General features: G+C 70.4%; 46 protein-coding genes and 1 other RNA gene (2 of these 47 cut by a window edge). 20 read left to right on the forward strand and 27 right to left on the reverse strand.

Annotated elements, in window-relative coordinates:
- A protein-coding gene (locus tag AC3AOF_RS25160; RefSeq protein ID WP_488346814.1) for a sensor histidine kinase crosses the window boundary here: on the forward strand, positions 1–234 show its 3' portion. Its footprint begins 1545 nt before the window's first position; 234 of the gene's 1779 nt are visible here — the last part of the coding sequence; the start codon falls outside the window, past its left edge; it ends in the stop codon at positions 232–234.
- 28 nt (positions 235–262) lie between these two features.
- Here AC3AOF_RS25160 and AC3AOF_RS25165 read toward each other — a convergent pair whose 3' ends face one another.
- Positions 263–1237 (reverse strand): hypothetical protein, encoded by a 975-nt coding sequence (locus tag AC3AOF_RS25165; RefSeq protein ID WP_488346815.1) that lies wholly within the window; start codon positions 1235–1237, stop codon positions 263–265.
- A gap of 381 nt (positions 1238–1618) precedes the next feature.
- On the opposite strand from AC3AOF_RS25165, the gene AC3AOF_RS25170 reads away from it, so the two are divergent.
- Complete coding sequence (locus tag AC3AOF_RS25170; RefSeq protein WP_048429540.1) at positions 1619–2218, forward strand: superoxide dismutase; 600 nt, start codon at positions 1619–1621, stop codon at positions 2216–2218.
- Between the two features lie 260 nt (positions 2219–2478).
- On the opposite strand, the gene AC3AOF_RS25175 is transcribed toward AC3AOF_RS25170, so the two are convergent.
- A complete protein-coding gene (locus AC3AOF_RS25175) occupies positions 2479–3354 on the reverse strand; it encodes a ChbG/HpnK family deacetylase (protein ID WP_488346816.1) in 876 nt (291 codons plus the stop codon).
- Between the two features lie 106 nt (positions 3355–3460).
- On the opposite strand from AC3AOF_RS25175, the gene AC3AOF_RS25180 reads away from it, so the two are divergent.
- The 3 genes from AC3AOF_RS25180 (at position 3461) to AC3AOF_RS25190 (ending at position 7416) form a co-directional block, all read left to right on the forward strand.
- Positions 3461–4486: a glycosyltransferase family 2 protein gene (locus AC3AOF_RS25180; protein ID WP_488346817.1), complete on the forward strand. Its 1026-nt coding sequence runs from the start codon at positions 3461–3463 to the stop codon at positions 4484–4486.
- Positions 4487–4534: 48 nt separating this feature from the next.
- A complete protein-coding gene (gene murJ, locus AC3AOF_RS25185; protein WP_488346818.1) occupies positions 4535–6058 on the forward strand; it encodes a murein biosynthesis integral membrane protein MurJ in 1524 nt (507 codons plus the stop codon).
- Positions 6059–6738: 680 nt separating this feature from the next.
- Complete coding sequence (locus AC3AOF_RS25190; protein WP_488346819.1) at positions 6739–7416, forward strand: haloacid dehalogenase type II; 678 nt, start codon at positions 6739–6741, stop codon at positions 7414–7416.
- Here AC3AOF_RS25190 and tcuC read toward each other — a convergent pair whose 3' ends face one another.
- On the reverse strand, positions 7417–8736 hold the full coding sequence (tcuC, locus tag AC3AOF_RS25195) for a tricarballylate/proton symporter TcuC (protein ID WP_488346820.1): 1320 nt from the start codon (positions 8734–8736) through the stop codon (positions 7417–7419).
- Between the two features lie 173 nt (positions 8737–8909).
- Between tcuC and AC3AOF_RS25200 the strand changes: the two genes are divergently transcribed.
- The 6 genes from AC3AOF_RS25200 (at position 8910) to AC3AOF_RS25225 (ending at position 17324) form a co-directional block, all read left to right on the forward strand.
- Positions 8910–9737 carry a substrate-binding domain-containing protein gene (locus AC3AOF_RS25200; RefSeq protein WP_236988290.1) on the forward strand — a complete coding sequence of 276 codons (828 nt, stop codon included), beginning with the start codon at positions 8910–8912 and terminating at the stop codon, positions 9735–9737.
- A gap of 135 nt (positions 9738–9872) precedes the next feature.
- Positions 9873–10067 carry a hypothetical protein gene (locus AC3AOF_RS25205; protein ID WP_236988289.1) on the forward strand — a complete coding sequence of 65 codons (195 nt, stop codon included), beginning with the start codon at positions 9873–9875 and terminating at the stop codon, positions 10065–10067.
- 231 nt (positions 10068–10298) lie between these two features.
- Entirely contained in the window at positions 10299–11900 is a 1602-nt protein-coding gene (locus AC3AOF_RS25210; protein WP_236988288.1) for an O-fucosyltransferase family protein, read from the forward strand.
- Positions 11901–12080: 180 nt separating this feature from the next.
- Complete coding sequence (locus AC3AOF_RS25215; RefSeq protein ID WP_236988287.1) at positions 12081–13415, forward strand: TAXI family TRAP transporter solute-binding subunit; 1335 nt, start codon at positions 12081–12083, stop codon at positions 13413–13415.
- A gap of 166 nt (positions 13416–13581) precedes the next feature.
- A complete protein-coding gene (typA, locus tag AC3AOF_RS25220; RefSeq protein ID WP_236988286.1) occupies positions 13582–15408 on the forward strand; it encodes a translational GTPase TypA in 1827 nt (608 codons plus the stop codon).
- Positions 15409–15887: 479 nt separating this feature from the next.
- Positions 15888–17324 carry a phospholipase D-like domain-containing protein gene (locus AC3AOF_RS25225; RefSeq protein WP_236988285.1) on the forward strand — a complete coding sequence of 479 codons (1437 nt, stop codon included), beginning with the start codon at positions 15888–15890 and terminating at the stop codon, positions 17322–17324.
- Here the strand turns inward: AC3AOF_RS25225 and AC3AOF_RS25230 are convergent.
- The 3 genes from AC3AOF_RS25230 to meaB form a co-directional block, all read right to left on the reverse strand.
- A complete protein-coding gene (locus AC3AOF_RS25230) occupies positions 17257–18075 on the reverse strand; it encodes an endonuclease/exonuclease/phosphatase family protein (RefSeq protein WP_488346821.1) in 819 nt (272 codons plus the stop codon). The two genes, AC3AOF_RS25225 and AC3AOF_RS25230, sit on opposite strands and share 68 nt — an antisense overlap.
- A 79-nt stretch (positions 18076–18154) precedes the next feature.
- Positions 18155–19543, reverse strand: a complete 1389-nt coding sequence (murD, locus tag AC3AOF_RS25235) for a UDP-N-acetylmuramoyl-L-alanine--D-glutamate ligase (protein WP_488346822.1) — start codon at positions 19541–19543, stop codon at positions 18155–18157.
- Between the two features lie 420 nt (positions 19544–19963).
- Entirely contained in the window at positions 19964–20941 is a 978-nt protein-coding gene (gene meaB, locus AC3AOF_RS25240) for a methylmalonyl Co-A mutase-associated GTPase MeaB (RefSeq protein ID WP_236988282.1), read from the reverse strand.
- Between the two features lie 204 nt (positions 20942–21145).
- Between meaB and AC3AOF_RS25245 the strand changes: the two genes are divergently transcribed.
- On the forward strand, positions 21146–22180 hold the full coding sequence (locus tag AC3AOF_RS25245; RefSeq protein ID WP_236988281.1) for an alpha/beta hydrolase: 1035 nt from the start codon (positions 21146–21148) through the stop codon (positions 22178–22180).
- Between the two features lie 196 nt (positions 22181–22376).
- Here AC3AOF_RS25245 and AC3AOF_RS25250 read toward each other — a convergent pair whose 3' ends face one another.
- The 3 genes from AC3AOF_RS25250 to AC3AOF_RS25260 form a co-directional block, all read right to left on the reverse strand.
- A complete protein-coding gene (locus AC3AOF_RS25250) occupies positions 22377–22994 on the reverse strand; it encodes an SOUL family heme-binding protein (protein ID WP_488346823.1) in 618 nt (205 codons plus the stop codon).
- 4 nt (positions 22995–22998) lie between these two features.
- On the reverse strand, positions 22999–23649 hold the full coding sequence (locus AC3AOF_RS25255) for an NAD(P)-dependent oxidoreductase (protein WP_488346824.1): 651 nt from the start codon (positions 23647–23649) through the stop codon (positions 22999–23001).
- A 445-nt stretch (positions 23650–24094) separates the two neighbouring features.
- Positions 24095–24811, reverse strand: coding sequence for a PhoH family protein (locus AC3AOF_RS25260; protein ID WP_048433019.1), 717 nt, complete (start codon positions 24809–24811; stop codon positions 24095–24097).
- 132 nt (positions 24812–24943) lie between these two features.
- On the opposite strand from AC3AOF_RS25260, the gene AC3AOF_RS25265 reads away from it, so the two are divergent.
- Positions 24944–25153 carry a hypothetical protein gene (locus AC3AOF_RS25265; RefSeq protein ID WP_236988278.1) on the forward strand — a complete coding sequence of 70 codons (210 nt, stop codon included), beginning with the start codon at positions 24944–24946 and terminating at the stop codon, positions 25151–25153.
- Positions 25154–25196: 43 nt separating this feature from the next.
- On the opposite strand, the gene AC3AOF_RS25270 is transcribed toward AC3AOF_RS25265, so the two are convergent.
- Complete coding sequence (locus AC3AOF_RS25270) at positions 25197–27560, reverse strand: ATP-dependent helicase (protein WP_488346825.1); 2364 nt, start codon at positions 27558–27560, stop codon at positions 25197–25199.
- Positions 27561–27694: 134 nt separating this feature from the next.
- Between AC3AOF_RS25270 and AC3AOF_RS25275 the strand changes: the two genes are divergently transcribed.
- Complete coding sequence (locus tag AC3AOF_RS25275; protein WP_236988276.1) at positions 27695–27946, forward strand: hypothetical protein; 252 nt, start codon at positions 27695–27697, stop codon at positions 27944–27946.
- A gap of 9 nt (positions 27947–27955) precedes the next feature.
- On the opposite strand, the gene AC3AOF_RS25280 is transcribed toward AC3AOF_RS25275, so the two are convergent.
- Positions 27956–28531: a thioesterase family protein gene (locus AC3AOF_RS25280; RefSeq protein WP_236988275.1), complete on the reverse strand. Its 576-nt coding sequence runs from the start codon at positions 28529–28531 to the stop codon at positions 27956–27958.
- Positions 28532–28775: 244 nt separating this feature from the next.
- On the opposite strand from AC3AOF_RS25280, the gene AC3AOF_RS25285 reads away from it, so the two are divergent.
- Positions 28776–30194: an FAD-binding oxidoreductase gene (locus AC3AOF_RS25285; protein ID WP_236988274.1), complete on the forward strand. Its 1419-nt coding sequence runs from the start codon at positions 28776–28778 to the stop codon at positions 30192–30194.
- 378 nt (positions 30195–30572) lie between these two features.
- Here AC3AOF_RS25285 and mraY read toward each other — a convergent pair whose 3' ends face one another.
- The 7 genes from mraY to rnpB all read right to left on the reverse strand — a co-directional run bounded on the left by mraY (position 30573) and on the right by rnpB (position 38887).
- Complete coding sequence (mraY, locus tag AC3AOF_RS25290; protein WP_236988273.1) at positions 30573–31658, reverse strand: phospho-N-acetylmuramoyl-pentapeptide-transferase; 1086 nt, start codon at positions 31656–31658, stop codon at positions 30573–30575.
- Between the two features lie 82 nt (positions 31659–31740).
- The gene (locus AC3AOF_RS25295) at positions 31741–33201 is read right to left on the reverse strand and encodes a UDP-N-acetylmuramoylalanyl-D-glutamyl-2,6-diaminopimelate--D-alanyl-D-alanine ligase (protein WP_488346826.1); all 1461 of its coding nucleotides are present in this window, start codon (positions 33199–33201) and stop codon (positions 31741–31743) included.
- Positions 33198–34655 carry a UDP-N-acetylmuramoyl-L-alanyl-D-glutamate--2,6-diaminopimelate ligase gene (locus tag AC3AOF_RS25300; RefSeq protein WP_488346827.1) on the reverse strand — a complete coding sequence of 486 codons (1458 nt, stop codon included), beginning with the start codon at positions 34653–34655 and terminating at the stop codon, positions 33198–33200. The genes AC3AOF_RS25295 and AC3AOF_RS25300 overlap by 4 nt, the downstream gene beginning before the upstream one ends.
- Entirely contained in the window at positions 34652–36442 is a 1791-nt protein-coding gene (locus AC3AOF_RS25305) for a peptidoglycan D,D-transpeptidase FtsI family protein (protein ID WP_488349051.1), read from the reverse strand. The genes AC3AOF_RS25300 and AC3AOF_RS25305 overlap by 4 nt, the downstream gene beginning before the upstream one ends.
- A gap of 83 nt (positions 36443–36525) precedes the next feature.
- Positions 36526–36975 carry a cell division protein FtsL gene (ftsL, locus tag AC3AOF_RS25310; RefSeq protein ID WP_236988270.1) on the reverse strand — a complete coding sequence of 150 codons (450 nt, stop codon included), beginning with the start codon at positions 36973–36975 and terminating at the stop codon, positions 36526–36528.
- Positions 36972–38027, reverse strand: coding sequence for a 16S rRNA (cytosine(1402)-N(4))-methyltransferase RsmH (rsmH, locus tag AC3AOF_RS25315; protein ID WP_488346828.1), 1056 nt, complete (start codon positions 38025–38027; stop codon positions 36972–36974). Before rsmH ends, ftsL begins: the two co-directional genes overlap by 4 nt.
- A gap of 426 nt (positions 38028–38453) precedes the next feature.
- Positions 38454–38887: RNase P RNA component class A (gene rnpB / locus AC3AOF_RS25320), an RNA gene on the reverse strand.
- A 146-nt stretch (positions 38888–39033) separates the two neighbouring features.
- Between rnpB and AC3AOF_RS25325 the strand changes: the two genes are divergently transcribed.
- A complete protein-coding gene (locus tag AC3AOF_RS25325) occupies positions 39034–39204 on the forward strand; it encodes a hypothetical protein (RefSeq protein ID WP_165083051.1) in 171 nt (56 codons plus the stop codon).
- A 44-nt stretch (positions 39205–39248) separates the two neighbouring features.
- Here the strand turns inward: AC3AOF_RS25325 and AC3AOF_RS25330 are convergent, their stop codons facing one another.
- Complete coding sequence (locus tag AC3AOF_RS25330) at positions 39249–39689, reverse strand: VOC family protein (protein ID WP_488346829.1); 441 nt, start codon at positions 39687–39689, stop codon at positions 39249–39251.
- 274 nt (positions 39690–39963) lie between these two features.
- Between AC3AOF_RS25330 and pepN the strand changes: the two genes are divergently transcribed.
- A complete protein-coding gene (gene pepN, locus AC3AOF_RS25335) occupies positions 39964–42621 on the forward strand; it encodes an aminopeptidase N (RefSeq protein WP_488346830.1) in 2658 nt (885 codons plus the stop codon).
- A 199-nt stretch (positions 42622–42820) separates the two neighbouring features.
- Complete coding sequence (locus tag AC3AOF_RS25340) at positions 42821–45172, forward strand: PAS domain-containing sensor histidine kinase (RefSeq protein ID WP_488346831.1); 2352 nt, start codon at positions 42821–42823, stop codon at positions 45170–45172.
- A gap of 402 nt (positions 45173–45574) precedes the next feature.
- On the opposite strand, the gene gcvA is transcribed toward AC3AOF_RS25340, so the two are convergent.
- A complete protein-coding gene (gcvA, locus tag AC3AOF_RS25345; protein ID WP_488346832.1) occupies positions 45575–46453 on the reverse strand; it encodes a transcriptional regulator GcvA in 879 nt (292 codons plus the stop codon).
- Positions 46454–46587: 134 nt separating this feature from the next.
- On the opposite strand from gcvA, the gene AC3AOF_RS25350 reads away from it, so the two are divergent.
- On the forward strand, positions 46588–47415 hold the full coding sequence (locus AC3AOF_RS25350; protein ID WP_488346833.1) for an EamA family transporter: 828 nt from the start codon (positions 46588–46590) through the stop codon (positions 47413–47415).
- A gap of 20 nt (positions 47416–47435) precedes the next feature.
- Positions 47436–47861, forward strand: a complete 426-nt coding sequence (locus tag AC3AOF_RS25355) for a GFA family protein (RefSeq protein ID WP_236988263.1) — start codon at positions 47436–47438, stop codon at positions 47859–47861.
- Here the strand turns inward: AC3AOF_RS25355 and AC3AOF_RS25360 are convergent.
- The 7 genes from AC3AOF_RS25360 to AC3AOF_RS25390 all read right to left on the reverse strand — a co-directional run.
- The gene (locus tag AC3AOF_RS25360; RefSeq protein WP_488346834.1) at positions 47842–48369 is read right to left on the reverse strand and encodes a DUF1203 domain-containing protein; all 528 of its coding nucleotides are present in this window, start codon (positions 48367–48369) and stop codon (positions 47842–47844) included. The two genes, AC3AOF_RS25355 and AC3AOF_RS25360, sit on opposite strands and share 20 nt — an antisense overlap.
- A 98-nt stretch (positions 48370–48467) precedes the next feature.
- Positions 48468–50057 carry a methyl-accepting chemotaxis protein gene (locus tag AC3AOF_RS25365; RefSeq protein WP_488349052.1) on the reverse strand — a complete coding sequence of 530 codons (1590 nt, stop codon included), beginning with the start codon at positions 50055–50057 and terminating at the stop codon, positions 48468–48470.
- A gap of 419 nt (positions 50058–50476) precedes the next feature.
- On the reverse strand, positions 50477–53380 hold the full coding sequence (locus tag AC3AOF_RS25370) for a bifunctional [glutamine synthetase] adenylyltransferase/[glutamine synthetase]-adenylyl-L-tyrosine phosphorylase (protein ID WP_488346835.1): 2904 nt from the start codon (positions 53378–53380) through the stop codon (positions 50477–50479).
- A complete protein-coding gene (locus AC3AOF_RS25375) occupies positions 53377–54834 on the reverse strand; it encodes a sensor histidine kinase (RefSeq protein WP_488346836.1) in 1458 nt (485 codons plus the stop codon). The genes AC3AOF_RS25370 and AC3AOF_RS25375 overlap by 4 nt, the downstream gene beginning before the upstream one ends.
- Positions 54831–55520, reverse strand: a complete 690-nt coding sequence (locus AC3AOF_RS25380) for a response regulator transcription factor (RefSeq protein WP_236988259.1) — start codon at positions 55518–55520, stop codon at positions 54831–54833. The genes AC3AOF_RS25375 and AC3AOF_RS25380 overlap by 4 nt, the downstream gene beginning before the upstream one ends.
- Before the next feature lie 379 nt (positions 55521–55899).
- Positions 55900–56643, reverse strand: coding sequence for a YoaK family protein (locus tag AC3AOF_RS25385; RefSeq protein WP_236988258.1), 744 nt, complete (start codon positions 56641–56643; stop codon positions 55900–55902).
- 152 nt (positions 56644–56795) lie between these two features.
- Positions 56796–57106 carry the 3' portion of a response regulator gene (locus tag AC3AOF_RS25390; protein ID WP_488346837.1) on the reverse strand. 61 nt of this gene lie beyond the right edge of the window, so the window shows 311 of its 372 coding nt (coding positions 62–372); the start codon falls outside the window, past its right edge; it ends in the stop codon at positions 56796–56798.

Here is a 57106-nt window from a genome sequence, read left to right on the forward strand (position 1 = left end):
GTCGAGCCTGGGGCGGACCGGCCGCGCCTGCGCTTCCACTGGCAGGAATCCGGCGGCCCCGCGGTGGCGCCGCCGACCCGCCAGGGCTTCGGCTCGCGCCTGCTCCAGCGGGTGCTCACCACCCAGGTCCAGGCCGAGGTCGCCACCAACTACGCCCCCGGCGGCCTCGTCCTGACCATGCTGGCGCCCCTGCCGGCCCGCAACGCCGCCCTCAACCCCTTGGCGACGTTGTAAGACCCGGGCGACGCTGGAGGCGGCCGCTTCAGGCGCTGCGGGCCGCGCCCTCGCCCCCGGCATTGCGGAAGACCTTCAGCTCCTCGATCGACGCGAAGTGGAAGCGCCCGGCCGGCGTGTCGGCGTCGATCGTGCCGTCGGCATACATCGTGTAGGTGTTTCCGCCCGAATCGTAGGTGCCGATCACCGTCTTGCCCGGTGGCTCCTCGGGGGGAAGGTCCTCGTAGGGGGGCTCCTGCGGCAGAGGCGCTTCGGCGACGGGCTCGGGGGCCGGAGGAGCGGGCGGCGGCGCGGCCTCGTGCGGCGGTGCGGGCCGGGGCTCCTCCGCGGGCGGTGGCGGCGCGGACTCGTGAGCCGCGGGGTCGTGCATCGGCGGCTCGTGCGCGACGGTCTCATGCGCCGAAAGTTGTTCAGGCGTCGTGAACTCCTGAGCGACGGGCTCGCGCGGCGAAGGATCGTACGGCGCAGGCGCGTGATGCGGGGATTCCTGCGATGCGGTCTCTTGCCGTGAATCGTCGGGCCGCCCCGCCGAAATGTCCGGATCCTCGGCCCGGGTGAGGCGCAGTTCGCTCGCCGCGAGCCCGGCTGCCGCCACCGCGGCGCCGGCCGCGAGCGCCGTCCCGCCGTCGAGGCCCGTCGGCTCGGCCGGGCGCGGCTCGGGGGCGGGGGGCGGAGCGGCCGGGAACGGGATCGGCGGCAGGACGGGTGACAGGACCGGCTCGTTGCGGGTCGCCCGGACCGGGGCGGCACTGGTCTCGGCGGCAGCGAGGTCCGCGGCGGGGCGCGCCGCCGGGGCGTGCCCGGCGAGGGCGCGCTCGATGCGCCCGAGCCGCGCGACCGCGGCGGTGATGCCCAGCAGCACGGCGCCGGCGCTCGCCCCGACGGTGCCGGCGATCACCATGGTCCAGCCGACCTCGAGCCGCACGAAGGGAATGCCCTGCACCATCGCGGCGAGACCGCCGATCAGCATCAGGAGGGCGAGCACGGTCAACGCGACGATCATTCGGACTCTCGGGGCACTGGCGATCAAACGGGGCTGCCCCGCGGGCGACGCGAGCAGCCGAACGGGCGGGTCCGGGGCCGCCGCCCCGCCCGCCAGGCTCAGATTTAGGCGCACGGGCCGCTTTTGCAAAACGGCCGCGCTTGAATTCCCCGGACTCCGCCCCCGGAAAGCCCCGGACCCCCCGGAAAGCTCCGGACCGGTCGCGGATCGGGATGCCAAGATCGGGATGCCAAGATCGGGATGCAAAGATCGGGATGATGGCCGTGACGGCGGGCCTGCGGCGTTGCCGCGGGCGCGGGGCCGACTTAGGTAGACGCGGGTGCCGCGGCTGCGCCTCTCGGGGACCGCCGCGCCCGACCCGTGAGATCCGGAGACACGCCGATGGCCTTCACGCTGCCCGAACTCCCCTACGCCTACGACGCGCTGCAGCCCTACATGTCGAAGGAGACGCTGGAGTTCCACCACGACAAGCACCACAAGGCGTATGTCGATACCGGCAACAAGCTCCTCGAGGGCTCGGAGCTCGCCGGCAAGAGCGTCGAGGAGGTGGTGAAGGCCTCCTACGGCCAGAACCAGCCGCTGTTCAACAATGCCGGCCAGCATTACAACCACATCCACTTCTGGCAGTGGATGAAGCCGAATGGCGGCGGCGCGATCCCGGGCGCGCTGGAGAAGAAGATCGCCGAGGATCTGGGCGGCACCGACAAGTTCAAGGCCGACTTCATCCAGGCCGGCGTGTCGCAGTTCGGCTCCGGCTGGGCCTGGCTCGCGGTGAAGAACGGCAAGCTCGAGATCATGAAGACCCCCAACGGCGAGAACCCGCTGGTGCACGGCGCCAAGCCGATCCTCGGCGTCGACGTGTGGGAGCACTCCTACTACATCGACTACCGCAACCGCCGTCCCGACTATCTCAAGGCGTTCATCGAGAACCTGGTGAACTGGGAGCACGTCGAGAAGATGTACGGCGAGGCGATCGCCTGATCGGTTCTGGATCGTTATCGATCCTGAAACCCCCTCCCCTCCCGGGTGAGGGGGTTTTCTATGGCGGAACGCAGAGCCTGTTTGGCTTTCTCGACAGATCTCGAACCCACCGCGTCATTCCGGGGCCGCGTAAGCGGAGCCCGGAATCCAGACGCTCAGGTGTTGGAGAACGAAGCGGGGCGCTCCTCGCTTGATCCTGAACGATCCGCGGCTCTGGATTCCGGGCTCCGCTGCGCGGCCCCGGAATGACATGGCGGGTGTCAGGATTGTCGAGCCGAGCGCATCTGCGCCTGAGCATTCTCCGGCCGCGGCACCAGCCGAACCCGCTCCCGCTTCAGGAATTCCGCGAACCGTTCCGAGCCGAGATAGGCCAGCTCCAGCGGCCGGCTCGCCACCACCGGGTCGAGGGCGCGCAAACCGTCGTCGATCTCGCCCGGATGGCACATCACCACCGGAGCCGGTCCGAGCGCCCGGAAGCTCCGCTCGAACGCCTCGGCGAACCCTTCCCCTTCCGAAAAATCCGAGAAGCCGGAGAAGCCGCGATTGGTGGCAAGGCCCGCCCGCCGGGCCGCCACGCGAAAACCCAGCCCGAGGCCTGCGACCACCAGGGCCTTGCCGGCCTGCGGCCGTGCCCGGATCGCGCTCAGACGGTCGCCCGGGTCGCGCAGCCAGCCCCGCCAGCCCCGGTCTGACAATGCCGCGAGAAGCGCCCCCCGCACCCCCGGCAGCACGTGGACGTGCTGGTGACCGTCGACGAAATCCGGCAGGCGGCCCATGGCGCCGACGAAGGCGTCGAGCTGGCGCTCGATCTCGGGGCGCACGTCCTGAGGTCTCAGCCCGCCCGACAGGGCAAGCCGCATCAGCCGCCCCAGCGGCGGCAGCCGTCCATCGGGCGCGAGGCGCGGCAGGTTTCCGAGGGGGGCGCCCGTCGTCAGGGTGAGGTGGAGGCCTAAAGCCACCGCGCCGTGCAATTCGCGCAGGGCGGGCGCCGCGTCCGGGAAGGCCGCGATGTTGGTCATCGAGCCGGTGGCTGATATGCGGCCCATCCGCGCCAGGTGGAGGATGCCCCGGCTGACGCCCGGGCTCAGGCCGTAATCGTCGGCGCAGAGCACGACCGGGTGCCGTTCAGGAAGCATCGCGTAGATCTCGCGCCGAGAGAGCCGCCGGTGCCCGCACCGGCCTTGATGACCGCCCGCCGCCGGCCCCCGCCGGCGCAGAGACACCGAAACGAGGGACAGCGCCGTGGAGCTGTTCAGACAGCCTGAGCCGGTCGACCTGAGCGTCGTCATACCGGTCTTCAACGAGAGCGCCAACGTCGCCCCGCTCCTCGCCCGCCTGCTTCCGGTGCTGGAGCGCCTGACGCAGTCTTACGAGGTGGTGTTCGTCGACGACGGCAGCCACGACGACACCGCCGCGGTGGTGGCGGCCCACCACCGGGCCGAGCCGCGCATCGGCGCGGTCTCGTTCAGCCGCAACTTCGGCAAGGAGATCGCCATCGCGGCCGGTCTCGACCATGCCGAGGGCCGCGCCGTCGTCATCATGGATGCCGACCTGCAGCACCCGCCCGAGCTGATCGCGACCTTCTGGGAGCGCTGGCGGGAGGGCAACGTGATGGTCTACGCCCAGCGCACCGACCGCGACGACGAGAGTGCGATGCGGCGCGGCTTCGCGCGGCTGTTCTACCGGCTCTTCGCCCGCTTCGGCGAGATGCCGCTGCCCGAGGGCGCCGGCGATTTCCGGCTCATCGACCGCAAGGGCGTCGAGGTGCTGCGCTCGCTGCCTGAGCGCGCCCGGTTCTCGAAGGGCCTGTATTCGTGGATCGGCTTCCGCTCGGTCGGCGTCCCCTACCAGGTCGAGGAGCGCCAGCACGGCGCCTCGAAATGGAGCTTTCGCAAGCTCTTCCGCTTCGCCTTCGACGGCATCACCTCGTTCTCGACCGTGCCTTTGCGGGTCTGGACCTATCTCGGCGGCACCATCGCGGGCATCGCCTTCCTGACCGCGCTCTACTTCGTCGCCGATACCCTGCTGCGCGGCCCCGACGTGCCGGGCTACGCCTCGCTGATCGTCTCGGTGATGTTCTTCTCCGGGGTACAGCTGATGTCGCTCGGCATCATCGGCGAGTATATCGGCCGCATCTTCGCCGAGGTGAAGCGGCGCCCGCTCTACGTCGTGGCCGAGCGGATCGGTCCGGCGGCGGCGGGCCACGACCGGCCGGTCCGGGACGACCGCCGCGGGGGAAGGCGGGCGCGCTATTCCGGCGCCGCCTAGGCCGTCCGGCCGCGTGCCTTGCGGCCGCGCCGTGCTATGGACCGCCGCATGATTCGCAGCATCCTCTCGGTCGGCGGCTGGACGCTGGTCTCCCGGGCCACCGGCTTCCTGCGCGACGTGCTCATGGCCGCCGTGATGGGCGCCGGCCCGATCGCCGACGCCTTCGTGGTGGCCTTCCGGCTGCCGAACCATTTTCGCGCGATCTTCGGCGAGGGAGCCTTCAACGTCGCCTTCGTGCCGACCTACGCCGCCCTCGACGCCGAGGACGGCGCAGCCCGGGCCTTCGCCGACCGGGTCTACACGCTGATGCTGCTGGTGCAGGTGGCGCTGCTGGCGCTCGCCCTGCCGCTGATGCCGGTGATCGTGCGGGCCCTCGCCCCGGGCTTTGCCGACGAGCCCGAAAAATTCGCGCTCGCGGTGACGCTGACCCGCATCACCTTCCCCTACCTCCTGTTCATCACCCAGGTGACGCTGCTCTCGGGGATCCTCAACGCGAGGCGGCGCTTCGCGGCCGCCGCCGCCGCCCCGGTGCTGCTCAACGTCTCGCTGCTGGGAGCGCTTGCCCTCGCCTTCCTGTTCCCGAATGCCGGCTACGCCGCAGCCTGGGGCGTCGCCTTGTCCGGCGTGCTGCAATTCCTGCTGGTCTGGGCCGATGCGCGGCGGGCCGGGCTCGCCCCCGCCCTGGTGCGCCCGACCCTGAACGATGCCGGCATGCGCCGGTTCTTCGCGATGCTCGGGCCGGCAGTGATCGGCTCGGCCGGCGTGCAGATCGCGATGTTCGCCGACACGATCATCGCCTCGTTCCTGCCGACCGGCGCGGTCTCGGCGCTCTACTATGCCGACCGGCTCTATCAGCTACCCTTCGGGGTCATCGGCATCGCCGCCGGCACGGTGCTGTTGCCGGAGATGAGCCGGCGGGTTGCGGCGGGCGACGCGGACGGGGCGCATGCGGCGCAGAACCGCGCCACCGGCTTCTCGCTCGCCCTGTCGGCGCCGTTCGCGGTGGCGTTCCTGCTGGTGCCCGACCTGATCATGACCGCCCTGTTCCAGCGCGGCGCCTTCGACGCCGAGGCGGCGTCCCGCTCCGGCGCGGTGCTGGCCGCCTACGGCTTGGCGCTCCCGGCGGCGGTGCTGATCCGCAGCGTGGTGGCGAGCTTCTATGCCCGTCACGACACCCGCACGCCGGTCGTCGCCTCCCTCACGGCGGTCGCGGTCAATGTGGGCTTGAAGGTGGTGCTCACCGGACCGCTCGGCGTGATGGGCCTGGCGCTCGCCACCGCGGCCGGCGTCTGGGTCAACGTGCTGATCCTGTTCTGCCTCGCCTATGGCCGCGGCTGGACCGCGCCGAGCCGCACGCTGATCGTCACCGCCTGCGGCGTGCTGGCCGCCTGCATCGTGCTCGCCGCCTGCACGCTCGGCGGCCTGCCGCTGATCGACCGCCTGATGCCCTCCCTGCCGCGCTTCCGCGAGCTGGCCGTGCTGACGGCCCTCGGGGTCGCCGGGCTGGTCGCCTACGGGGCGACGCTGCTGGTGGCCCTGCGGCTGTTCGGGGTGCGGCTGCGGCGGGTGTGAGGCTTCTGCGGCCATCCGGCAGGTGTTCTTCTGATCCCACCCGCGACCTCATCCTGAGGTGCCGGAGCGAAGCGGAGGCCTCGAAGGAGGGCTCCGGAACGCTATGCCCTCTCCGGAGCCCTCCTTCGAGGTCGGTCCATCGTCGATGGCTGATACCAACGGTCGGTGAAAACGACCTTTGGTCCCGTTCTCGAATTTTTGCCAAGTCCCGAATTTACGCCAAGCCCGAGGTCCCGGACTTCTGGGCTAGGTGTCGACAATTCGAGATGGGTCGACGGCCCCGTCGATCTCGGGCGTGCCCGAGATCGAATCGATGCGTCAGCATCTTGGGCCGTTGGTATGATACGAAATCCGGAAGATCACTTCCGGATTTCGTATCATCAGCCCGCGCGGCGCCTGAGCGAAGCCGCTTTCCGCATCGCGAAGCGATCAATCGGAAAGCGTATGATACGAAATCCGGAAGATCACTTCCGGATTTCGTATCATCAGCCCGCGCGGCGCCTGAGCGAAGCCGCTTTCCGCATCGCGAAGCGATCAATCGGAAAGCGTATGACACCTCGGGATGAGGTCGTGGGGTGGGACGAATGTTCGACTGGGGTCGGACAGGCTCCATGTTGAACCCGGCGTCATGCCGTGCGCGTTGTCAGGCGCGATCCCGCCCGCGACGCCACGAGGCCGCCATGCCCCTTCCCGCCCCGCTCGACCGCGCCGACGCCGTCGTCTTCGACGCCTACGGCACCCTGCTCGACGTCCATTCCGCCGTGCAGCGCCATGCCGCCGCGATCGGGCCGGAGGCGCCGAGGCTGTCCGAGACCTGGCGGCAGAAGCAGCTCGAATATTCCTGGGTGTTGTCGCTGTGCGGGCGCTGCGCGCCGTTCTGGACCCTGACCGAGCGGGCCCTGGATTTTGCTCTCGCCCGCCATCCGGGGGTGGACCGCGAGGTGCGCGCAAGCCTGCTCGAGGCCTATCGCGCGCTCGACGCCTATCCGGAGGTGCCCGGCACGCTGAAGGCCTTGCGCCGGGAAGGCCTGAAGACCGCGATCCTGTCGAACGGCGACACCGCCATGCTCGATGCGGCAGTGACGGCGGCCAATCTCCAAGGTCATCTCGACGCCGTCCTGTCGGTCGATCCGGCCGGCATCTTCAAGACCTCGCCCCGCGCCTATGCCTTGGCGCCGGAGCGCCTCGGCGTCGCGCGGGAGCGGATCGCGTTCGTATCGTCGAACCGCTGGGACATCGCCGGGGCGGCGGCCTACGGCTTTGCCCCGGTCTGGGTCAACCGGACGAGCCAGCCCGACGAGTATCCGGATCTCGCACCCGTGCGCGAGATCCGCGCCCTCGACGGGCTGCTGGCCTGATTACTCGCCGGCGACCGGGCGGGCATTGCCCGGAACCCCGGCGACGGCGGGTGCGCCGCGGCGGTAGATCAGCAGGGTCGCGACGAGGCCGCAGGCGCCCGCGAAGGCCATCCACAGGCCCGGCGCCGCCTTGTTGCCGAGCGCCTCGATCAGCCAGGTCGAGACGACCGGGGTGAAGCCGCCGAAGAGCGCGGTGGCGAGCGAGTAGGCGAGCGAGAAGCCGGTGGTGCGGACCTTGGCCGGGACGATCTCGGTCAGCGCCACCACCATCGCGCCGTTGTAGCTGCCATACAGGAAGGACAGCCACAGGAGCGTGATCAGCATGTTGGTGAACGAGATGTTCGAGGTGAGCCAGGCCAGCGCCGGATAGGCGGTGAGCAGGGTGAGCGCGGAGAAGGCCAGCAGGATCGGCTTGCGGCCGATCCTGTCGGAGAGCGCGCCCATCACCGGCAGCCAGAACAGGTTCGACAGGGCGGTGAGGAAGGTGACGATCAGGCTGTCGGTCTCGGACAGCTTGAGCACGCTCTTGCCGAAGGTCGGAGTGTAGACCGTGATGGTGTAGAACGACACCGTGGTCATCACCACCAGCAGCATGCCGAGCAGCACGATCTGCCAGTTCTGGCCCAGCGACGCGAAGACCTCGGGCAGCGACGGGCGCTCCTTGCGGTGCAGGAACTCCTGGGTCTCCTCCAGCGAGCGCCGGATGTAGAACAGGAACGGCACGATCATGCAGCCGATGAAGAACGGGATGCGCCAGCCCCACTCGGACATCTGGGTCGGCATCAGGGCGCGGCTCAAGGTAAAGCCGATCAGCGCCGCCACCATCACGGCGACCTGCTGGCTGCCGGATTGCCAGGAGACGTAGAAGCCCTTGCGGCCGGGGGTCGCCATCTCGGCGAGGTAGACCGACACGCCGCCGAGTTCGACGCCCGCGGAGAAGCCCTGGAGCAGGCGGCCGATCAGCACCAGGAAGGGGGCCGCGAGGCCGATGGTCTGGTAGGACGGCACGAAGGCGATCAGCACCGTGCCGGCCGCCATGATGCCGAGCGTCACGATGAGGCCCCGGCGCCGGCCGATCCGGTCGACATAGGCGCCGAGGAAGATCGCCCCGAGCGGCCGCATCAGGAAGCCGGCGCCGAAGGCCATGAAGGTGAACATCAGCGAAGCGAACTCGTTCTCCGCCGGGAAGAACGCCTTCGAGATGTGGCTCGCGTAGATGCCGAACAGGAAGAAGTCAAACATCTCCAGGAAGTTGCCGCTCGTGACGCGCAACACCGTGGCGACCTTCGACCCCTGCGGACCGTGGACCGGACCTGCCATGCTCAATTCCTCCCGAACGCGGGCTCCCTGGATTGGGCTCTGTCTACAGCGATCCTCAGCACGTTTGATACAGAAATTTCATCCCTCGAAATTCGATGGAGCTTGCGCGGCGGCCGGGTTGCCAACAGGGAATGCCGCCGGGACATCTCCATGAGGCATCCCCGGGAGGAAGCATGACGAAGACCGGATTCACGACCATGACGGCGTCGCGCGCTGACCGTGGTGCACGCCGCCTCGCCCTGATGGCCGTCGGCCTGGCGGCCGGGCTTGCCCTCGCCGCCCCGGCCAGGGCCGCGGATGTGCACGTGATGATCTCCGGCGGCTTCACCGCCGCCTACGAGGCCCTGGTGCCGGGTTTCGAGACGAAGACCGGCGACAAGGTCGTGACCGCCTTCGGCCCGTCGATGGGCACGGCGCCGGAGGCGATTCCCGTGCGCCTCGCCCGCGGCGAGCCGGCCGACGTGGTCATCATGGTCGGCTACGCCCTCGACGCCCTCGACAAGGAGGGCAAGATCGAGCCGGGCAGCAAGGTCGCACTCGCCGATTCCAAGATCGCGCTGGCGGTGAAGGCCGGGGCCAAGGTACCGGACATTTCCACCCTCGACGCCTTCAGGAAGGCGCTGCTCGGCGCCACCTCGATCGCCTATTCCGACAGCGCCAGCGGCGTCTACATCGAGAAGGAGATGTACAAGAAGCTGGGGCTGGAGAGTGAACTGGCGCCCAGGAGCAAGATGATCGTCGCAGAGCGCGTCGGCAACGTCGTCGCCCGGGGCGACGCCGAGTTCGGCTTCCAGCAGATCGCCGAGCTCAAACCGATCAAGGGCATCACCATCGTCGGGCCGATCCCGCCGGAGGTGCAGAAGGTCACGCTGTTCTCGGCCGGCATCCCGAAGGGCGCCAAGCACCCCGCCGAGGCCCGCGCCCTGATCGCCTGGCTCTCGGCGCCGGACCACGCCGCCACGATCGTCGAGACCGGCCTCGACCCGATCAAGGCCCGCTAACCCCTGATTCACGACGAGGAGAATGCGAGCGATCGGATTCACCCCCTCTTCACGCCGCTCAGGCCCTGATGGGACCCACACAACAGGTCTCGCGCCGCCCCCAGATGGGGCGGCCAAGCGGGCGGGGACGGCATCATGCGACAGGGTTGGACGCCCGGAGCAGCGGCGCGCGGATCGGCGCCGCTGCTCCGGCAGGAGAAGAACGCGCATCAGCGCTACCTCGCGGCACCGGGCTATCACCCGGGCGCCCTGGTGATCGCGACACTCGGCCCGGCCCTGGGGGCGGCGATCGTGGCGGTGGTCGCGTTGGGCTTGCGGGTGGCCCTGTAAGCGGGCGGATCGGCGGTCAAAGTCCATTTGACCGTCGCGGTCGTCATAGCACCCTCCGGGTCATCCCCGGGCTCGACGACGCCGAGAACCCGGGATGACCCGGAGGGTCTGATTTCCGTGGGCGATCATGGATCATGATGGGGCGTTCAACGGCCCTCATCGTCGACCTGGCAGTCACGCCTCGACGCGATGCCCATCACATCGGGGTTGGCAGCCCGCAGCGCATCGTGGATGATCGGCGGAACCTCGCGTGACGGAGGGGCACTGTCCCAACAGGCTTTCCGTGTTCGGCTTGTAAGTCCGAAAAATTTTCTCGGGGCCGACATCCACGAAAAGGGATCGTGTGTGGTTCATCCATCCGAGAATGCCGGCCGACCGCTTTGCTATTCGTACAACAGGGGCGGCATCAACAACCAGAAAATCGCCCTCCTCGGCCTGTTCCTCAAGGCGATGGCGGGAGACGACCGCCGGATCATCCTGCCGGACATCGTGATCTTCGATCAGATCACCTTCATCCACGAGCGCGTGCCGATCGCCGCGGCGTTCGACGTGGCCCGCTTGCGGGATTTTGCGGAGACGGTCGGCGTCACCATCCTCGATCGCGCGCCCGCCGGCGACGAAGGCGGCTGGGAGTTCTTCCATCACGGCGAGCGTCACATCGCCCACGCGGCCGCGTCCGGAGCGCTCGACGGCGACAGCGTCGTGGTCCGGTTCTTCCGCGCCCTGGTGCCGGCGGCGCGGAGCGCGCCCGACACGTCGCGGTTGCGGGACATCGTCTTCGATCGGCTGGGCATCGCCCACGTGGTCCAGATGCGCATCGAGCGCGACTGGGACGATCACGTCCGGATCCGCGTCGATCCGGAGGTCGGCCACAACGAAGACAACCGGCATTCGGCCGAGAGCATCGTCCGCAAGTTTCGCGCGACTTATCCCAGCGGCACCTCGAAACTCTACATCGTCTGCGACGAGGCGGCCCTCGTCGAGGGGAAGGAGACGATCCGCCGATCCCTGCGCGAGACCTACGACATCGAGGCGTTCTGGAAGTCCGACCTCGTGGAGACGTTCCAGTCCGGCGGTGTGAACCTTCTCGAACGCTCGCTGGTGGATTTCGAGATCGCGCTCGCGGCGCCGTTCTTCGTCGGCACGTCGCGGTCGACCTTCTCCGGGATGGCCGCGCTGGAGCGCTTCGCCCAGTCCGGACAGGTGGGCAACCACGGCATCTACAACGCGCTCGGTCCGCGGCTGGCCGTCCGGTACGACAAGGGCGCGTTCCGCTCGGCCCGCTTGGCGACTGCGGAGGATCCTTACGATCCGTCCTGCGGCTACGAACTGGGGCAGATCCTGGAGGTCGCCGGCTCCGTGCGGGCGGCGCACGACCAGTATCTCGCGCGGGGCGAGTTCGGCGGGCCCGACCGCGAGGAGGTCTATCTCGCCCTCACCCGCGCGGCGCGCCTGAAGGCCGCGCTCGGCGAGGCGCCGGAGGCGGTGCTGGCGGCCTTCGAGCGGGCGGCCGGCGTGGCCCCGTCGCGGGCGGAGGCGCTGCATGGCGCCGCCCAGCATGCGCGCGCTCAGGGTCGGTACGAGGAGGCCCATGCCCTAGCGTCGCGGGGCCTCGGCATCCGCCTGCCGCCCGGCGGCCGGGCCGTCGAGCCCTGGATCTACGACTGGGCGCTGATCGACGAATACGCCGTCGCGGCGTCGTGGACCGGGCGTCCCGTCGAGAGTCTTCGCGCCTGCATCCAGCTCCTGATGGAGGCGAAGATCCCCGAGGAGCATCGCGACCGGATCGTGTCCAACGCGAAGTTCTCCATCGACCGCATCGCCGGGCGCTGACGGCGCCCCGCCGATCGCCGCCCGCGCCAATCGGCCTGATTGCCGAATCCGGGCCGGCTGCCCAGGGTAAGGGCTCCGAGCATCATTCGCCGGAGTGGTCGCCGGATCGGCGACCAAAATGATGCAAAAGCAAGGAAGCGAGCGGAGTCGCGCCCTGCCGCTCTGCTTGGATGAGGGTCCATGCGGCGCTACGTTCCCATCGTCCTCGCGACCGTCCTCGCCCTCGTGGCGACGGCGCTCCTCGCCTATCAATGGCTCGGGCAGCCGACGACCCTGCGCGTCGCCGTCGGGCCGTCCGGGAGCGAGGATGCACGCCTCGTCGCGGCGGTGGCGCAGTCGCTCGCCCGCACCCACGAGGACGTGCGCCTGCGGCTCGTGGCGACGAGCGGCGTTGCCGAGAGCGCCGAGACGGCGGAGCACGGCAAGGCCGACCTCGCGGTGGTGCGCTCCGATGTCGGCATCCCGGCCCGTACCCAGACCGTGGCGATCCTGCACCGGGACGCGGTGCTGCTGCTGGCGGCCGACCCTGGCCTTGCCGCCGTGCCGGACCTGAAGGCCAAGCGGATCGGGATCGTGCGCAACCCGGCCGGCAACACCCGGCTGCTCGCCCACATCCTCGAACATTACGAGGTGCCGGCCGATGCGGTGACGACGATCCCCCTCGGCGACGGGCAGGAGGCGGGCCAGGCGTTGCGCGAGGGGCGGGTCGATGCCGTGATGGTGGTGAGCCCGCTGACCGGCCGCACCGCCGGCGAGGTCGTGGCGGGCATCACGCGGGGAGGCGGCACGGCGACCTTCATCCCGATCGGCGAGGCGGCGGTGCTGGCCCGGCGCTGGCCGGCGCTGGAGAGCGTCGAGATCGCCCGCGGCACCTTCGGCGGCACGCCGCCGCGCCCGGCCGAGACGGTCACCACCGTCGGGGTCAGCCACCGGCTGGTGGCCCAGGCGCAAATCGCCGATTCCGTGGTCTCGGAACTGACGCGGCTGCTATTCGTCAACCGGCCCGGCCTCGCCGCCGAGGTGCCGCTCGCCAACCAGATCGAGGCGCCCGACACCTCGAAGAGCGCGTCGCTGCCGGTGCATCCCGGCGCCCAGGCGTATTACGAGGGCGAGGTCGAGAGCTTCTTCGAGCGCTACGGCGACTGGTTCTACCTCCTGGTGATGTGCGTCTCGATTCTCGGCTCCGCCGCCGCCACCCTGGTGTCGCGGGCGGCCAACCGGTCGCGGGCCCGCGACATGGCGCTCCTGCGCCAGCTGCTCGCCATCGTGCGGGCGAGCCGCGACGTCGAGGACGAACTGGAACTGACCGACCTCGAGCGGCAGGCCGACGAGATCCTGGCCGCGGCGCTCGCCCGGGCAGGCACCGGGGCGATCGACAATGCCGGGGTCGCGGCCTTCACCCTCGGCCTCGACCAGGCGCGGCGGGCGATCGCGGAGCGCCGCGCCGTTCTGCTGGAGAGACACGCCCATTCCGTCGATCGCGGACCGGACCCGCTGTCAGCCGCGGCCGAGTGACCCATCTGGAGGCCGGCGCCTCCCCGACAAGGGGCGATACCGGGCCCTCTTGCGAAAAAGCCCTATCCCTTATATTGCGACGCAACAGTTTTCCCCCGGCTCGATGCGTCCGGCTGCCATTCTGGCGGCCCGCGGCGTGCCGGGCTTTGTTTGCTTCGGATATCCTATGAAGCTGCGCAATATCGCCATCATCGCCCACGTCGACCACGGCAAGACGACCCTGGTCGACAAGCTGCTCCAGCAATCCGGCTCGTTCCGCGAGAACCAGCGGGTCGAGGAGCGCGCGATGGACTCGAACGACCTCGAGAAGGAGCGCGGCATCACCATCCTGGCCAAGGCCACCTCGGTGGTCTGGAAGGACACCCGGATCAACATCGTCGACACCCCCGGCCACGCCGATTTCGGCGGCGAGGTCGAGCGCATCCTGTCGATGGTCGACGGCGTGATCGTGCTGGTCGACGCCGCCGAAGGCCCGATGCCGCAGACCAAGTTCGTGGTCTCGAAGGCGCTCAAGATCGGCCTGCGCCCGATCGTGGCGGTCAACAAGGTCGACCGGCCCGACGCCCGCATCACCGAGGTGGTGAACGAGGTGTTCGACCTGTTCGCGGCGCTCGACGCCACCGACGAGCAGCTCGACTTCCCGATCCTGTACGGGTCGGGCCGCAACGGCTGGATGGCGACCTCGCCCGAGGGCTCGCAGGATGACGGGCTGGCCCCGCTCTTCGACCTGGTGCTGGAGCACGTTCCCCCGGCCAAGACCGAGGACGGCCCGTTCCGGATGCTCGGCACCCTGCTCGAGGCCAATCCCTTCCTCGGCCGCATCATCACCGGCCGCATCGCCGCCGGCACCGTGAAGCCGAACCAGGCGATCAAGGTCCTCGACCGCGAGGGCAAGGTCGTGGAGACCGGCCGCGTCTCGAAGATCCTGGCCTTCCGCGGCCTGGAGCGCCAGCCGATCGAGATGGGCGAGGCGGGCGACATCGTGTCGATCGCGGGCCTCGTGAAGGGCACCGTCGCCGACACCTTCTGCGATCCCCAGGTCGAGACCCCGATCCAGGCCCAGCCGATCGACCCGCCGACCGTGACGATGTCGTTCATCGTCAACGATTCGCCGCTCGCCGGCACCGAGGGCGACAAGGTCACGAGCCGCATGATCCGCGACCGCCTGTTCAAGGAGGCCGAGGGCAACGTCACGCTCAAGATCGAGGAAGCCGCCGACAAGGATTCGTTCTACGTCTCGGGCCGCGGTGAGCTTCAGCTCGCGATCCTGATCGAGACGATGCGCCGCGAGGGCTTCGAGATCGCCGTGTCGCGTCCCCGCGTCGTCTTCGAGAAGGACGAGGCCGGCGAGATCATGGAGCCGATCGAGGAGGTCGTGATCGACGTCGACGAGGAGTATTCCGGCGTCGTCGTGCAGAAGATGTCGGAGCGCAAGGCCGACATGATCGAGATGCGCCCGTCGGGCGGCAACCGCCTGCGCCTGGTGTTCCACGCTCCGACCCGCGGCCTGATCGGCTACCAGGGCGAGCTGATGACCGACACCCGCGGCACCGCGATCATGAACCGCCTGTTCAAGGCCTACGAGCCCTACAAGGGCGAGATCGCCGGCCGTCGCAACGGCGTGCTGATGTCCAACGACCAGGGCGAGGCCGTCGCCTATGCCCTGTGGAACCTCGAGGATCGCGGCCCGATGATGATCGAGCCGGGCTGGAAGGTCTACCAGGGCATGATCATCGGCGAGCACAACCGCGAGAACGACCTCGAGGTGAACGTGCTCAAGGGCAAGAAGCTCACCAACATCCGCACCACCTCGAAGGACGAGGCGGTCCGCCTGACCCCGCCGATCCGCATGACCCTCGAGCGCTCGCTCGCCTGGATCCAGGACGACGAGCTGGTCGAGGTGACCCCGAAGTCGATCCGCCTGCGCAAGGCCGTCCTCGACCCGAACGACCGCAAGCGGGCGGAGCGGGCCAAGGAGTCGCTGAGCGCCTGATCGGCCGCCTGATGGTTTGATAGTTCGTCCCTCGCCCCTTTCGGGGCGGGGGATTTTCTTTTTTCAGGCCGTGGTGCTGTCGAGGCGACCAGACAGGATGGCGCAGGCTTTTCCCCTCCCCCCTCTGCGGGGGAGGGTGGCCTGCGGAGCAGGCCGGGAGAGGGGACGCCGTTTCCGGAGAGATCGCGACCATGGTGACGGGCGCCAGCTGGAGTAGCGTCGCGCTGCCCCTCTCCCGCCCCACTCCGTGGGGCACCCTCCCCCGCAGAGGGGGGAGGGAAAAGCCTGCGCTACTTCTTTTGCCCGGACAGCCCTGCCACCCACGGGGAGCGGGGGGAAACCCGCGCCATCCTCGGTACGGATATTTCTTCGAAAGTCCGGCGTGATCGGTGGACTGCCGGTTCGCTCAAGTGGATTCCGGGTCCGTCCTCCCGTATCCCGGCCGTGAGAGCGACGCGGACGCGCCGGCAGGAGGCCGTGTGGAACACGAGATCTACCGCTGGCTCGGGATCCTGACCTCGATCCGGTCCGACGTGCTGGCGCCGATCGGCCTCGCCCTGGCGGTCGTCGTCACAGTGCACGCGCTGATGCGCAAGCGCGAGGTCAGCGCGGCGATCGGCTGGATCGGGCTCGTCTGGCTCTCGCCGCTGCTCGGCAGCCTGCTCTACGTGATGTTCGGCATCAACCGGGTGAGCCGGCGCGCCCGCCGCCTGCCGGTCCTGCCCGGCCCCCGCCCCGGCGCGCCGCCGGCGCCGGTGGCCGAGGTGCCCGACGACTTCCAGCCCCTGAAGCAGGCGGTGCAGCGGATCAGCGGCCTGCCGCTGGTCGCCGGCAACCGCATCCGGCGCTACCGCCACGGCGACGAGGCCTATCCGGCGATGCTGGCGGCGATCGACGAGGCGACCACCAGCGTCGCCTTGTCGAGCTACATCATGCGCGACGACGACAGCGGCCGGGCCTTCGCGGTGGCTTTGCGCGCAGCCCAGGACCGCGGCGTCGCTGTCTGCGTGCTGATCGACGGCATCGGCAGCGGCTATTTCTTCCCGGCGATGTACCGGCGGCTGCGGCGCTTGGGCATCCCGGCCGGCCTGTTCATGCACTCGGCGCTGCCCTGGCGGATGCCGTTCCTCAACCTGCGCACCCACAAGAAGCTGCTGCTCGTCGACGGCCGGGTCGGCTTCGTCGGCGGGGTCAACATCGCCGACGAGAACGTCATGGCGAAGAGCCCGCCCGAGCCGGTGCGCGACAGCCATTTCCGCATCGACGGGCCGGTGGTCGGCCAGCTCGCGCAAGCCTTCTGGCGCGACTGGGCTTTCGTGAAGGGCGAGGACCTGGAAGGACCCGCCTGGTTCCCGGAGATCCCGCCTGCCGGGCCGTCGCTCGCCCGGGTCGTCACCTCGGGCCCGGACGCCGACATCGAGAAGATCGAGTTCGTGGTGCTGGAGGCGGTCGCCACCGCCCGGCACTCGGTGCGGCTCGCCACCCCCTATTTCCTGCCGAGCGAGACGCTGCTGACGGCGTTGTGCCTCGCGGCGATGCGCGGCGTCACCGTCGACGTCATCATCCCGCAGGCGAGCAACCACCGGGTGGTCGACTGGGCGACGCGGGCCCATGTCGGGCCGCTGCTGGAGGCCGGCGTCAGGATTTGGCTCGACCGGCCGCCCTTCGACCATTCGAAGCTGATGGTGGTGGACGAGGCCTGGTGCTTCGTCGGCAGCGCCAACTGGGACAGCCGCAGCTTCCGGCTCAACTTCGAGCTCAACGTCGAGGTCTACGACACCGACTTCGCGGCCGACCTCGACACGTTGATGCGGGCCAAGATGGAGCAGCGCCTCACGGTCGAGGATCTCAACTCTCGCGGGATGGCCGTGCGCCTGCGCGACGCCGCCGTGCGATTGCTGCTGCCATATCTTTGAGCGGCGCCCGCTTGCGAAGGTCCTCAGCGCGGTCGCGGAACGCCTCGATCCGGTCGCGCAGGGGCTGAGGCTTGCCCTGCGGGTTGCCGGGTTCGAGATGGACCACGATCGGCCGGTGGTCGGAGGCGCCCCGCGGCAGTACCGCCTGGCCGCGGCAGGTGAGCCCCCGCACCAGGCAGCGGTCGAGGCGCAAGGGCACGAGGTCGACCATGGCGTGGGTCGGGTGGCGCGGCCCGACATCGTGGAAGCCCGGCAGCAGGGCCGGCCCGACGATGTTGTAGTCGCCGAGTACGGCCGCCCGCACCGGCAGGTGCTGGGCGATGCGGCGCAACTGGCGCCGGTTGAGCACCTGGCCGTGCGACAGGTGGACGTTGGCGACCCCGAAGGTGCCGAGATCGAGGATCTGGCAGACCCGGTCGATCAGGGCGCCCGAGGGCAGGGTGATCACCCGCGGCGGGGTCGCCCAGGGGGTCGGGCTCCACATCGCCAGGCCGTGGATGCGCCGCGGCAGCGGCGCCCAGGCATAGTGCCCGCCGGCCCTCGCGTGCAATTCGGTGATGTCGACGGTGGCTTCCTGCATCAGCAGCAGGTCCGGCTTCTCCTGCGCGATCAGCGCCTCGAGGGCGTCGACGGTCGCGCCGGTCCGCCGCAGCAGGTTCCAGCTGATGATCTTGCGCGGGCCGGGCCGGTGCGGCGCGTGGCCGGGGGCGGCCGGGGTCTCGGCGGGCAGGAGGCGTTGGGGGGGCAGCATGGCACCGCGGGGGAAGCGCTCAGAACGTGAGCCGGCGCGAAGCGGCATACGCCGATTTGCCGATTCGGGGAACGGCGCGTCAGGCGCCCGGGGGACGCAGGCCCGGCAGGGCTCGCACGAGCGCGCGGAACTGGTCGCCGCGATCCTCGAAGCTGCGGAACTGGTCGTAGGAGGCGCAGGCCGGCGACAGCAGCACCACCGGCTCCCCCGTTCCATCCCGCTCCGCCGCCGCGGCGGCCTCGGCGACCGCGGCGTTCAGCGTGCCGCAGCGGCTGAACGGCACCTGCCCGTCGAGGGTGGCGGCGAAGTCCTCGGTCGCAGCGCCGATCAGGTAGGCGTGGGCGACCCGGGGGAAATACGGCGCGAGACTCGCGATGCCGCCCTCCTTCGCCTTGCCGCCGAGGATCCAGTGGACGCGCTGGAAGGCCGAGAGCGCCTTCTCGGTCGAATCGGCGTTGGTGGCCTTCGAATCGTTGATGAACAGGACGGCGCCGCGCCGGCCGACCTCCTCCATCCGGTGCGGCAGGCCCGGGAAGGTCGCGAGCGCCGCCGCGAAGGCGTCGGGCGTGATGCCGAGTTCGCTCGCCACCGCGTAGGCGATGGCCGCGTTCTGCCAGTTATGGGCGCCGCGCAACGAGCCGATGCCGGAGAGATCCGCCACCGGCTCCGCCGGCTCCCGCCGCCCGTCGATGACGACGCCGTTCCGGGCAAGAATCCCCGGCCCCTCCCCCGCTTCACCCACATGGACCCGGGTCAGCGGCCCCGTGCGGCGCCCGGCGATCGCCCGGCAGAACTCGTCGTCGACCCCCACGATCGCGTGGGCGGCGCCCGCCACCAGCCGCTCCTTGATGGCAGCGTAGTGAGCCATGTCGCCGTGGCGGTCGAGGTGGTCGGGGGTGAGGTTCAGCAGAACCCCGATCGTCGGCGCCAGCGACGGCGTCAGGTCGATCTGGAACGAGGACAGCTCGATCACATGGACCCGGTCCGGTGACGGCGGCGCTAGCGACAGGATGGCGGTGCCGATATTGCCGCCCATCTGCACGTCGCGGCCGCACGCCGCCAGCACGTGGGCGATCAGCGCCGTGGTGGTCGACTTGCCGTTGGTGCCGGTGATGGCGACGAAGGGCGCGTCGGGACTTGTGGCCGCACGCTCGCTGCAGAACAGCTCGATGTCGCCGATCACCGGAACGCCGGCGGCCTTGGCGAGATCCACCGTCCAGTGCGGCGCCGGGTGGGTGAGCGGCACGCCGGGGGCGAGCACGAGCGCCGCGAAGGTGGTCCACTCCGCCTGCCGGAGGTCGCCGGTCCCGATGCCCTGCTGGGCCGCCGCCTCCATCCGCGCCGGGTTGTCGTCGCAGGCGATGACCCGGGCGCCGCCGGCCTTGAGGCTGAGCGCGGTGGCGAGGCCCGAGCCGCCGAGGCCGAACAGGGCGACCGTCCGGCCGGCGAAGGTGGTGGAGGGTGTCATGCGTCGCTTCGAGCCTTCGCGCCGGGGCGGCGCCGGGCCGGGGCTCGGCGCGTGTCTCTGAGCGGTTAGTGAGACGCGGAGAACCGCTTCGTCAAGCTCTGCCGTGGGATGAGGTGGGGCGGGCTGCCTTGCGGCGATACGTGGCCGCGGGTACTCGCTCGGTTCTCTCGACAGGAACCGACACCCTCCGCGTCATTCCGGGGCCGCGAAAGCGGAGCCCGGAATCCAGAACCGCAAGATGTTCCGAACTGATCGGAACGCCTCTCGCCTTGATCGGCACCATCCGAGTGTCTGGATTCCGGGCTCCGCTTTCGCGGCCCCGGAATGACATGACGGGTTTGAGCTCTGTGGAGACCAATCGAAGAGGCGCGTGGAGACCGCTCGAGCAGGATTTTCCGCTCAGGAGTCGGGTCGAGTGATCTACAACCCGATCAGCTCGGCGATCAGGTCCGCGCCGGCCGCAGGCGAGCGCTCGCCCGCCGCGACCCTGCGTTCGGCCTCTGCCGTCGCCTTGCGTACCTCGGCGCTGCCGGTGAGGCGCTGATGCAGCCGCTCGTGGACGAGGGCCCACATCCACTTCACGTCCTGGCTCCGACGCTTCGCGGCGATCTCGCCGGTGGCGGTGAGCTTGCTGCGATGGTCGAGGATCGCGTCCCACAGGGCGTCGAGCCCCTGGCCGGCGAGCCCCGAGATGGTCGTCACCGGCGGCGACCAGGTGGCGCTCGCCGGGGTCAGGATGTGGAGGGCCGCCCGGTACTCGGCCGCCGCGGCCATGGCGCGGCGCATCCCCTCCTCGCCGTCGGCCTTGTTGACCGCGATCATGTCGGCGAGCTCGAGGATGCCCTTCTTGATGCCCTGCAACTCGTCGCCGGCACCGGGCAGCATCAGGACCAGGAAGAAATCGGTGAGATCCGCCACCGCGGTCTCCGACTGGCCGACGCCGACGGTCTCAACCAGCACCACGTCGAAGCCCGCGGCCTCGCACAGGATCATCGTCTCGCGGGTCTTGGCGGCGACGCCGCCCAGCGTCCCCGACGAGGGCGAGGGCCGGATGAAGGCGTTCGGATCGACGGCGAGCCGCGCCATCCGGGTCTTGTCGCCGAGGATCGAGCCGCCGGTGCGCGACGAGCTCGGATCGACCGCCAGCACCGCGACCTTGTGGCCCCGCGCGGTCAGGGCGGCGCCGAGCGCGTCGATGGTGGTGGACTTGCCCACCCCCGGCACGCCGGTGATGCCGACCCGCACCGCCTTTCCGGCATGCGGCAGGGCGGCATCGAGGAGTTCGCGGGCGGCGGCCCGGTGATCGGCCCGCTTCGACTCGACCAGCGTGATGGCGCGGGCGAGGGCGGCGCGGTTGCCGGACAGGAGCTGGGCGAGGTCGGGAGCCGGGACGGTCATGGGGCCTTTCTGCCGGCTCGCCGCGCGCCCGTCGAGGGCCCGAACCTGTGGACGAAGGGACGACACGCGTGACCTTCGGGCAACAAGCGCGGCTTTGCCCAGGCTCGATGTGTCCCCCGACGCGCCACGGCCACGATCATGCCGCATCGCCGGCCTGAAAGCGAAGCGAAGACCGGCCCTCGCGCCGGGGACGAGTGGGACGACATGACAGCGAACGCCGTGCCGACGCGCCGGGGCCTGGCCCGCCTCGGCCTCTCCGCCCTCGCCAGCCTGTCGCTGGGGGGCTGCCTCGGCGGCGGATTCGGGGGCGGCCTTCTGGGCGACTCGCCGGGGCCGGAGCGGCAATCGGCCCTCGATGTCAGCCCGGTGCTGCTCGTCGCCACCACCCGCCGCCCCGCCGATCCCGCCGGCCGCCCGCCCTACTTCACCGACCAGCGCGGCCGCGGCCTCGCCTTCGCGACGGTGCGCCTCGCCCCGCCCGACCGCTCGCTGATCGGCAAGGTGTCGTCGGTGGTCACCGGCGACTGGCGCATCGCCTCGGCGCCGCGGGTGGTGACCGGCCCGGAGGCCGCCACCGCCTTCGCGGAAGCGGCGCTGGGCCGCGACGTCCTGATCTACGTCCACGGCTACCGCGAATCGTTCGAGACCGCGGCGGTGAGCGCGGCGCAGCTCTCCGACGGCATCCGCTTCCGCGGCGTCTCCGGCCTGTTCTCGTGGCCCTCGGCGGGCAAGACCTTCGATTACGGCTACGACCGCGAGAGCGCCTTGTGGTCGCGCGACGCCTTCGAGGATCTGCTGCGGGCGCTCGCCACCGCGCAGGGCGGCCGCATCCACATCGTCGCCCATTCGATGGGCACGCTGCTCACCCTGGAGACCCTGCGCATGCTGCGGGCCGATGCCGGCGAGGCGGCGCTGGACCGGATCGGCGCCATCGTGCTCGCCGCGCCCGACATCGACATCGACCTGTTCACCAACGGCATCGAGCGCTTAAGCACCGCCGCGCAGAAGATCACCGTGATCTCCTCCACCAACGACCGGGCACTCGAACTGTCGAGCACCATCGCGGGCGGCGTGGTGCGGGCGGGGGCGGCGGATCGCAGCCGGCTGGAGGCGCTCGGTGTGCGCGTCGCCGACGCGTCGGAGTATGGCAGCGGCTTCATCAACCACGACCTGTTCCTGTCGAACGTCGAGGTGCAGCAGGTGATCAAGCGGGCGGTGGCACGGGCGGATGGGCGGTGACGTGTCGTTCGATCATTATTTCTCTTCCAGCAAATAGACCAAAAAACTGAAGCCGGGGGATCCCCTGTCTCACGCGGGCTTGGGGATTCACGCTTCTCCTTTGAGAGCTAACCCATCGGAAGTGGATGCGATCGCCCACACGGGAAAGGGGGACGCACTTTGCTTTGAACCTTTCGTGGAACCAAGCGCCCAGACCTCACGTCCCCAGCCGCAAGGCCACCTCGTTGCGCCTGAGGAACGGGATCGCAAACGGCGGATCGTAACCCATGAAGAACGGTGGCGCCGCCGGCGCTTTCCCTGCTGCCCGCAGCACCTCGGTCAGGATCCGCTCCTGCTCCGCCCGCACCTCCGGCGTGATGCGACCGGAGAAGCGCAAGGCCGCGATCCGCTCCGGCGGCACCGTGACGAGGCGAACCCCCGCCTCGGTCGGTTCCGGCGGGCCGGCGGCCGCGACGGCGTGGGGGAGGAAGAACCGCATCGTGCCGCCGTTCCCCTGCTCCACCGGGACCGTCATAGCAATGGTCCGACCGGCGATGCGCTGCCCGCCAGCCTCCACCGGCGCGGTCATGGCGATGCGGTCGCCGGCCCGGTTCGCGCCGGTGATGTAGCGAAACAGCCGTCCGAAGGCCTCGCCGTCGCCCTGGCCTCGGGAATCGGTCTCGACTGCGATGCGCGGTTCGTAGGCCCGTATCTCGACGCCGCGGTCGAGCCGCTCCATCACCGCGTAGCGCGGCTGGTCGTAGAAGGCGCGCACCCCGAACACGCCGAGGACCGATTCGACCAGCGTGACGGCGTAGTAGAGAACCTTGTCCATGGGCTCAGACCGGGAGCGGGTGGTGGATCAGCACGACCGGGCGCCGGACATGGGCGCCGGTCTCGATCTCCCGGACGATGAACTGCGCGACGTCCGCCCGGGCGATCAGCCCGTTCTTCCACGAGGACGGCCGGTCGAGCACCTGGTAGCGCCCGGTCGCGGGCCCGCCGGTGAGCACGCCGGGCCGGACGAGGGTCCAGTCGAGCCCGCTCTGCCGGATCCGGATTTCCTGTGCGTCCTTGTCGTCGTAGGCGCGGCCGAAGACGAGGCGGAACGGCAGGCGCTGGAGCGGGCCGATCGCCGCGCGGCTGTCGCCGGTGCCGAAGCCGGTGACCGCCACCAGCCGGCGCACGCCTGCCTTCTCCATGGCCGGGACGAGCACGTTGGTGGCGTCCGAAAAGAGCCGTACCGGCCCGAACAGGTCGCGGAACGGCACGCCGAGGGCCTGCACCACGGCATCGATCCCATCGAGCGCAGCCGTGATGTCGGGCACCGACAGGGCGTCGCCGGGGAAGCGTTCGAGATTCGGATCGGAAAGGGCGATCTTGCCGGCGGAGCGGGCGAAGGCCCGCACCCGGTGTCCCGCGGCGAGCGCCGCCTTCACCGTCTCCAGCCCGATGCCCTGGCTGGCGCCGATGACGAGGAGATGGGCCATGCTGCGTCCTGGATGAGCGAGGGAATCGATCGATCCCAAGGAAACGTCCGGGCGCGGGATGGTTGCTGTCGCTGGGGTAGATTTCGGGATGGGCGACGGCGTTGCGACGATGTGCCTGGGATATCTGGCGGGTTGGGCGGCGCGTGGCGCTTATCCTATTACACCCCACCCTCGACCTCATCCTGAGGTGCGACCAAAGGCAGCCTCGAAGGAGGGCTCCAGATAACTCTGAGACCTCTGGAGCCCTCCTTCGAGGTCAGTCGATCCGCGATCGACTAACACCTCAGGATGAGGTCGAGATTGGGATAGAAGACATGCCAAATCGCTCTTCTCGCACGCCAGACGGGCAGCGGAGATTTTCGAAGCGCCGTGATCAACCGTTTCGTCGATAAGCCGTTCAAGACGACAGCCTGCCCGACCTGCCGGCCGGGCAGGCGTCTCACCCTCACACCCGCGCCTCCTCGAAGGCCCGCACCCATTCCGCGCAGATCCCCGAGCGCACGATGTCGTCCAGCCCGAACTCGACGATCGGGATCGGCATCATCCGGCTCTTGACCAAATGGATGACGGTGCGTAGCCCCGAGGTCTCGCGCAGATCGGTCTGGGATACGTCGCCGTTGATGATGACCTGGGTGTCGTCGCCGATCCGGGTCAGGAACATCTTGATCTCGGCCGGGGTGGTGTTCTGGGCCTCGTCGAGGATCACCAGGCAGTTCTTGAAGGTACGGCCGCGCATGACCTCGAAGGGGACGACCTCGATGTCGCCGGCCTTCACGGCGATCTCGAAGGCGCCGTCGCCCATGCGCTCCTTCATCGTCTCGGTGAGCGGCGCGACCCAGGGCGCGATCTTGTCTTCGAGGGTGCCGGGGAAGAAGCCGAGGGAGCGGCCGGAGGGCACGTTCGGCCGGGTGATGACCACCTTCGCGACCCGGCGCTGGCGCAGCAGGTCCGCGGCGCGGGTGCCGGCGATGTAGGTCTTTCCTGTGCCGGCGGGGCCGAGCACGATCACTTGCGGGTGGGACCCGAGGGCGTCCAGATACTCGGCCTGACGGGCCGTCATCGGCTGAATCGGTGGCGGGTTGCGCTCTTCCTCGAAGCGAGTGCGATGCACTCGGATCGGGCGGTCATCAACCAGTTCAAGTCGTGCGCGTCGTCTCTTCACGGATCAACACTCCCACTGGACTTGCGGTGCCGACTATGGTGTGCCCTCTCTCGTGTCCCAGATCTCCCGTGTTGTTGTGATGACTCAAAGTCTCATCGGCCGTGACGGTTCCGGTCGGGGTTGACGCAGGCGGTGGACAAATCCGCCTGTTTCGACCAACAGGGTAAGCAGCCGATGATGAACGAGCAATTGCCGCGCCGCACCATGCCCCTGCGAAATCGGCGGGCATGGCACGGTACGATCGGTTGTGATGAAAACCACACAGCGGTGGAAGGGGCATCGACCGGAGGGGGTACGACGATGGTCGAGCGGACCTGCTGGCTGGACGAGGTCGCCACCTGATCGCCGCTCCCGGTCTGGCGCGGGGCACCCGCGCGGGACGGCCTCAGCCCGAGCCCGGCTGGACGAAGCTGTCGAGGACCATCTTCCGGCCGGCCTTGTCGAAGTCAACGGTGAGCTTGTTGCCGTCGACGGCCGCCACCGAGCCCGGCCCGAATTTGGTGTGGAAGATCCGCGCCCCCACCTCGTAGGCCGATGGCGTACCGGTGGACTTGGCGACCAGCGTGCCCTCGATCTGCTGCGGCCCGCGCCGGCCGGGCGAGGGGCTGCGCCCTCCCCCGCCGAAGCCGCCCTGGCCGTAGCGATCCTGGCCGGCGGTCTGGGCCTGCGCCCGCTGCCAGCCCGGGGTGGAATAGGACGACCCGAAGGCGGGCGCCTGCCGGTCGAAGCGCGAGGGGCCTTGCGAGAAACTGGCCGGCGCCTCGAGCACCGCGACGCTGGCCTCGGGCAATTCGTCGATGAAGCGGCTCGGCACGGTCGAGGACCACAGGCCGTGGATGCGGCGGTTGACCGCGAACGAGATCTTGGCCCGCTTGCGCGCCCGGGTGAGACCGACATGGGCGAGACGCCGTTCCTCCTCCAGGCCGGCCCGCCCGCTCTCGTCGAGGGCGCGCTGGTTCGGCATCAGGCCGTTCTCCCAGCCGGGCAGGAACACGGTGTCGAATTCCAGGCCCTTCGCCGCGTGCAGCGTCATCAGGCTGACCCGGTCGCCGCCCTCGGCCTCGTTGACGTCCATGACTAGGGAGACGTGCTCGAGGAAGCTGGCGAGGTCCGGGAATTCCTCCATCGAGCGCACCAGCTCCTTCAGGTTCTCCAGGCGGCCGGTGGCGTCGGCGGTGCGCTCCTTCTGCCACATCTCGGTGTAGCCGGATTCCTCCAGGATCGTCTGCGCCACCTCCGTATGCGGCTGGTCCTCCAGGAGCTTGGCCCAGCGGGAAAAGCTCTGGCACAGGGCGCGCACGGTCGAGCGGGGCTTCGGCTTCAGCTCCTCGGTCTCGCTCATCATGCGGGCGGCCTGGAGCAGGGGGACCTTGGCGCGGCGGGCGAGCCCGTGCAGGGCCTGGAGCGTCGCGTCGCCCAAGCCGCGCTTGGGCGTATTGAAGATGCGCTCGAAGGCGAGGTCGTCGGAGCCGTTGGCGACGATGCGCAAATACGCCAGCGCATCGCGGATCTCGGCCCGCTCGTAGAAGCGCGGGCCGCCGACGACGCGGTAGGGCAGCCCGAGCTGGACGAAGCGGTCCTCGATCTCGCGCATCTGGGCCGAGATGCGCACCAGCACGGCGATCTCCGACAGCTTGTGGCCCTTGGCCTGCAGGCTCTCGATCTCCTCGCAGACGAGGCGGGCTTCCTCTTCCGAATCCCAGGCGCCCGTGACCGTGACCTTCTCGCCCTCCGGGCTGTCGGTGCGCAGGGTCTTGCCGAGCCGGCCCTCGTTATGGGCGATCAGCACCGAGGCCGCGGCGAGGATGTGGCCGGTCGAGCGGTAGTTGTTCTCCAGCCGCACCACCAGGGCGCCCGGAAAATCATGCTCGAAGCGCAGGATGTTGTCGACCTCGGCCCCGCGCCAGCCATAGATCGACTGGTCGTCGTCGCCGACGCACGCCACGTTGCGGTGGCCCTGCGCCAGCAGGCGCAGCCAGAGATACTGCGCGACGTTGGTGTCCTGGTACTCGTCGACGAGGATATAGCGGAAGCGCTGCTGGTAATTGGTCAGCACGTCCGGGTTCTCGCGCCACAGCTTCAGGCAGAGCAGCAGCAGGTCGCCGAAATCGACGGCGTTGAGCGACTTCAGCCGCTCCTGATAGGCCGCATAGAGCCCCCCGCCCTTGCCGAAGCCGAAGGCCGAGGCTTCGCCGGCCGGCACCTGCTCGGGCGACAGGCCGCGATTCTTCCAGCCGTCGATCGTGCCGGCGAGGCTGCGGGCCGGCCAGCGCTTCTCGTCGAGGTCGGCGGCGGCGATCACCTGCTTCAAGAGCCGCAACTGGTCGTCGGTGCCGAGAATCGTGAAGTCGGAGCTCAGGCCCACCAGCTCGGCGTGGCGGCGCAGGATCTTCGTGCCGATGGCGTGGAAGGTGCCGAGCCACGGCATCCCCTCCCCGGCCGGGCCGATCAGCGTGCCGATGCGCTCCTTCATCTCCCGGGCGGCCTTGTTGGTGAAGGTCACCGCCAGGATGTCGAAGGGCCGGGCCCGCCCGGTCGAGATCAGGTGGGCGATGCGGGTGGTGAGCACCCGGGTCTTGCCGGTGCCGGCGCCGGCCAGCACCAGGACCGGCCCGTCCGTCGCCTCGACGGCGCGGCGCTGCTCGGGATTGAGCCCCGTGAGGTAGGAGGCGTCCTGCGGCACCACCGCGGCGCGGGCGCGGGCGGAGATCGAGGTGGGGGCGGTCCCGGCGGGCAGTTCGCGAGTCATGCCCGCATCACTGGACCAAAACGCGAACGGCGTCGAGGGTGTCGGGCGCATGCCTGTGGGCGAGGCGCCGGAACCTTGCCGCGGGAGCGGCGTCGTTCTCGATGAAAAACCCTTCGCCTACGGAGAGGACCCCGATGCGTGCCCATGCCCTCCTGATCCTGGCTCTCGCCGCCGCGCCGCTCCCGGCGCTGGCGCAGAACCAGGTGCCGACCAACCGCGCCCAGCAGAGGGTCGAGGGGATCAACCGCTCGATCGAATCGGGGGCCGAATCCCGCAGCATCCAGCAGCAGAACCGGTTCGAGACCAACCAGCTCCAGGGCCAGATCCAGCGTCAGCAGAGCATCGCGCCGCCGCCCCCGGCGCCGATCGTCGTGCCGCACCGCTGAGCGGCGTGGTCAGTGCCTGACCCGGGCCCCGGCGGACGCAAAGGCCATGGTGTCCGGCCGGGCATTGTGGCCGTCGCGGCCGCGGGCAGCGATGCCGATCGTCCGGCCCAGGTCGTCAGGCCGCGGAAGCCTTGCATGCGAGCCGAGCATGACCGAGAGATTGGCCTGGATGTCCTCGGGGAACGGCGCCACGCGCCGCGTTTCCGGATCGACGTGGAGGGACAGGTTCTCGGAGGTGGCGGCGACCCATCCCTCGCTGGCGTGGCGGATCTCGGAATAGAAGTGGATGCGCTTCTCGTCGAAGCCGATGAGTTGCAGCGTCACCCGGACCCGATCGTCGAGGACCAGTTCGCGGCGGTAGCGCACATGGACCTCGGCCGCGAAGGTCGTGCCGCGCCCGGAATCCATGTAGTCGGGCCCGAGGCCGACGACTCCGAACGCCTCGTCCACCGCCCGATCGAACAGGACGTGGTAATAGGCCATGTTCAGGTGGCCGTTATAGTCGATCCAGCCCGGCTCGATCGCCATCGTCGACGACACGAACGGCGCGAAGAAGAAGACCGAAGCGGGGCGGTCGTCTGCCATTGTGGGGCTCCCGGTCGGGCGCAGGCGGGATGACAAGGGCGCCCTGGCACGTACCACGCTTGGACACGGGATGCATCCCCGAATGGGTTGCACCTTGGGGCAAGGTGGCGGCCATCCAGCGCACTTCTCCGTGACCGGGCCGCCGGATATGCCGGCCTGGAAGCGGCTGCTAGAGTGCCGGCAAAAGGCTGGCGGTTTTAACAAGCAGCACCGTCCGCCGCGAGAACCGTCCGGGAGATCCGCCATGAACGCCCAGAGCCCCGCCCCCAGCCGCGCCCGACCAAGCCCTGAGACCGTCGAGGCGGTCATCCGCGAGCTGACGGCGCAGTTCGGCAACCGTGTCGTCACCTCGCAGGCGGTGCGCGAGCAGCATGGCAGCACCCTGACCTGGGTCGCCAACCAGCCGCCGGACGCGGTGGTCTATGCCGAGAGCACCGAGGACGTGCAGGCAATCGTGCGGGTCTGCGCCGCGCACAAGATGCCGGTCGTCGCCTTCGGCACCGGCACGTCGCTCGAGGGCCACGTCAACGCGCCGTTCGGCGGCATCTCGATCGACATGAACGGCATGAACAAGGTGCTGGCGGTCCATGCCGAGGACCTGGATTGCGTGGTCCAGCCCGGCGTGACCCGCAAGGCGGTGAACGAGCACCTGCGCGACCAGGGCCTGTTCTTCCCGATCGATCCCGGCGCCGACGCCTCGCTGGGCGGCATGGCGGCGACCCGGGCATCCGGCACCAATGCGGTGCGCTACGGTACGATGAAGGACAACGTGCTGTCGCTCACCGCCGTGATGCCGAACGGCGACGTCGTCCGCACCAGCCCGCGCGCGCGCAAGACCTCGGCCGGCTACGACCTGACCCGGCTGATGGTCGGCTCGGAGGGCACCTTCGGCATCATCACCGAACTGACGCTGAAGCTCGCCGGCATCCCGGAGGCGATCTCCGCCGGCGTCTGTCCTTTTCCGAGCATCAAGGCGGCCTGCGACGCCGTCATCGTGACGATCCAGTCCGGCCTGCCGGTGGCCCGGATCGAGCTTCTGGACGAGGTTCAGGTCGCGGCCTGCAACGCCTATTCGAAGCTCACCCTGCCCGAGACCCCTCTCCTGCTGGTCGAGTTCCACGGCACGGATGCCAGCGTGCGCGAGCAGGCCGAGCGCTTCGGCGAGATCGCGGCGGAATTCGAGGGCGGGCCCTACGAGTGGGCGACCAAGGCGGAGGAGCGGACCCGGCTCTGGCAGGCCCGCCACGACGTCTACTGGTCCGCGGTCGCCATGCGGCCGGGGGCCCGGGTCATCGCTACCGATGTCTGCGTGCCGATCTCGCGGCTGGCCGAATGCGTCGACGAGACCAAGCGCGACATCGTCGAAAGCGGCATCACGGCGCCGATCGCCGGCCATGTCGGCGACGGCAACTTCCACACCTCGCCGCTTGTCATGATGGACGATCCCGACGAGATCGCCCGGGTCACCGGCTTCATCGAGCGCCTGGTCGCCCGGGCGATCGCCATGGAGGGCACCTGCACCGGCGAGCACGGCATCGGCCAGAAGAAGATGCGCTTCATGGAGCTGGAGCACGGGCCCGAGGCGCTGAACCTGATGCGCACGCTCAAGCGCGCGATCGACCCGGACAACATCATGAATCCCGGGAAGGTGGTGGTGGTTTAAGGCTCCACGCGATGGCCGGCATTGCCGATAAGGCGGTGCCGGTTCAGTGTTCTGTCCGTGATCCCCCACGTGAACTCATACGATTTCCGGCTGATCGCTTCGCGATGCGGAAATCGGCTTCGCTCAGGCGCCGCGCGGGCTCGTGATACGAAATCCGGAAGGGATCTTCCGGATTTCGTATCACACCCTCCGCGTCATTCCGGGGCCGCGCAGCGGAGCCCGGAATCCAGAACCGCAGGATGTTCAGAAGAAAGCGGAACGCTGTCCGCCTTTTCCTGACAAAACTGAGGGTCTGGATTCCGGGCTCCGCTGCGCGGCCCCGGAATGACATGGAGGGTGTTATTGTCGTGGGAGAGAACGCAAGCCCGGCCCCGGCCCCTACCGCAGTTTCAAGGTCGCCAGCCCCAGCAGCGCCAGCACCACCGCGATGATCCAGAACCGGATCACCACCTGCGGCTCCTTCCAGCCCTTCTGCTCGAAATGGTGGTGGATCGGCGCCATGCGGAAGACGCGCTTGCCGGTGAGCTTGAACGAGGCGACCTGGATGATGACGGAGAGGATCTCCAGCACGAACAGGCCGCCGACGATGCCGAGCACGATCTCGTGCTTGGTCGCCACCGCGACGGTGCCGAGCAGGCCGCCGAGCGCCAGCGAGCCGGTATCGCCCATGAAGATCTGGGCCGGCGGCGCGTTGAACCACAGGAAGCCGAGGCCCGCCCCGATGAGCGCCCCGCAGACCACCGCCAGCTCGCCGGTGCCCGGGACGTAGTTCACCTGGAGGTAGGACGCATAAATGACGTTGCCGACCAGGTAGGCGATGATCCCGAAGGTCGCCGCCGCAATCATCACCGGCACGATGGCGAGCCCGTCGAGGCCGTCGGTGATGTTGACCGCGTTGCCCGCGCCGACGATCACGAAGCCCGCGAAGGCGACGTAGAACAGGCCGAGATTGATGATCGCGTCCTTGAAGACCGGGAAGGCGAGCCGGTAGGCCAGGCCCGGCGCCGAGTATTCCGCCACCGCGACGCAGGCCGCGACCGCGATCAGGGCCTCGAGGGCGAGGCGGAACTTGCCGGAAAAGCCCTTGTGGCTCTGCTTCGTGACCTTGAGGTAGTCGTCGTAGAAGCCGATCGCGCCGAAGCCCAGCGTCACCATCATGACGATCCAGACGTAGTGGTTGCGCGGATTGGCCCAGAGGATCACCGCCACCATCACGCCGGCCAGGATCATCAGCCCGCCCATGGTCGGCGTGCCGCGCTTGGTCAAGAGGTGCGATTGCGGGCCGTCCTCGCGGATCGGCTGGCCCTTGCCCTGGCGCAGGCGCAGGAGCGAGATGATCCAGGGCCCGAACCAGAACACGAAGAAGCCCGCCGTGAACAGCGCGCCGCCGGTCCGGAAGGTGATGTAGCGGAAGACGTTGAGCGGCGAGAACACGCCGCTCAGGTCGGAGAGGAGGTAGAGCATCCCGGATTCATCCGATCGTGGGCGCGCGGCAGCCCCGGGCAAAAGGCCCGCGCCGCCGCGTCAGAAGTCCTTGGAGGGTCGCTCAGCCGGATCGGCCGACGGCGAGATCCTGGTCCGCGGCCCCGCCGTAGCGGGCTTTGAGCGCCTCGACAATCCGGCCCATGCGGGTGCTGTTCGATCCCTTGACCATCACGGCGTCGCCGGGGCGCAGGGCCTCGAGCACCGGGTCGACGAGCTCGGCCGACGTCGCGCGGGCGCCGGCGCGGCGCGCGGCGGGCAGCGCCTCGAACAGTTCCTGCATCAGCGGGCCGGCGGTGAAGACGAGGTCGATGCCGTGCTCCGCGACGGCCTGCGCCAGTTCGCGGTGCAGGCGGGGGGCCTCCGCCCCCAGTTCCATCATGTCGCCGAGGACCGCGATGCGCCGGCCCGCGGTCTCGACGCCTGCGAGCGTGCTCAGAGCGGCCCGCACGGAAGCCGGATTGGCGTTGTAGCTCTCGTCGACGAGGAGCGCCTCGCCGTCGCCGACCCGGAGGACGTGGCGGGCGCCGCGCCCGGCCGGCGGGCGCAGCTGCGCCAGCGACAGGGAAGCGAGCGCGAGGTCGGCGCCGAGCGCCTGCACGGCGGCGATGACGGCGAGCGAGTTCAGCGCCGTGTGCCGGCCCGGGGTGCCGAGCTGGTAGGTGACGGGCAGCCCCATCGCCCGCACGTCGACGATCGACAGGTCGGGGCGCATCACGATGCGCTCGGCCCGCACGTCGGCCTCGCGGTGCTCGCCGAAGCTCACCACCCGGCCGGCGCGGGAGGCGAGCGCATGGGCCTTCAGCCGCTCGAAATTCGGGTTGTCGCGGTTGACGATCGCGACGCCGCCGGGCTCCAGGCCGGAGAAGATCTCGCCCTTGGCGTCGGCGATGCCCGACAGCGAGCGGAAATGCTCGATATGGACCGGCTCGACCGTGGTGACGATCGCGATCTCGGGCCGCACCAGCCGGGTCAGGGGGGCGATCTCGCCGGCATGGTTCATGCCGACCTCGAACACCCCGAACTCGCTCGAAGCCGGCATCCGGCTCAGGGTCAGGGGCACGCCCCAATGGTTGTTGTAGGAGGCGACCGAGGCGTGGGTGGTGCCTTGCGCGGCGAGAACGTGGCGCAACGCCTCCTTGGTGCCGGTCTTGCCGACCGAGCCGGTGACCGCGAGGATCCGGGCGCCGGTGCGGGCGCGCGACGCGACGGCGAGCCCGCGCATGGCGGCGAGCACGCCGTCCTCGCCGTTCGCCGGCACGGCGATCAGCGGGCCGGCATCAGCGAGATCGCCGGCTCGCTCCTCGGCCACCACCGCGGCGCCGGCGCCGCGGGCGAGCGCGTCGCGCACGAAGTCGTGGCCGTCGCGGGCCTCGCCGCGGATGGCGAAGAACAGATCCCCGACCTTCAGGGTGCGGGTGTCGATCGAGATCCCGGACAGCGCACGCGGCGCGGCCTCGATCGCGACCACCCGGCCGCCCATGGCGGCGGCGGCGTCGTCCAGGGTCCAGAGGGGCTCGGTCATGCGCGGGTCTCCTCGATCGCGCTCAGGACCGCGTCGCGGTCGGAAAAGGGCAGCGTGCGGTCGCCGATGATCTGGCCCGTTTCATGACCTTTGCCGGCGACCAGCAGCACGTCGCCGGCTTCGAGGTCCCGGACCGCCGTCCGGATCGCCTCGGCCCGGTCGCCGATCTCCTCGGCACCGGGGGCCGCCGCCAGGATCGCCGCGCGGATCGTCGCGGGGTCCTCGCTGCGGGGATTGTCGTCGGTGACGATGACCCGGTCGGCCTTCTCGGACGCGATCCGGCCCATCAGCGGGCGCTTCCCCCGGTCGCGGTCGCCGCCGCAGCCGACGATGCAGACGAGGCGCCCGGTGGTGAAGGCGCGCAAGGCATCGAGGACGTTGGCGAGCGCGTCGGGCTTGTGGGCGTAATCGACGATGCAGAGCGCATCGCGCACCGTGCCGACCCGCTCCAGCCGCCCCGGCACCCCGGCGAGATGGGAGAGCGCCGCGATCACCTCCGCCTCGCGCCCGGCACCGGCCGGGGTCGCGAGCACCAGGCCGGCGGCCACCAGCGCGTTCTCGATCTGGAACGTCCCGACGAGGGGAAGGTCGACGGTGTGGGTCTCAGGGCCGATCGCGATCTCGAGGCGCTGGGCGAAGCCCTCCTGGCGGGCGGAGACGAGGCGGATCCCCTCCCCGGCCCGGCCGGTGGTGACGAGCTTGACCCCGCGATCCCGCACGGCGGCGATCACCGCCCCGCTCTGCGGCCCGTCGGCATTGACCACCGCCGTGCCGTCCTTCGGCAGAAGCGTCGTGAACAGCCGGAGCTTGGCCTGGAGATAGGCCTCCGGCGTGCCGTGATAGTCGAGGTGGTCGTGGCCGAGATTGGTGAAGCCGGCCGCCGTCAGGCTTACCCCGTCGAGGCGGCTCTGCTCGATCCCGTGCGAGGAGGCCTCCATGGCGAGTTCCGTCACGCCGTCATGGGCGAGCCGGTCGAGGGTCTGGTGCAGGGTGATCGGGTCGGGGGTTGTGAGCGAGCCGTAGGCGCCGCCGCTCGTGGTGATCACGCCGAGCGTCCCGAGGCTCGCCGCCTCCCGGCCGAGACGGCCGAAGATCTGGCGCACGAAATCGGCGACCGAGCTCTTGCCGGCAGTGCCGGTGACCGCCACCACCGTCCCGGGCTGGCCCGGATGCAGCCGGGCGGCGGCCTGCGACAGGGCCCGGCGCGCATCCGGTACCGCGAGATAGGCGACCGAGTCGGGCAGGTCGGCCGGGCGCTCTCCTTCCGCCACCATCGCCACCGCGCCGGCCGCAGCGGCCTTGGCGGCGAAGAGCCGGCCGTCGGCGGCATTGCCGGGCACCGCCAGGAAGACGAAGCCGGGCTCGACCTTGCGGCTGTCGGCGGTGAGGCCGGTGAGGGCAAGGCCGGCATCCGCACCGGCCTCCGCGAACAGATCGCCGAGGGTGGGGCTCATTTTCCGTCCAGCATGTTGACGTGGTAGGCGCCGAGCTTGACCATCAGCGGGAACGGCTTCACCGGCGGCTCGAATTGCGGCGGCAGGCCGAGGATCGGCGCGACCCGGGCGATCACCCGGCCGGTGACGACGCCCGAATTGTAGGCGGCGGTGGCGTAGGTGCCGGATTCCGCCGCCACCGGCTGCGGCTCGTCCATGATGGTGACGAACAGGTATTTCGGCTTGTCCATCGGCGCCACCGCCATGAAGGTGGTGAAGAGCCGGTTCTTGACGTAGCGGCCGCGGATCACCTTCTCGGCGGTGCCGGTCTTGCCGCCGACGTAGTAGTATGGAATCGCCGCCTTCTTGGCCGAGCCCTCGGTGGCGTTGAGGCGCATGATGTAGCGCATCGCCTCGCTGGTCTGGGCCGAGAGCACCTGCGTCGCCTTCTCGCGCGCCTCGGATTCGGTCCGCTTCAGGAAGGTCGGCGTCATCAGGAAGCCGCCATTGGCGATCGCCGCCACGGCGGCGGAGGCCTGGAGCGGCGCCACCGCGAGGCCGTGGCCGAACGCGATGGTGATGGTGTTGATCTCGGTCCAGCGCGGCGGGATGATCGGCTCGGCGCTCTCCGGCAATTCGGTCCGCATCCGGTCGAGCAGGCCCATCTTCTTCAGGAAGGCCTTGTGGCCGGGCACACCGATGCCGAGCGCCATCTTGGCCGAGCCGATGTTGGACGAGTGCGTGAACACCTCCGGCATCGTGATGACCCGGTTGGTGCCGTGGTACTCGTGGATCTTCTGCCGGCCCCAATGCAGCACGCCGCCGCGGGTGTCGAAGGTCGAGTTGACGTTGAACTTGCCCGAATCGAGCGCCATCGCCAGCGTCATGGCCTTGAAGGTCGAGCCCATCTCGTAGACGCCGACATTCATCCGGTTGATCCGATCGGGATCGAGCGCGTCCTTCGGCTCGTTCGGATCGAAATCCGGCAGCGAGGCGAGCGCGATCACCTCGCCGGTGGTCACGTCGAGGATCGCGCCGGCCGCCGCCTTGGCGCGGTAATGCTCCATGCCCCAGGCCAGCTCGTCGCGCACCGCATGCTGGGCCCGCAGGTCGATCGAGAGCTGGACCGGCGCCATGTCGGCCGATTTCTCGACGAAGCCGAGGCTGTTGAGGTCGCGCAGGCCCTGCCGGTCGATGTATTTCTCGATGCCGGCGATGCCGATATTGTCGAGGTTGGTCACGCCCAGGATGTGGGCCGCCGCGGTGCCGTTCGGGTAGACCCGCTTGTGGTCGGACAGGAACCCGATGCCCGGGATGCCGAGGCGGTGCACCTCGGCCTGCTGGCGCGGGGTGATCTCGCGCTTGACCCAGACGAAGCCCTTCTTCGACGACAGCTTTTCACGCAGGTCGCGGGCGTTGATGTCCGGCAGGACGGCGGTGAGGAGTTCCACCGCCTCGTCCTTGTCGTAGATGTTCTTCGGCTCGGCGAAGACCGAGACGGTGCGGATGTCCGTGGCCAGGATCTCGCCGTTGCGGTCGATGATGTCGGGCCGCACCTGCGTGGTGCCGCCGGCCTCGGCCCGGCGAGCCTGGGCGGTGCCCGGATCGTCCGGCAGGAGCGCGAAGCTGACGAGGCGGCCGATCAGCGCGAGGAACACCGTGCCGAAGACGAGGCCGACGAGGCCGACGCGGGCGGCGCTGCGCTCGACCGAGAGGCGGAACATCGCCAGCACGCCGCCGCGAAGCATCTCCGCCAGGCTGCGCCGGGGCAGTGCAGGCTCGTCGGCGACGGGCTCTCGCGCATCCATGGGCGCCGGATCGACCTCGGGGCCGTGCTGATCGTGCGCCTGCGGGTCGTGAGCCTGGAAGTCCTGATCCTGGGTCACGGCGCCTACCTCTTGGCCGTCGGGGTGACGGTGCGGGTGGGAGTGGACGTGGAGCCGGTGGTGCGCGGCTCCTCGCTGCGGGCAGCGGTGGTGGAGGGCGCGCGCTCCTTGGTCGCGGGCGTCGCCGTGGCGCCCAGCCCGAGCGCCTCGAGCTTGCGGGCGATCTCGTCGCCGCGATCGGCCTTGGCCGGCAGGTCGGCGAGCCGGCCGAGATGGGCGGTGCCGATCGGCTCGAGGTCGAGGTACTTGTCGACCGCACCCTGGAGCCGATCGGGCCGGGTGAGCAATTGCCACTCGGCGCGCAGGACCGCGATCGCGTCGCGCTCCTTGCGCAGGCGGGTCTTCAGCTTGGCGACCTGCTCGGCCTGGTAGAGCGTGTCGTACTTGATCGAGTAGGCGTAGATGGCCGAGGCGATCAGCCCGGCGATCGCCGCGAGGTGCAGGAGGCGGATCACCGGCGCCCTCCCCGCGTCTGGGTCTCGGGCAGGGAGGCCAGGGTTTCGAGCACGGTCAGCGGCGGCGGCGCGGGCGCGTCGGTGCGCTCGCCGGCCCGGAGCTTGGCCGAGCGCGACCGGGGATTGGCCCGGCACTCGGCCTCGCCGGCGGCGACAGGGCCCTTGGTGGCGAGGGTGAAGCTGCGCGGTGTCGGCTGCGCGGCCATCGGCAGGTGGCGCGAGGCCGCGACCGCCCGGCCGCTGCGGGCCGAGAAGAACTGCTTCACGATGCGGTCCTCCAGCGAGTGGAAGGTGACCACCGCCAGGCGCCCGCCCGGCCTCAAGGTGTGCTCGGCGGCGTGCAGGGCCCGCTGCAGCTCGCCGAGCTCGTCGTTGACCGCGATGCGCAGGGCCTGGAAGGTCCGGGTCGCCGGATGGATGCCGCTGCCGGGCTCGGCCCGCACGACGCCGGCGACGATGTCGGCGAGCGCCGCGGTGGTCTCGATGCGGCCGCGCCGGCGCGCCTCGATCAGCGCGCGGGCGACGGCGCGGGCCCGGCGCTCCTCGCCGTAATGATAGATCACGTCGGCGAGCGCCGCCTCGGAGGCCTCGTTGACGAGGTCGGCCGCGCTCTCGCCCGCCCGTTCCATCCGCATGTCGAGAGGACCGTCGAACCGGAACGAGAAGCCGCGCTCGGCCTGGTCGAGCTGCATCGACGAGACGCCGATATCGAGCACGACGCCGTCCGCTTGCGTGAAGCCGTGGTCGCGCGCGATCGCGTCGAGGTCGCCGAAGCGGCCCTGGACCAGGGTCAGGCGCCCTCCTTCCGCCTCGACCAGGGCCTGGCCGGCGGCGATGGCGGTTGGATCGCGGTCGATGGCGAGCACGCGGGTCCGCGGATCGGCCGCCAGGATCGCCCTCGTGTAGCCGCCGGCCCCGAAGGTGCCGTCGATCACGGAGACCGGGCCGGAGGACAGGCTGAGCGCCGTCAGGACCTCGGCGAGCAGGACCGGGATGTGGGGGGCGGCCTCGGTCACGACCGGCACTCCGACTCGACCGAGCGAAAAGCCCATCCCGCGCGCCGGGCGCGCCCTGAGGCGTGACGATCCATGGTGTTCCGCTGTCCGCACGAGCCGGGCCGAAGCCGGCCGGGATCGGCGCCAGGGCGCCGCTTTGCCCACGCGAGACATCGACGCGCGACCATCGCGCCCGCTCTCGCGGGGTGAGGCCGCCGATGCTGGAATCGCCGTGGACGGGGTGGCTCGGGGTATCATGGGCCTCTGGGGTCGTCAACGCGAGGGCACACGCGGCGGGCAGCACCCGCCCCGATGGCATCAGAGACCAGCAAGGTTAACGAAGGCTTGTGATGGCTGCGCGCCGCGCCGGAAAGTCGAGGCGGGCAGAGCTGTTCGCCCGCGGGCCCCGGCTTGACCTCGGCGATGCCTCGCCCCGGCTGAATTTCAGCTGGGGCGGCCCTGGACCGGGCTTCTTATCAATTGGGTATCAGCCGGCCTGTAAGCCGGGTTCTGTATGGCCCGGTGGATCCGCGAGGATCCCCCGGACGTGGCGGCCATTCCTCTGGGACGGCCGTTGCCGGCCGCCTCGAGCAACCAACCCGGGCGACGGGCCTGAAGAAGGCCGTGCGCGATGTCTCGCGCGTGCCGCCCCTATTCGGTTTTGCTCCCGGTGGGGTTTGCCGTGCCGTCCGCGTTGCCGCGTCCGCGGTGCGCTCTTACCGCACCCTTTCACCCTGGCCGCGGAGGGTTCGCGAGAACCCGCGCGGTGGTCTGCTCTCTGTGGCACTGTCCCTGGGGTCGCCCCCGCCGGACGTTATCCGGCACCGTCTCTTCATGGAGCCCGGACTTTCCTCCCCGGATCCCGCTTGGGCAGGCGAACCTGCCGACGGGACCGGAGCGGCCGCCCGGCCGGCTGACGGCGCCGATGTGCGATGCGCGAGCGCCCGCGTCAAGGCTGTGGTGGTCCGCGAGGCGCGCGGGCCGGGTTGCCGCGCCGTCGATACTCCCTACCTGCCGGTCTCAAGGCCGCCCCGACGCGGCCGCGAGACCGGAGGCAACCCTGATGAGCGAGAACATCGAGGCGGGCTGGACGCTCGAGACCGTGCAGCAGCTCAAGGCCATGGCGCAGGAGGGCGTCTCGCCCTCCGTGATGAGCCTGAAGCTCAAGCGCCCGGTCACGGCGATCCACGCCAAGCTGGCCGAACTCGGCATTACGCCCGCTGCCGGGGCGTAGACGCCGCCAGAAGGGCGGGCCGCGTCGGGCCCGCCCTTCTGTGACTACCAGCTGCCGGTATTCTGCATCGAGGCCCAGGGCTCCTGCGGCGGCTTGGCTCCGCCCTTCTGGAGGATCTCGATCGAGATGCCGTCGGGCGAGCGCACGAAGGCCATGTAGCCGTCCCGCGGCGGGCGGTTGATGGTCACGCCGGCATCCTGGAGCTTCTGGCAGGTCGCGTAGATGTCGTCGACCTGATAGGCCAGGTGGCCGAAGTTGCGCCCGCCGGTATACTCCTCCGGATCCCAGTTGTAGGTCAGTTCGAGCAGCGGCGACTTGCTCTCCTTGGCCCGCGCGGCGTCGCCCGGGGCGGCGAGGAAGACCAGGGTGAAGCGGCCCTTCTCGCTCTCGGTGCGGCGCACCTCCTGGAGGCCGAACTTGTTGCAGTAGAAGTCGAGCGCACGCTCCAGATCGGCGACGCGGACCATCGTGTGCAGGTATTCCATGGCGCTTCTCGCTCCTTCCATGTCGGGGCGCCCGTCCCGGGCGCCGGGTCCGGCGTCGTAGCTAGGGCGGCCGTCCTCCGGTGGGAGGGTCGGGAGGAAAGGCCGAGATCCCTCGCGTCGATGGTCCCCGCGTTCGTCCCTTGGCCGCCTCTTGGCCGTCCCTTGGCCGTCTCTTGCCGATCCCGCGTTGCGCTGCGGCCGGCACCGGTGCAAAGGCTCTCGATCCTAGCGCCGCTCTTGCGCCGCGCCCCGCGCGACCGCCGAGGACCCCGCCATGCCGTCGATCACGCGCCTCGCCGATTACCGCCCGAGCGACTACCTGATCGACCGCGTCGACCTCGACCTGCGCCTGCATCCGACCGAGACCCGGATCACCGCGACGCTCGCCCTGCGGCCGAACCCGGCTGGCGAGCCCGGGGCGCCGCTCGTCCTCGACGGCGACGAACTCACCCTGCTCGCCATCGCGCTCGACGGGCAGCCGACCGGCCCCGGCGCGATCGACGTGACGCCCCGCTCGCTGACCCTGCACCAGCCGCCGCAGCGCCCCTTCGTGCTCGAGATCGCCACGCAGGTGAACCCGAGCGCCAACACCAAGCTGATGGGTCTCTACCGCTCGAACGGCGTCTATTGCACCCAGTGCGAGGCGGACGGCTTCCGACGCATCACCTACTTCCTCGACCGGCCGGACGTGATGGCGGTCTACACCACCCGGATCGAGGCCGAGCGGGCCGACGCGCCGGTTCTGCTCGGCAACGGCAACCCGGTCGAGCAGGGCGCGGTCGGCCTGACCCGGCACTACGCAATCTGGCACGACCCCCACCCGAAGCCCGCCTACCTGTTCGCCGTGGTCGGCGGCCGGCTCGGCCGGGTGGCGTCGCGCTTCACCACCATGGAGGGACGCGAGGTCGAGATCGCCGTCCATGTCGAGCCCGGCAAGGAAGGTCGCGCCGATTTCGCCCTCGACGCCGTCGCCCGCTCGATGCTTTGGGACGAGCGCACCTTCGGACGCGCCTACGACCTCGACATCTTCAACGTCGTCGCGGTCTCCGATTTCAACATGGGGGCGATGGAGAACAAGGGCCTCAACATCTTCAACGACAAGTACGTTCTGGCCAGTCAAGACACCGCCACCGATGCGGACTACGCCAACATCGAGGCGATCATCGCCCACGAATATTTCCATAACTGGTCCGGCAACCGGGTGACCTGCCGCGACTGGTTCCAGCTCTGCCTCAAGGAGGGCCTGACGGTTTTTCGCGATCAGGAATTCTCCTCCGACGAGCGCTCGCGCCCGGTCCACCGCATCGCCGAGGTACGCACGCTCCGCGCCCGCCAGTTCCCGGAGGATGCAGGTCCCTTGGCCCATCCGGTGCGACCGCAGGCCTATCGCGAGATCAACAACTTCTACACCGCGACGGTCTACGAGAAGGGCGCCGAGATCGTCCGGATGCTGCGCACCCTGCTCGGCCCCGAGACCTTCCGGCGCGGCATGGACCGGTATTTTTCCACCTGCGACGGCACGGCCGCCACGGTGGAGGATTTCCTCGCCGCCTTCGCCATCGAGAGCGGGCGCGACCTCACCGCCTTCGCCCGCTGGTACGAGCAGGCCGGCACGCCGACCGTCGCGGTATCGGGCAGCTACGACCCGTCCGCCCGGACCTACACCCTCGCCTTCCGCCAGAGCCTGCCGGTGATCGCCACAGAGGCCGCTGCCGCGGCCGCGCCGCAACCCCTGGTGATCCCGGTGGCGCTCGGCCTCGTCGTCCCCGAGGGTGGGGCGGTCGCAGCGGCGAGCGAGCGGGTGCGGGACGGCGTGTTCGTGCTCGAGACGGCGGAGGACAGCCTCGTCTTCACCGGAATCGCCAAGGCGCCGGTACCGTCGCTGTTTCGCGGCTTCTCGGCGCCGGTGAAGGTCGAGCACGCGCTCACCCGGAACGAGCGCCTGACCCTGCTCGCCCACGATTCCGACGCCTTCAACCGCTGGCAGTCGGCCCAGACCCTCGCCATGGAGGTGCTGGTCTCCCGCGCGAAGGCCGGTGCGCCGCTCGAGCCCGAGGCCGGGCCGGAGGCCGGGGGCCTCACCGCGGCACTCGCGACCTTCCTCGACGGCGAGGCGCTGTCCGATCCCGCCTTCGCCGCCCTGGTCCTGACCCTGCCGGGCGAGCAGGAGGTGGCGCAGACCTTCCAATCCGAGGTCGATCCCGATGCGATCTGGCGCGCGCGCCAGAGCCTGCGGGTGCAGTTCGGCCGCGACCTCGGGCCCCGGCTGCTCGCCTTGCGCGACGCGCTGGCCGAGCCGCCGGGTGCGCCGTTCAGCCCCGACGCCGCCAGCGCCGGGCGCCGGGCCTTGCGCAACGCCGCCCTCGACCTCGTGACCGCGGCCGATCCGGAGGCCGGCACCGCCCTGGCGCTGGCCCAGCTCGAGACGGCTTCGACCATGACCGACCGGCTTGCGGCGCTTGCCGCTTTGAGCCTGGTGCCGGGCGAGGCCCGGGAGGCGGCCCTCGCCCGCTTCGGTGAATCCTACCGCCACGAGCCCCTGGTGCTCGACAAGTGGTTCGCCCTCCAGGCGATGATCCCGGAGGACGGGACGCTGGAGCGGGTCCGCGGGTTGATGCGCCACCCGGCCTTCTCGCTCGGCAACCCGAACCGGGTCCGCTCGCTGATCGCCAGCTTCAGCCTCAACAATCCGACTCAGTTCCACCGCCCGGACGGGGCGGGTTACGACCTGACCGCGGAGGTCGTCCTGGCCCTCGACGGAAAAAATCCTCAAGTCGCGGCGCGGCTGCTAACTGCCTTCAATACTTGGCGTATGGTCGAGGGCGGGCGCCGCCTGCGGGCCGAATCCGCCCTGCGGCGGGTGGCCGAGGCGCCGGGCCTCTCCCCCGACGTCAGCGACATCGCCGGTCGATCGCTCGCACCCGTGAAATAATGCATAAGCCGTTGTGGCCGCAGGTAGAATCGCGTCATATCCAGCACCCGCGGGCGATCCGATCACTGGTTAACACTTCATTTCCAAGGCGCGAGGCGCTGGACAAAATGCTTGTGGAAATGCCAGATTGACGCTCGATTCGGGGGCCTGCCGGGAACCTCCGCGGCATCTGTCTTTTTGTTCCGTTGGGGGTTTGGGTATGCTGGAGGCGGATCCCGCCCCCTTCGCGGCGCGTGCCGCGACGATCCTGGGGATCAGCCGGGTTTCGAAATCCGCGCACCAGCGCCTCGCCCACGCGGAATCCTGGCTCCGCTTCGCCGTCCCGGCGATGCTGGCGGCCTTCCTGCTCTGCCTCGGCACCGTCACCGCCCTGCAACTCTCCGGCCACCGCGAGGAGGTGGTGAGCGACGCGCGGCGCGACATCGACCTGGTGGCCCGCCTGATGGCCGGGACGTTGCCGGCCTCGCTCGCCCGTTCCGCCGGCGCGGTCCCGTCCGAGGTGATGGCGCCGGCCGCCTTGCGCGAGCGGCTGGTGCGCCTGCTGCCGCCCGGCGGCCTGCCGGCCGGCCGCTCCGTGCTGCTGATCGGCGCCGACGACGCGATCCTGGCCACCCTGCCCGAGCAGCCCGCCCTGCCGCGCAATTTCGGCGAGTTCGTCGGCGAGGTGCAGGTGCTCGGCATCATGGGCGAGCGTGCCGGCGTGCTCAACGTCGTGCTCGGCAACGGCGAGCGGGCGCTGGCGACGGTACGTTCGGTACCGGGCGGGGGCGGGATCGCCCAGGTCGCGGTGGTGCAGACCCTCGATTCGGTCACCGCCCTCTGGGCCGGGCGGGCCCGCATCGCCGCGGTGCTGGTCGGCGCCGTGACGCTGGTGGTGGTCTGCACCGGCCTCGCCTACGCGCTCCAGGCCGACCGGGCGCGGGCCGTCGACCGGGTCTGCGAGCAGGTGCGCCAGCGCCTCGACACGGCGCTCGGCCGCGGCCGCTGCGGCCTGTGGGACTGGGACATCCCGCGCGGCCGGATCTACTGGTCGGATTCGATGTACCAGCTCCTCGGCTACGTGCGGGAGCAGGAATTCCTCTCCTTCGGCGACGTGAACGCCCTGGTCCATCCGGACGACACCGACCTCTATGGCCTCGCCCGCCAATTGGCGGCCCGCGACACCACCGTCGACCACGAGTTCCGCATCCGTGCCGCCGGGGGCGAATGGGTCTGGCTCAAGGCCCGGGCCGAGATCGTGCAGGATCTCGAGGACAACGGCCGGCACCTGGTCGGCATCGTGATCGACATCTCGGAACAGCGGCGGCTGGCCGAATCGACCGCCACCGCCGACATGCGCCTGCGCGACGCCGTCGAGGCGGTGTCCGAGGCTTTCGTGCTGTGGGATGCGCAGAACCGCCTGGTCCTGTGCAACTCGAAGTTCCGGCGCCTGCACGCGCTCACCGCCGACGAGGCGCAGCCGGGCCGGCGCTACGATGCCATCATGGGGCGCGCCGCCCTGCCGACCGTGCGGCGCGAGATCCCCGCCGGCGAGTTCCCGGAAGCGGGAGCCCGCACCTTCGAGGCCGAGCTCGCCGACGGGCGCTGGCTGCAGATCAGCGAGCGCCGCACCAAGGACGGCGGCTACGTCTCGGTCGGCACCGACATCACGGCCCTGAAACGGCACCAGGAGCGGCTCGTGGAATCGGAACGCCAGCTCATCGCCACCATCGCGGATCTCAAGCGGTCCCGCCGGACCCTCGAACTCCAGACCCAGCAGCTCGCCGACCTCGCCGAGCGCTACCTCGACCAGAAGGCCCAGGCCGAGAGCGCCAACCGCTCCAAATCCGAGTTCCTGGCCAATATGAGCCACGAGCTGCGCACCCCGCTGAACGCCATCCTGGGCTTCGCCGAGGTGATGGAGAGCGAGGTGTTCGGGTCGCTCGGCTCCGAGAAGTACCGCGAATATTGCCGCGACATCCGCTCCAGCGGCCACTACCTGCTGTCGGTCATCGACGACATCCTCGACATGTCGCGGATCGACGCCCGCCGGGTGAAGCTCGCCAAGCAGCCGGTCGCCGTGAGCGAGGCGCTGGAGCGCGCCCTCAAGCTGATCGCCGAGCCGGCCCGAATGAAGGCGCTCACCGTCAGCGTCGAGATGAGCGCCGACACCCTGGTGATGGCCGACGAGCGCGCCCTGCACCAGATCCTGGTCAACCTGCTCCAGAACGCCGTGAAGTTCACGCCCGAGGCCGGCCGGGTGGCGGTGCGCACCCGGCGCGCCATCGATTCGGTGCACATCTTCGTCGAGGATAGCGGCATCGGCATCCCGAAGGCGGCTTTGCCGAAGCTCGGCTATCCCTTCGAGCAGGTCGAGACCAACTTCGCCCGCAGCTACAAGGGCTCGGGCCTCGGGCTGGCCATCGCCCGCTCGCTCGCCGAGCTCCATGGCGGGGGCCTGCGCATCCGCTCCGAGGAAGGCACCGGCACGATCGTCCTGGTGCGCCTGCCCCGGCCCGGCCGCAACGAGGCGGCCGAGGCGCAGGAGGCGGCGGCGGAACTCCAGGCGTGAGGGCCGGCCGTGTGAGACTGAGCGACCCTGTCCGCTGAAAGCCGAAGACGGCACGGCGCATCCTGTCCCCTCGCCTCAAAGCTTGTTTGATACGGCTTCCTGAAGATTCCTTCCGGAAGCCGTATCACCAGCCCGCGCGGCGCCTGAGCGAAGCCGCTTTCCGCATCGCGAAGCGATCAATCGGAAAGCGTACGAGCTTCTCGACAGTCTTCTGGCATTCACCGCGTCATTCCGGGGCCGCGAAAGCGGAGCCCGGAATCCAGAAACGCAGGGGTGAAAGGATGAAGCGGAACGCGATCCGCCTTTTCCCGAGCAGTCAGCGGTTCTGGCTTCCGGGCTCCGCTACGCGGCCGCGGAATGACGCGGTGGGGCTGCAATCTGCAACGACCAATCGACAAGCCCTCACCCCGCCGTCGCCAGCCACTCGCAGAAGGCCCGCACCACGGGATCGTCCCGGCGGCCCTCCGGTACGTACGTGTAGTAGCTGCGCGCCGGAAGCCGGGGCCCTGCGAAGGGCAGCACCAGCCGGCCCGCCGCCACGTCGTCGGCGATGAGCCGCGTCGGGCCCATCGCCACCCCCAACCCGTCGAGCGCCGCCTGCAAGGTCAGGTAGAAGTGCTCCAGCGTGATCGAGGCCTGCGGCTCCAGGTCGGGCACGCCCGCTGCAGCGAGCCATTGCGGCCAGACCCCGGGCAGCGTCGCCGCGTGCAGGAGCGTGTGCCCCGTCAGCTGTGACGGCTCGTCGAGCGGCAGGCGCGCCAGCAGGGCCGGGCTGCAGACCGGGATGCGCTCCTCGGTGAGGAACTCTTGGCCGACATGGCCCGGCCGTGAATCGGGGCCGCCCCGGATCGCGACGTCGTAGGGCCCGGCCAGCTCGGCGAGCGGCACGGTGGAGGTCGTCAGCCGGACCTCGATGGCCGGGTGGGTGCGCTGGAAGGCGTGCAGCCGCGGGATCAGCCAGCGCAAGGTGAATGTCGCGAGCGTGTTCACGTGGAGCACCCGCGCCTGGCCGCGCTCCAGTTGCCGCGCGGTCGCGAGCGCCACGCGGTCGAGGGCCGCGCCGATCTCGGCGAGGTAGCCCCGTCCGGCCTCCGTCAGCACCACCCGCCTGTTGTGGCGCTCGAACAGCTTCACGCCGAGCCAGGCTTCGAGCGCCTGCACGTGCCGGCTGACCGCGCCGTGGGTGACGCGCAACTCCTCCGCCGCCAGGGTGAAGCTCGCGTGGCGGCCTGCCGCCTCGAAGGCCTTCAGGGCGTTGAGCGGCGGCAGGCGGCGGTGCACGTGTCAGTTTTCCTCACGCGAGCGCCACCATAAGGCGTTTGTCGGCGTGCGGCGAGAGGGGCATCCTCGCCCCCCATGAAGACCGAGAATGACGTCCCGCCCGGGTGGTCGACGCTACCCCGGGTCCTCCCCGCATGACCCCGATCGTCCTTGCCGGCGTCGTCTGCGCGGCGATTCTCCATGCCGGCTGGAACGCGGTCCTGCGCGGCGGCAGCGACCGGCTCTGGTCGATGACCCTGATGATGATCGCGGTCGCTTGCGCCTCGGCGGTTGCGGTGGTTCTCCTGCCCTGGCCGGAACCGGCGAGCTGGCCCTACCTCGTCACCTCGGCGGCGATCCATGCCGGCTACAATCTGTCCCTGGTGCGGACCTACCGCTCCGGCGATCTCGGGCAGACCTACCCGATCTCGCGCGGCTCCTCGCCCGTCCTCGTCGCGCTCGGAGCGGCGTTGTTCGCGCAGGAAACGCTCGGGCCCGTTGCGATCCTGGGCATCGCGCTGGTCTCCGGCGGCATCCTGTCGCTTGCCCTCCAGGGCGGGCGGCTGCGGGCGGACTTCCTCCCCGCCGCCTTCGTCACCGGCCTGCTCATCGGGGCCTACACCGTCGTCGACGGGATCGGGGTGCGCCTGTCGGGCAACAGCCCGTCCTACGCGGCCTGCATGTTCCTGCTCTGGAGCCTGACCATGCCGCCCCTCTATCTCGCATTGCGCAGGACCAAGCCGTCCTACACGCCTGGGCAGACGGCGATGGCGCTCGGCGGCGGCCTCGTCTCGATCCTCGCCTACGGCATCGTCATCTGGGCGATGCAGTTCGACGCGATGGGCACGGTCTCGGCCTTGCGCGAGACCAGCGTGGTCTATGCCGCGCTCATCGGACGGGTCTTCCTCGGCGAGAGCTTGAGCCCGCGCCGGGTCGCCTCGTGCCTCGCCGTCGCCGCCGGCGCGGCGTGCCTGGCTTGGTGACGAACCTCAGGAGACGGACCATGGGAAGCAGGATCACCCGGGTCGGCCAGTGCCATTGCGGCGCGGTGCGCTTCGAGGCATCGCTCGGCGACGGATTCGACTCGATCCGCCGCTGCACCTGCTCGTATTGCCGCATGCGCGGCGCCGTCGTCGCCATGGCGGAGGTGGGCGGGATCAGGGTCCTCCAGGGCGAGGCGATGCTGACGCGCTACCGCTTCCACACGAAAGCCGCGCAGCACTTCTTCTGCTCCCGCTGCGGCATCTACACCCACCACCAGCGGCGATCGGACACCAGCCTCTACGCCGTGAACGTCGCCTGCCTCGACGGGGTCAGCCCGTTCGATTTCCCCGAGGTGCCGGTGACCGACGGGATCGCGCATCCCGGCGACACCGGCAGGCCGGCACGCCTCGCCGGCACCCTCCGGTTCATTCCGGCGGATCGCTGACGGCGGCGCCTCGACAAACCTCGTCCGCGACCGGCCTGCGCTCGACCCGCACCAGCAGGCATCCCGGCCGCGCCGTGTGGATGTTCACGAAGGCCGTGCGGGGATCGTCGAGCGCGCGGGCGAGGGGCACGTCGACTTCCGCACCGGCGCAGACATGGCCGAGATCGTAGAGGCATTGGTGCTGGCCGTCATAGGCACGAACCGAGACGAGCGGATTCGCCCGCACGATCGGCGCGACCTCGTCGACCGCTGTGGCGCGCGGACACGCCGCCTCGTGCAGGAAGATCGGGCTCGGCGTCCAGTAGACGCCGACCGGCTTTTGCAGGTCGTAGGATCCGAGCAGCATGGCCTCGCCCGGTTCGGCGAGGCGCAGGCAGTGTCGGCACGGGAAGGCGCCGCCGGGCGTCGCGACGATCCGCCGGAGCGGGTTGCCGCGATCGTCCGTGCCGGTCGCCCGGAAGCGGGCGGCCGTCTCGGTATCGATCGCGATACAGTGGAAAGCGGTCATTCGGTCACCTCCGGCATGAGCCCTACGGCGTCCGGAGGCGGCGGTTCATCCCGCTTCTTGCGCTCGAATCGCGGGCACTCCCGGGACCTCGCGAGGCGTCAGGCCGCCCGCACCGTGGCGAGGAAACGTGCCACTTCCGCCCCGAGATGCTCGGACTGGCGCGACAGCTCGGTGGCGGAGGCGAGGACCTGGGTCGCGGCGGCGCCCGTCTCCTCGGCGGCGCCGGCGACGCCCGCGATGTTGCCGGTGACCTCGCCGGTGCCGGTCGCGGCCTGGGAGACGTTGCGGACGATCTCCTGGGTGGCGACGCCCTGCTGCTCGACCGCGGCGGCGATCGCCACCGTGACGGAGTCGATCTCGCGGATCCGCGCGGTGATGGCGCCGATCGCCGAGACGGTCTCGCCGGTGGCGCTCTGCACAGCAGTGATCTGGTGGCCGATCTCCTCCGTCGCCTTCGCGGTCTGGGCCGCGAGTTCCTTCACCTCGGCGGCGACCACCGCAAAGCCCCTCCCCGCGCTCCCTGCACGCGCCGCCTCGATCGTGGCGTTGAGCGCGAGCAGGTTGGTCTGGGCGGCGATCGACGAGATCAGGCCGGCGACGTCGCCGATCCGGCCGACGGTCTGGCTCAGGGCGCGCACCTGGGCGCCGGTCCGGTCGGCTTCCGCCACCGCCTGGCGGGCGAGGCCCGCCGAGCCGTCGACCTGGCGGCCGATTTCCTGCACCGAGGCGCCGAGCTCCTCGGCCGCCGCCGCGACGGTACCGACGTTGGAGGCCGCCTCCTCGGCGGCGGCCGCGACCGCGGCGGACTGGCTCGCCGTCTCGGTCGCCGTCCCGGTCATCTGCCCGGCGGTCGCCTGCAATTCGGTGGCCGAGGTCGAGACCATGCCGACGATGCCGCCGACCGCCCGCTCGAACCCGTCGGCGAGGTCGATCATGGCGCGCCGGCGCGCCTCGGCCGCCGCCGCGTCGGCGATCCGCTTGATCTCGGCCTGCTCGGCGGCCTTCTGGGCCACCATCGCCTTGATGCCCTCGACCGCGCGGCCGATGGCGCCGACCTCGTCGCCCCGGCGCGCTTCCGGAATCTCGGCCTCGATCTCGCCATGCGCCATGCGCTCGAGCACGCGCACCAGCCGGCCGATCGGGCGGGTGACGCCGAACACGGCCACCAGGGCCACCGCCACGAGGCCCAGGCCGAGGCCGAGGGCGCTGATCGCCATCAGCCGGGCGCGGGTGGCGTTGGTCTGGTCGGTCAGCTCGTCCGAGGTCTTGGCGACGTAGTCCTGGATGTCGGTGGCGAGCTTCCTCGTCTCCTGGATCTGGCTGGGCAGGACGGGATCGACGCTGCGCCGGAACAGGGCGAGCGCCTCGGCATTGCGGCGCGTCATGCCTAGGTCGAGGACCTGCCTGAGCCTGGCGGTGAGGTCGTCGAAGTCATGGGCGATCTTGTCGACGCGGCCCGCGAAGGTCGGCGCCCGCTCCCGCAGGGCCGCGAAGGTCGGCTTGACCATCGCGACGGCTTCGTCGAACTCGGCGCTGGCGCGGCGCATCTGCGCCTCGTCCGTCTCGGCGATGATGCGGAACGTCGCGGAGGTCAGGGAAAAGAGGGTCCGGTTGAGTTGGCTGGCGCTGGCCGGCGCCCGCGCCTCGCGCACGATGTACAGGCTGTAGGCGTCGTCGATCGCCGTCATACGCCCCTGCGCGTACCACACGCAGCCGCCCACCAGGGCGGCGATCAGCAGGACGGCAGCGGTGAGCTTGTGAAGAATCTTGAATTTGGCGAGCACGGGCCCGGTCCTCGGTCGATATCCGTTGGACCGCAGCAAACGGCAAATGGCTTAATCCTGCGTAAATCACCAGGATCCGAACCGGTGAACCAGCGTATTCGCCTCGGGGTGCCGGCGGCTCCGGACGGGATCACCCCTCCACGATCCTGCCGGATGCTTTTATTCCTGTCCGTATTACAGTGATATCGGCAAACATACGCTTTGGCTGCGCAACGGAGCAGGGCTGACGCGCCACCGGGATGCGTTGGTCGAAACCGTGCCGAGCCGGGGCCAAAACGCACGGCAGGACCGGATGTTCCCCAGGCGTGCAACCTTCGTGCGCCTCACGCCAGGATGGCCCCGAACGCTTCCCTCACGCCGGCGCGAGTCTCGGCGAGCTGTGCGGTCAGCGCCGCCTCGTCGGGCTGGCCGAGCGCCGCGGCGAGGCGGGCGCGGGCCGCCGGCGGGGCGGTACGGCCGAAATCGCCCTCGACCATCAGGCGCTGCCAGTGGTGGGCGTCGTCGAGGAGCCGGTAGGCGGTGACGAGGCGCACAGTCAGCCCCGCATCCATCAGGCCGTGGCGACCGGCGCGCTCCAGCACCTCCGGCGCGTCGGGGCCGACGAGGTCGGGATGCGTGACGGCATGGGACAGGACGAGGGCCTGGGCGAGGAAATCCAGGTCGAGAAGCCCGCCGGGGGCGAGCTTCAGGTCGAGGGGGCCGTGATCGCCCTTCTCGCGCTCGATGAGCGCGCGCATGGTCCGCACCTCCCCGACGACGTTCCGCGCGTCGCGCTTCTGGCGCAGGACCTCGACGGCGGCGGCCGCGGCCTCCCGCATCAGGCTGTCGTCGCCTGCAACGGCCCGCGCGCGGGTCAGTGCCATGTGCTCCCACAGGGCCGCCTCCTCGCGCCAATAGGCCGAGAAGCGCTGCCACTGGTTGGCGATCGGCCCCTGCCCGCCGCTCGGGCGCAGGCGCAGGTCGACCTCGTAGAGCCGGCCGCGCCGGGTCGGCACGGTGAGCGCCGCGACGAGGCGCTGGGTCAGGCGGTTGTAGTAGACCGCCGCGTCGAGGGACCGCTTGCCGTCGCTCTCGCGCCGTTCGGGGTCGAAATCGTACAGGACCACGAGGTCGAGGTCGGAATCGGCGGTGAGCTGGCGCGAGCCGAGACGCCCAAGGCCCAAAACCGCGACGCGGCCCCCCGGCACCCGGCCGTGATCCTCCGCGAAGGCGGCCTCCACGGCGCGGAGAGCCGCCGCGATGGCCGCTTCCGCGATGCCCGCATAGGCCCGGCCGGCGCCGGCCGGCGGCAGGATGCCGGACAGGAGCCGTGCGCCGGTGACGAAGCGCAATTGCCGGGCGGCGTCGCGGCTGCGGTCGAGGAAGTCCTCGAAGTCGCGGGGCTGGCCGAGACCGAGGCGGAATTGTTCGGAGAGCGCGTCGGATTCGGTCACCGGCGCCACGAAGGCGGGGTCGATCACCGCGTCGAGGACGTGCGGGCTGAACGCCACCGTGTCGGCGAGGCGCGGCACGGTGCCGAGGAGATCGGCGAAGAGCAGCCGCAGCCGCTCGTGCGAGCGCAGGATGGTGAGAAGCTCGACGGCCGCCGGCATCCGCCCGAAGGCGCGGTCGAGGGCGGCGAGGGCTCCGTCCGGATCGGCGGTGCCGGAGAGGGCCTGGATCAGGGCCGGGACCAGTTCGGTCAGCACCTCGCGGGCCCGCGGGCTCGTCACCGCCGGGCGGCGGCCGAAATGCCAGCCCCGCACCGTCTCGGTCGCCCGCTCCGGCGCCCGGAAGCCGAGGCGCCTCAAAGTCGCGAGCGTCCCGGGATCGTCCTCGACGCCGGTGAACACGAGGTCGCCGACCTCCGCCGCCAGATCCGGCTCGGCCTCGAACAGCAGGGCGTAATGCCCCTGGACCCGGCGCGCTTGCGCCGTCAGCGCCTCGCCGAAGGCGGTCTCGTCGGGATAGCCGAGGAAGCGGGAAAAACGCGCGAGTTTTTGGGGATCGTCGGGCAGGCGCTGGGTCTGCTCGTCGGCCACCATCTGCAGACGGTGCTCGACGGTGCGGAGGAAGCGGTAGCTCTCGGATAGCTCGTCGCGGGCCTCCGCCGTGATCCAGCCCTCGTCGTGAAGCATCGCCAGCATCTCGAGCGTGCGCCGGCCGCGCAAGGATGGGCGACGCCCGCCGAAGACGAGCTGCTGGGTCTGGACGAAGAACTCGACCTCGCGGATGCCGCCGCGCCCGAGCTTGATGTCGTGGCCGGCCACCGCGATGGCGCCGTGGCCGCGGACCGCGTGGATCTGCCGCTTCATCGCATGCACGTCGGCGATCGAGGCGAAATCGAAGTATTTGCGCCAGATGAACGGCCGCAGCTCGGCGAGGAAACCGTCGGCCAGCGCCTCGTCGCCGGCCACCGGCCGCGCCTTGATGAAGGCGGCGCGCTCCCAGTTCTGCCCCACCGTCTCGTAATAGGTATAGGCGGAAGCCAGCGACAGGGCGGTCGGGGTCGAGCCGGGATCGGGCCTGAGCCGATAGTCGACCCGGTGGACGTAGCCGTCGGCGGTGCGCTCCTGGAGGAGCTTGGCGACGGTTTGCGCGATCCGGCTGAAGAACGGCGTCGCCTCGACACCCGCCCGCAGGGGAGCGACATCGGGATCGAACAGCACGATCAGGTCGACGTCGCTCGAATAGTTCAGCTCGCCGGCCCCGAGCTTGCCCATGCCGAGCACGATCAGGCCCGATCCGTCCTGCGGCCGGGCGGCATCCGGCGGCAGGAAGCGGCCGGTCCCGGCGGCCTGAACGAGGGCCGCATCGACGGCGGCGCTCACCGAGGCATCGGCGAAATCCGAGAGCGCCGCCGTCACCTGCTCCAGCGACCAGACCCCGCCGATATCGGCGAGCGCCACCAGGAGCGCGTGGGCGGCGCGGTTGCGGCGTAAAGCCCGCGCGACGTCGCCCCCGGCGAGACCGGCCCCCCGCTGGTCGGCGAGGATCGCGGCGTTCGAGTCCTCCGGCGGGCGCGCGAGCAGCCCGGCGAGCCGGGCGGGATCGCGGGCGGCGAGGCCCCACAGGAACGGCGAGTGGTCGGCGAGGCCCAGCAGGAGGTCGCGGGCCGGACCGTCCTCCCCGAGGAGCGGCGCGAGGTCGGGGGCCTCGGCGAGGAGGTCGGCGAGGCGCGCTTGCGCCCGCGCCGGCTCGGCGAGGCGGGGCGCAGCGGTGAGACGCCCGGAGAGCGGCCCGGTCATGCGGCGATCTCCTTCGGTGCCTGGTCGCGCAGGGCCGGCACACGCAGGACCGCGCGCAGGCCCGGCGCGTTGTCCTCCAGCGCGAAGGTGCCCTGGTGCAGGCGGGCGACCGCGTTGACGAGGCTCAGGCCCAGTCCGAAGCCCGGGCGGGTGCGGGCGGTCTCCAGCCGCACGAAGCGCTCCAGCACCCGGCCGCGCTCGGCCTCCGGGATGCCCTCGCCCCGGTCGGCGACCGACAGCACGATCTCGCCCTCCTCCCGCCGCGCCGCGACGCAGAGCACCGGCTCGGCTGCGGCCGCGCCGTATTTCAGGGCGTTGTCGATCAGGTTCGCCATCGCCTGTCCGATCAATTCGCGGCTGCCATGCAGCTTGAGGCCGTCCTCGACCTCGGCTGTCAGGGCGATGCCGCGTTCCTCCGCCACCGCTTCGTACAACTCCGCGACTTCGAGGGCGACTGCGCCCGCGTCGAATTCCGCCAGCCCCTCGCGGGCATTGCCGGCCTCGAGCCGCGCGATCATCAGGAGGGCGTTGAACACCCGGATCAGGTTGTCGCTCTCCTCGATGTTGGCCTCGAGCGCCGCCCGCAAGGCATCCGGATCGTTGCCCTCGCGGAGCGCCGCGTCGGCCTTGTTGCGCAGGCGGGTGAGCGGGGTCTTGAGGTCGTGGGCGATGTTGTCCGAGACCTCGCGCATGCCGCGCATCAATTCGCCGATGCGGTCGAGCATCGCGTTGAGGTTGCTCGCCAGCCGGTCGAGCTCGTCGCCGGTGCCGGCGAGCGTCAGACGGCCGTCGAGGTCGCCCGCCATGATGGTGCGGGTGATGTCGGTCATGTGGTCGACGCGCTTGAGCACGCGCTGGGCGATGAACCAGCTGCCGAGGAAGCCCAGACCCACCACCAGCATCAGCGACCAGGCGAAGGCCCTCCCGATCACCGCCCGCAGGCGGTCGCGCTCCTCGACGTCGCGGCCCACCAGCAGGCGGAAGCCCCCCGGCAGGGTGAAGATGCGGACGATCGCCCGGTGGTCGAGGCGGTCGTTGTCGGTGTTGCGGGCATACGCCGTCTCGGTCTGCCCGGGCTCGGCGAGGGTTCCGGGCGGCAGCGCCTCGACGTTGCCGGCGACGTGCTCGCCCGCCGGCGTGGTGACGAGGTAGAGCGAGGCGCCGGGCTCGCGCGAGCGGCGCTCGACCACGCTGACGAGGCGACGGATGCCGCCCGCGGCGTATTGATCGGACAGGCCGTTGATCTCGGCCTCGATGGTCGAGACGATCTGGTCGTCGAGGACGCGTCGGGCGTTCCAGGCGACGTAGCCGAGGGCGAAGAACGCGAAGGCGGCGAAGACCAGGAGATAGGCGAGCGAGAGCTTGAACGCGGTGGTGCGGAACAGGGTGCCGAGGCGTGCCAGGACCCCGTCATTCCTGCCGTCATGCCCCGCGGGTGCGGCCGGCGCGCTCACGCCTCGCCGCCGGCACGGACCATGTAGCCGGCGCCCCGCACGGTGTGGATCATCGGCCGCTCGAAGCCCTTGTCGACCTTGGCGCGCAGGCGGGAGACGTGGACGTCGATGACGTTGGTCTGCGGGTCGAAATGGTAGTCCCACACGTGCTCCAGCAGCATCGTGCGGGTCACGACCTGGCCGGCATGGCGCATCAGGTATTCGAGCAGGCGGAATTCCCGTGGCTGGAGCGGGATCTCCTGGCCGGCCCGGGTGACCCGGTGCGACAGCCGGTCGAGTTCGAGGTCGCCGACGCGGTAGCTCGTCGCCTCCGTGGACGAGGCACCGCCGCGGCGGCGGGCCAGGACCTCGATCCGGGCCATCAGCTCGGAGAAGGCGTAGGGCTTCGGGAGATAGTCGTCGCCGCCGGCCTTGAGGCCCTTCACCCGGTCGTCGACCTGGCCGAGCGCCGACAGGATCAGCACCGGCGTCTCGACCCCCTGCTCGCGCAGGGACCGGATCAGCGACAGGCCGTCGAGCTTGGGCAGCATGCGGTCGACGACGAGCACGTCGTAGGCGCCCTCGCGCGCCAGCGCGTAGCCGTCGAGCCCGTCATCGGCGGTGTCGGCGACGTGGCCGGCTTCGCGGAAGGCCTTGGAGAGGTAGGTGGACGCCTCGCGGTCGTCCTCGATGATCAGGAGGCGCATGTCGGGCATTCTAGGGCAGATCCCCGGCGCGCGGGAGAGTTCCGTATCCGGGATCCTGGCGCCCTGGCCCCGGAACGGGCCCCGCCCGACGTGCCGCTTCGAGGGGGAGGAGGTGCGGCACGTCGGGCGTCGCCTCCGGGTCGGCAGGCCGAGCGGGGGGCTCGGCCTGCCGCGGCGCGGAGCACCGGGTCGTCTGGGGGGCGACGATGATGACCCGGCGCCTCGGCCCTCGGGGCCTTGGATCGCGGCGGCGCCCGGGGGGATGAGGGCGGCGCCGCGTCCGGCGACCATGCCGTTATGGACCCCGCCGGCTTACGCCGGTGTCTCCGCCCGATGAACGATGCGTAATCTTTGCCGGAGCGGGACGCCCGCCCCGGCCTCACACCACCGGGGGCGCGGTCGCGGCGGCGTCCGGTGCCGGCGACTTGGTGCCCGAGACGAGCGGCCCGTCGCCGTGGATCAGGGTCATCACCAGGGCGACGACCGCCAGCACCGCCGCCACCAGGGCCGGGACCAGGAAGGCGCGCTCCCCGAAGACGCCGTGCAGCAGACCGCCGGTGATCGCCCCGAGAGTCAGGGCGGCCCAGAGCGGCGCCTGGATCCAGAAGGACGGCGAGGGATGGCCGAGCAGCAGGTTGGCGAGCCCGGTGCCGAAGCGCACCACCGCGCCGGTGACGTAGGTGAGCGCCAGGCTCCTCCCCTCCTCGTCCTGCAGGACGGCGTTCTGCATGCCGAGCGCCAGCACGATCGGGTAGGCGTGGATCGGGAATTCCTCGGGGCCGCGCGGCATGAACAGGCCGACGCAGAGCAGGAGCGCCTGGAGGCCGAGCAGCACCGCGAGCCGCCAGTAGCCGACGGCGGCGGCGATGAGCGTGCCGAGGAACGCCCCGAAGCAGAACAGCGCGATGGTGCTGCCGACCCGGGTGACGTTGCCCCAATCGCCGAGGCTGACCGCGGCGCCCAGGCGGGTGGTGTTGCCGCTCATGAACGACATGAACAGCTGCGAGAATTCGAGGAACCCGATCGCGTCCGCGCAGCCGGCCAGCGCCGACAGGGCCAGCGCGAACGGGACCCGCGTGCTCGCGGCGGCGGGAAATGCCTTGGTTTCCTTCTCAGCTGCCATGCAGTTCGTCTCCTGTGCTGCCGTCGGGGCAGACATCGCCTCGACTCAGAACAGGGCGTCCGCGTGGCGGTTCCGCTGCGGCGCGTCAAAACACGGCGGTATCGGAACGCAGCGTACCGCACGTTTTTGCACTGCGAAAAATCCCGCGGCGTTCAGGCGCGGCGCAAGGACGGCAGCACGCCCGCCAGGCCGTTGACGTCGAAGGGTCTCGACCAGGCCGGGGTCGCTTCGTGATCGGCCGGGACCGCCGCGGCGTCGTGGCCGGCGGCGAAGACGATCGCCGCGCCGCGCCGCGTCAGCTCGGCGACCAGGGGATAGACCAGCTCACCCCGCAGGTTGATGTCGAGGACGGCGAGATCGAGGGATTGCCAGACCGCGAGCGCCCGCGCCTCCCGGACCGTCGGCACCGGGCCGACCGCCTCGGCCCCGTGCCGGATCGGCGCCCGCGCAATGTCGTCGGCGA

It is taken from the genome of Methylobacterium sp. 142-1Y (genome assembly GCF_057747795.1).

Bases quoted from the DNA above. Each gene is read 5' to 3' on its own strand.
- AC3AOF_RS25165 (WP_488346815.1), bottom strand. From the start codon at position 1,237: ATGATCGTCGCGTTGACCGTGCTCGCCCTCCTGATGCTGATCGGCGGT.
- AC3AOF_RS25170 (WP_048429540.1), top strand. From the start codon at position 1,619: ATGGCCTTCACGCTGCCCGAACTCCCCTACGCCTACGACGCGCTGCAG.
- AC3AOF_RS25175 (WP_488346816.1), bottom strand. From the start codon at position 3,354: ATGCTTCCTGAACGGCACCCGGTCGTGCTCTGCGCCGACGATTACGGC.
- murJ (WP_488346818.1), top strand. From the start codon at position 4,535: ATGATTCGCAGCATCCTCTCGGTCGGCGGCTGGACGCTGGTCTCCCGG.
- AC3AOF_RS25190 (WP_488346819.1), top strand. From the start codon at position 6,739: ATGCCCCTTCCCGCCCCGCTCGACCGCGCCGACGCCGTCGTCTTCGAC.
- tcuC (WP_488346820.1), bottom strand. From the start codon at position 8,736: ATGGCAGGTCCGGTCCACGGTCCGCAGGGGTCGAAGGTCGCCACGGTG.
- AC3AOF_RS25200 (WP_236988290.1), top strand. From the start codon at position 8,910: ATGACGAAGACCGGATTCACGACCATGACGGCGTCGCGCGCTGACCGT.
- AC3AOF_RS25205 (WP_236988289.1), top strand. From the start codon at position 9,873: ATGCGACAGGGTTGGACGCCCGGAGCAGCGGCGCGCGGATCGGCGCCG.
- AC3AOF_RS25210 (WP_236988288.1), top strand. From the start codon at position 10,299: ATGATCGGCGGAACCTCGCGTGACGGAGGGGCACTGTCCCAACAGGCT.
- AC3AOF_RS25215 (WP_236988287.1), top strand. From the start codon at position 12,081: ATGCGGCGCTACGTTCCCATCGTCCTCGCGACCGTCCTCGCCCTCGTG.
- typA (WP_236988286.1), top strand. From the start codon at position 13,582: ATGAAGCTGCGCAATATCGCCATCATCGCCCACGTCGACCACGGCAAG.
- AC3AOF_RS25230 (WP_488346821.1), bottom strand. From the start codon at position 18,075: ATGCTGCCCCCCCAACGCCTCCTGCCCGCCGAGACCCCGGCCGCCCCC.
- murD (WP_488346822.1), bottom strand. From the start codon at position 19,543: ATGACACCCTCCACCACCTTCGCCGGCCGGACGGTCGCCCTGTTCGGC.
- meaB (WP_236988282.1), bottom strand. From the start codon at position 20,941: ATGACCGTCCCGGCTCCCGACCTCGCCCAGCTCCTGTCCGGCAACCGC.
- AC3AOF_RS25245 (WP_236988281.1), top strand. From the start codon at position 21,146: ATGACAGCGAACGCCGTGCCGACGCGCCGGGGCCTGGCCCGCCTCGGC.
- AC3AOF_RS25250 (WP_488346823.1), bottom strand. From the start codon at position 22,994: ATGGACAAGGTTCTCTACTACGCCGTCACGCTGGTCGAATCGGTCCTC.
- AC3AOF_RS25255 (WP_488346824.1), bottom strand. From the start codon at position 23,649: ATGGCCCATCTCCTCGTCATCGGCGCCAGCCAGGGCATCGGGCTGGAG.
- AC3AOF_RS25270 (WP_488346825.1), bottom strand. From the start codon at position 27,560: ATGACTCGCGAACTGCCCGCCGGGACCGCCCCCACCTCGATCTCCGCC.
- AC3AOF_RS25275 (WP_236988276.1), top strand. From the start codon at position 27,695: ATGCGTGCCCATGCCCTCCTGATCCTGGCTCTCGCCGCCGCGCCGCTC.
- AC3AOF_RS25280 (WP_236988275.1), bottom strand. From the start codon at position 28,531: ATGGCAGACGACCGCCCCGCTTCGGTCTTCTTCTTCGCGCCGTTCGTG.
- AC3AOF_RS25285 (WP_236988274.1), top strand. From the start codon at position 28,776: ATGAACGCCCAGAGCCCCGCCCCCAGCCGCGCCCGACCAAGCCCTGAG.
- mraY (WP_236988273.1), bottom strand. From the start codon at position 31,658: ATGCTCTACCTCCTCTCCGACCTGAGCGGCGTGTTCTCGCCGCTCAAC.
- AC3AOF_RS25295 (WP_488346826.1), bottom strand. From the start codon at position 33,201: ATGACCGAGCCCCTCTGGACCCTGGACGACGCCGCCGCCGCCATGGGC.
- AC3AOF_RS25300 (WP_488346827.1), bottom strand. From the start codon at position 34,655: ATGAGCCCCACCCTCGGCGATCTGTTCGCGGAGGCCGGTGCGGATGCC.
- AC3AOF_RS25305 (WP_488349051.1), bottom strand. From the start codon at position 36,442: ATGGATGCGCGAGAGCCCGTCGCCGACGAGCCTGCACTGCCCCGGCGC.
- rsmH (WP_488346828.1), bottom strand. From the start codon at position 38,027: ATGGGCTTTTCGCTCGGTCGAGTCGGAGTGCCGGTCGTGACCGAGGCC.
- AC3AOF_RS25325 (WP_165083051.1), top strand. From the start codon at position 39,034: ATGAGCGAGAACATCGAGGCGGGCTGGACGCTCGAGACCGTGCAGCAG.
- AC3AOF_RS25330 (WP_488346829.1), bottom strand. From the start codon at position 39,689: ATGGAATACCTGCACACGATGGTCCGCGTCGCCGATCTGGAGCGTGCG.
- pepN (WP_488346830.1), top strand. From the start codon at position 39,964: ATGCCGTCGATCACGCGCCTCGCCGATTACCGCCCGAGCGACTACCTG.
- AC3AOF_RS25340 (WP_488346831.1), top strand. From the start codon at position 42,821: ATGCTGGAGGCGGATCCCGCCCCCTTCGCGGCGCGTGCCGCGACGATC.
- AC3AOF_RS25350 (WP_488346833.1), top strand. From the start codon at position 46,588: ATGACCCCGATCGTCCTTGCCGGCGTCGTCTGCGCGGCGATTCTCCAT.
- AC3AOF_RS25355 (WP_236988263.1), top strand. From the start codon at position 47,436: ATGGGAAGCAGGATCACCCGGGTCGGCCAGTGCCATTGCGGCGCGGTG.
- AC3AOF_RS25360 (WP_488346834.1), bottom strand. From the start codon at position 48,369: ATGACCGCTTTCCACTGTATCGCGATCGATACCGAGACGGCCGCCCGC.
- AC3AOF_RS25365 (WP_488349052.1), bottom strand. From the start codon at position 50,057: ATGACGGCGATCGACGACGCCTACAGCCTGTACATCGTGCGCGAGGCG.
- AC3AOF_RS25370 (WP_488346835.1), bottom strand. From the start codon at position 53,380: ATGACCGGGCCGCTCTCCGGGCGTCTCACCGCTGCGCCCCGCCTCGCC.
- AC3AOF_RS25380 (WP_236988259.1), bottom strand. From the start codon at position 55,520: ATGCGCCTCCTGATCATCGAGGACGACCGCGAGGCGTCCACCTACCTC.
- AC3AOF_RS25385 (WP_236988258.1), bottom strand. From the start codon at position 56,643: ATGGCAGCTGAGAAGGAAACCAAGGCATTTCCCGCCGCCGCGAGCACG.